The organism is Streptomyces roseoviridis, from assembly GCF_039535235.1.
In the GTDB taxonomy this organism is placed as follows: Bacteria; Actinomycetota; Actinomycetes; order Streptomycetales; family Streptomycetaceae; genus Streptomyces; species Streptomyces roseoviridis.
Genome location: NZ_BAAAWU010000001.1, coordinates 3,078,047 through 3,133,688, shown reverse-complemented (window position 1 = coordinate 3,133,688; position 55,642 = coordinate 3,078,047). Strand labels below are relative to the sequence as shown.

The 55,642-nt window shown below is 72.8% G+C and carries 55 protein-coding genes, 1 tRNA gene and 2 pseudogenes (1 of these 58 only partly in view); 27 read left to right on the top strand and 31 right to left on the bottom strand.

The features are described from left to right. Positions 1-232: 232 nt before the first annotated feature. Positions 233-1,465: a serine hydrolase domain-containing protein gene (locus tag ABD954_RS14095; protein WP_345486368.1), complete on the bottom strand. Its 1,233-nt coding sequence runs from the start codon at positions 1,463-1,465 to the stop codon at positions 233-235. Between the two features lie 299 nt (positions 1,466-1,764). Here ABD954_RS14095 and ABD954_RS14085 point away from each other — a divergent pair. The 3 genes and pseudogenes from ABD954_RS14085 to ABD954_RS14075 form a co-directional block, all read left to right on the top strand. Next, positions 1,765-1,866, top strand: a pseudogene (locus tag ABD954_RS14085) (DUF397 domain-containing protein); the annotation flags it as partial. Between the two features lie 48 nt (positions 1,867-1,914). Continuing rightward, entirely contained in the window at positions 1,915-3,027 is a 1,113-nt protein-coding gene (locus ABD954_RS14080; protein WP_345486367.1) for a hypothetical protein, read from the top strand. Between the two features lie 76 nt (positions 3,028-3,103). Next, positions 3,104-3,631 carry a DUF1203 domain-containing protein gene (locus ABD954_RS14075; protein WP_345486366.1) on the top strand — a complete coding sequence of 176 codons (528 nt, stop codon included), beginning with the start codon at positions 3,104-3,106 and terminating at the stop codon, positions 3,629-3,631. On the opposite strand, the gene ABD954_RS14070 is transcribed toward ABD954_RS14075, so the two are convergent. After that, on the bottom strand, positions 3,598-3,957 hold the full coding sequence (locus tag ABD954_RS14070; protein ID WP_345486365.1) for a MerR family transcriptional regulator: 360 nt from the start codon (positions 3,955-3,957) through the stop codon (positions 3,598-3,600). The two genes, ABD954_RS14075 and ABD954_RS14070, sit on opposite strands and share 34 nt — an antisense overlap. 65 nt (positions 3,958-4,022) lie before the next feature. Between ABD954_RS14070 and ABD954_RS14065 the strand changes: the two genes are divergently transcribed. Beyond that, positions 4,023-4,853 carry an aminotransferase class IV family protein gene (locus ABD954_RS14065; RefSeq protein WP_345486364.1) on the top strand — a complete coding sequence of 277 codons (831 nt, stop codon included), beginning with the start codon at positions 4,023-4,025 and terminating at the stop codon, positions 4,851-4,853. Positions 4,854-5,091: 238 nt separating this feature from the next. On the opposite strand, the gene ABD954_RS14060 is transcribed toward ABD954_RS14065, so the two are convergent. The 4 genes from ABD954_RS14060 to ABD954_RS14045 form a co-directional block, all read right to left on the bottom strand. After that, positions 5,092-6,093 carry a CU044_5270 family protein gene (locus tag ABD954_RS14060; RefSeq protein WP_345486363.1) on the bottom strand — a complete coding sequence of 334 codons (1,002 nt, stop codon included), beginning with the start codon at positions 6,091-6,093 and terminating at the stop codon, positions 5,092-5,094. Continuing rightward, positions 6,090-6,734, bottom strand: a complete 645-nt coding sequence (locus ABD954_RS14055) for an RNA polymerase sigma factor (protein ID WP_345486362.1) — start codon at positions 6,732-6,734, stop codon at positions 6,090-6,092. The genes ABD954_RS14060 and ABD954_RS14055 overlap by 4 nt, the downstream gene beginning before the upstream one ends. 93 nt (positions 6,735-6,827) lie before the next feature. Then, on the bottom strand, positions 6,828-7,796 hold the full coding sequence (locus tag ABD954_RS14050) for a HEAT repeat domain-containing protein (RefSeq protein WP_345486361.1): 969 nt from the start codon (positions 7,794-7,796) through the stop codon (positions 6,828-6,830). A gap of 277 nt (positions 7,797-8,073) precedes the next feature. Further along, positions 8,074-8,541: a VOC family protein gene (locus tag ABD954_RS14045; protein WP_345486360.1), complete on the bottom strand. Its 468-nt coding sequence runs from the start codon at positions 8,539-8,541 to the stop codon at positions 8,074-8,076. 21 nt (positions 8,542-8,562) lie between these two features. Here ABD954_RS14045 and ABD954_RS14040 point away from each other — a divergent pair, with 21 nt between their 5' ends. After that, complete coding sequence (locus ABD954_RS14040) at positions 8,563-9,174, top strand: CGNR zinc finger domain-containing protein (protein WP_345486359.1); 612 nt, start codon at positions 8,563-8,565, stop codon at positions 9,172-9,174. A 358-nt stretch (positions 9,175-9,532) separates the two neighbouring features. On the opposite strand, the gene ABD954_RS14035 is transcribed toward ABD954_RS14040, so the two are convergent. Further along, complete coding sequence (locus tag ABD954_RS14035) at positions 9,533-10,282, bottom strand: GbsR/MarR family transcriptional regulator (RefSeq protein ID WP_345486358.1); 750 nt, start codon at positions 10,280-10,282, stop codon at positions 9,533-9,535. A 304-nt stretch (positions 10,283-10,586) separates the two neighbouring features. Here ABD954_RS14035 and ABD954_RS14030 point away from each other — a divergent pair, with 304 nt between their 5' ends. From ABD954_RS14030 to ABD954_RS14020, 3 genes are all read left to right on the top strand, one after another. After that, on the top strand, positions 10,587-11,252 hold the full coding sequence (locus ABD954_RS14030) for a DUF4097 family beta strand repeat-containing protein (protein ID WP_345486357.1): 666 nt from the start codon (positions 10,587-10,589) through the stop codon (positions 11,250-11,252). A gap of 98 nt (positions 11,253-11,350) precedes the next feature. Next, on the top strand, positions 11,351-12,442 hold the full coding sequence (locus ABD954_RS14025; protein WP_345492162.1) for a serine hydrolase domain-containing protein: 1,092 nt from the start codon (positions 11,351-11,353) through the stop codon (positions 12,440-12,442). A 148-nt stretch (positions 12,443-12,590) separates the two neighbouring features. Continuing rightward, positions 12,591-12,923, top strand: coding sequence for a DUF6401 family natural product biosynthesis protein (locus ABD954_RS14020; protein WP_345486355.1), 333 nt, complete (start codon positions 12,591-12,593; stop codon positions 12,921-12,923). A gap of 324 nt (positions 12,924-13,247) precedes the next feature. On the opposite strand, the gene ABD954_RS14015 is transcribed toward ABD954_RS14020, so the two are convergent. From ABD954_RS14015 to ABD954_RS14005, 3 genes are all read right to left on the bottom strand, one after another. Then, complete coding sequence (locus tag ABD954_RS14015; RefSeq protein ID WP_345492160.1) at positions 13,248-14,117, bottom strand: mechanosensitive ion channel family protein; 870 nt, start codon at positions 14,115-14,117, stop codon at positions 13,248-13,250. 97 nt (positions 14,118-14,214) lie between these two features. After that, positions 14,215-15,315, bottom strand: coding sequence for an EamA family transporter RarD (gene rarD, locus ABD954_RS14010; RefSeq protein ID WP_345486353.1), 1,101 nt, complete (start codon positions 15,313-15,315; stop codon positions 14,215-14,217). 122 nt (positions 15,316-15,437) lie between these two features. Further along, positions 15,438-16,304: an SDR family oxidoreductase gene (locus tag ABD954_RS14005; RefSeq protein ID WP_345492158.1), complete on the bottom strand. Its 867-nt coding sequence runs from the start codon at positions 16,302-16,304 to the stop codon at positions 15,438-15,440. Between the two features lie 110 nt (positions 16,305-16,414). Here ABD954_RS14005 and ABD954_RS14000 point away from each other — a divergent pair, with 110 nt between their 5' ends. From ABD954_RS14000 to ABD954_RS13985, 4 genes are all read left to right on the top strand, one after another. Continuing rightward, positions 16,415-16,834, top strand: coding sequence for a winged helix-turn-helix transcriptional regulator (locus ABD954_RS14000; RefSeq protein ID WP_345486351.1), 420 nt, complete (start codon positions 16,415-16,417; stop codon positions 16,832-16,834). 92 nt (positions 16,835-16,926) lie between these two features. Beyond that, positions 16,927-17,748, top strand: coding sequence for a hypothetical protein (locus tag ABD954_RS13995; RefSeq protein WP_345486350.1), 822 nt, complete (start codon positions 16,927-16,929; stop codon positions 17,746-17,748). A 5-nt stretch (positions 17,749-17,753) separates the two neighbouring features. Next, entirely contained in the window at positions 17,754-20,000 is a 2,247-nt protein-coding gene (locus ABD954_RS13990; protein WP_345492156.1) for a bifunctional serine/threonine-protein kinase/ABC transporter substrate-binding protein, read from the top strand. 2 nt (positions 20,001-20,002) lie between these two features. After that, complete coding sequence (locus ABD954_RS13985; protein WP_345486349.1) at positions 20,003-22,186, top strand: bifunctional serine/threonine-protein kinase/ABC transporter substrate-binding protein; 2,184 nt, start codon at positions 20,003-20,005, stop codon at positions 22,184-22,186. A 16-nt stretch (positions 22,187-22,202) separates the two neighbouring features. Here the strand turns inward: ABD954_RS13985 and ABD954_RS13980 are convergent, their stop codons facing one another. From ABD954_RS13980 to ABD954_RS13960, 5 genes are all read right to left on the bottom strand, one after another. Continuing rightward, the gene (locus ABD954_RS13980; protein WP_345486347.1) at positions 22,203-23,255 is read right to left on the bottom strand and encodes a 2-oxoacid:ferredoxin oxidoreductase subunit beta; all 1,053 of its coding nucleotides are present in this window, start codon (positions 23,253-23,255) and stop codon (positions 22,203-22,205) included. Then, positions 23,248-25,185 carry a 2-oxoacid:acceptor oxidoreductase subunit alpha gene (locus ABD954_RS13975; protein ID WP_345486346.1) on the bottom strand — a complete coding sequence of 646 codons (1,938 nt, stop codon included), beginning with the start codon at positions 25,183-25,185 and terminating at the stop codon, positions 23,248-23,250. Before ABD954_RS13975 ends, ABD954_RS13980 begins: the two co-directional genes overlap by 8 nt. Before the next feature lie 307 nt (positions 25,186-25,492). Then, positions 25,493-26,146, bottom strand: a complete 654-nt coding sequence (locus ABD954_RS13970; protein WP_345486345.1) for a LuxR C-terminal-related transcriptional regulator — start codon at positions 26,144-26,146, stop codon at positions 25,493-25,495. Between the two features lie 432 nt (positions 26,147-26,578). Then, a complete protein-coding gene (locus ABD954_RS13965) occupies positions 26,579-27,865 on the bottom strand; it encodes a sensor histidine kinase (RefSeq protein WP_345486344.1) in 1,287 nt (428 codons plus the stop codon). A gap of 313 nt (positions 27,866-28,178) precedes the next feature. Continuing rightward, on the bottom strand, positions 28,179-29,513 hold the full coding sequence (locus ABD954_RS13960) for a sensor histidine kinase (RefSeq protein WP_345486343.1): 1,335 nt from the start codon (positions 29,511-29,513) through the stop codon (positions 28,179-28,181). A 162-nt stretch (positions 29,514-29,675) separates the two neighbouring features. Between ABD954_RS13960 and ABD954_RS13955 the strand changes: the two genes are divergently transcribed. From ABD954_RS13955 to ABD954_RS13895, 13 genes are all read left to right on the top strand, one after another. After that, complete coding sequence (locus ABD954_RS13955) at positions 29,676-30,104, top strand: NADH-quinone oxidoreductase subunit A (protein ID WP_382745622.1); 429 nt, start codon at positions 29,676-29,678, stop codon at positions 30,102-30,104. After that, the gene (locus ABD954_RS13950) at positions 30,095-30,670 is read left to right on the top strand and encodes an NADH-quinone oxidoreductase subunit B (RefSeq protein ID WP_345486340.1); all 576 of its coding nucleotides are present in this window, start codon (positions 30,095-30,097) and stop codon (positions 30,668-30,670) included. Before ABD954_RS13955 ends, ABD954_RS13950 begins: the two co-directional genes overlap by 10 nt. Further along, complete coding sequence (locus ABD954_RS33620; protein ID WP_382745625.1) at positions 30,667-32,703, top strand: NADH-quinone oxidoreductase subunit C; 2,037 nt, start codon at positions 30,667-30,669, stop codon at positions 32,701-32,703. The genes ABD954_RS13950 and ABD954_RS33620 overlap by 4 nt, the downstream gene beginning before the upstream one ends. After that, on the top strand, positions 32,700-33,671 hold the full coding sequence (locus tag ABD954_RS13940; RefSeq protein ID WP_345486338.1) for a complex I subunit 1/NuoH family protein: 972 nt from the start codon (positions 32,700-32,702) through the stop codon (positions 33,669-33,671). Before ABD954_RS33620 ends, ABD954_RS13940 begins: the two co-directional genes overlap by 4 nt. Then, the gene (locus ABD954_RS13935) at positions 33,671-34,243 is read left to right on the top strand and encodes a NuoI/complex I 23 kDa subunit family protein (RefSeq protein ID WP_345486336.1); all 573 of its coding nucleotides are present in this window, start codon (positions 33,671-33,673) and stop codon (positions 34,241-34,243) included. The genes ABD954_RS13940 and ABD954_RS13935 overlap by 1 nt, the downstream gene beginning before the upstream one ends. Continuing rightward, positions 34,240-34,803, top strand: coding sequence for an NADH-quinone oxidoreductase subunit J family protein (locus ABD954_RS13930; RefSeq protein WP_345486334.1), 564 nt, complete (start codon positions 34,240-34,242; stop codon positions 34,801-34,803). Before ABD954_RS13935 ends, ABD954_RS13930 begins: the two co-directional genes overlap by 4 nt. Further along, on the top strand, positions 34,803-35,162 hold the full coding sequence (gene nuoK, locus ABD954_RS13925; protein ID WP_345486333.1) for an NADH-quinone oxidoreductase subunit NuoK: 360 nt from the start codon (positions 34,803-34,805) through the stop codon (positions 35,160-35,162). The genes ABD954_RS13930 and nuoK overlap by 1 nt, the downstream gene beginning before the upstream one ends. Continuing rightward, complete coding sequence (locus ABD954_RS13920) at positions 35,159-37,159, top strand: NADH-quinone oxidoreductase subunit 5 family protein (protein WP_345486331.1); 2,001 nt, start codon at positions 35,159-35,161, stop codon at positions 37,157-37,159. The genes nuoK and ABD954_RS13920 overlap by 4 nt, the downstream gene beginning before the upstream one ends. 27 nt (positions 37,160-37,186) lie before the next feature. Continuing rightward, positions 37,187-38,740 carry a complex I subunit 4 family protein gene (locus ABD954_RS13915; protein ID WP_345492154.1) on the top strand — a complete coding sequence of 518 codons (1,554 nt, stop codon included), beginning with the start codon at positions 37,187-37,189 and terminating at the stop codon, positions 38,738-38,740. 5 nt (positions 38,741-38,745) lie between these two features. Beyond that, complete coding sequence (locus ABD954_RS13910) at positions 38,746-40,287, top strand: NADH-quinone oxidoreductase subunit N (protein ID WP_345492152.1); 1,542 nt, start codon at positions 38,746-38,748, stop codon at positions 40,285-40,287. A gap of 34 nt (positions 40,288-40,321) precedes the next feature. Then, on the top strand, positions 40,322-40,792 hold the full coding sequence (gene mscL, locus ABD954_RS13905) for a large conductance mechanosensitive channel protein MscL (protein WP_345486329.1): 471 nt from the start codon (positions 40,322-40,324) through the stop codon (positions 40,790-40,792). A gap of 127 nt (positions 40,793-40,919) precedes the next feature. Then, the gene (gene htpX / locus ABD954_RS13900; protein ID WP_345486328.1) at positions 40,920-41,783 is read left to right on the top strand and encodes a zinc metalloprotease HtpX; all 864 of its coding nucleotides are present in this window, start codon (positions 40,920-40,922) and stop codon (positions 41,781-41,783) included. After that, entirely contained in the window at positions 41,780-42,187 is a 408-nt protein-coding gene (locus ABD954_RS13895; protein WP_345486327.1) for a YccF domain-containing protein, read from the top strand. The genes htpX and ABD954_RS13895 overlap by 4 nt, the downstream gene beginning before the upstream one ends. Positions 42,188-42,262: 75 nt before the next feature. Here ABD954_RS13895 and ABD954_RS13890 read toward each other — a convergent pair whose 3' ends face one another. Then, positions 42,263-43,495: an APC family permease gene (locus ABD954_RS13890; protein ID WP_345486326.1), complete on the bottom strand. Its 1,233-nt coding sequence runs from the start codon at positions 43,493-43,495 to the stop codon at positions 42,263-42,265. Positions 43,496-43,552: 57 nt separating this feature from the next. Between ABD954_RS13890 and ABD954_RS13885 the strand changes: the two genes are divergently transcribed. Next, positions 43,553-43,822, top strand: coding sequence for a GlsB/YeaQ/YmgE family stress response membrane protein (locus ABD954_RS13885; protein ID WP_345486325.1), 270 nt, complete (start codon positions 43,553-43,555; stop codon positions 43,820-43,822). Positions 43,823-43,868: 46 nt separating this feature from the next. Here ABD954_RS13885 and ABD954_RS13880 read toward each other — a convergent pair. The 3 genes and pseudogenes from ABD954_RS13880 to ABD954_RS13870 all read right to left on the bottom strand — a co-directional run bounded on the left by ABD954_RS13880 (position 43,869) and on the right by ABD954_RS13870 (position 45,584). Beyond that, positions 43,869-44,494, bottom strand: a pseudogene (locus ABD954_RS13880) (alpha-ketoglutarate-dependent dioxygenase AlkB family protein). Further along, positions 44,494-45,030, bottom strand: coding sequence for a methylated-DNA--[protein]-cysteine S-methyltransferase (locus tag ABD954_RS13875; protein ID WP_345486324.1), 537 nt, complete (start codon positions 45,028-45,030; stop codon positions 44,494-44,496). Before ABD954_RS13875 ends, ABD954_RS13880 begins: the two are co-directional and overlap by 1 nt. Positions 45,031-45,092: 62 nt before the next feature. After that, entirely contained in the window at positions 45,093-45,584 is a 492-nt protein-coding gene (locus tag ABD954_RS13870; RefSeq protein WP_345486323.1) for a YajQ family cyclic di-GMP-binding protein, read from the bottom strand. Between the two features lie 170 nt (positions 45,585-45,754). Between ABD954_RS13870 and ABD954_RS13865 the strand changes: the two genes are divergently transcribed. Next, positions 45,755-45,836: transfer RNA gene (locus ABD954_RS13865), tRNA-Tyr, on the top strand. 149 nt (positions 45,837-45,985) lie between these two features. Here the strand turns inward: ABD954_RS13865 and ABD954_RS13860 are convergent. The 12 genes from ABD954_RS13860 to ABD954_RS13805 form a co-directional block, all read right to left on the bottom strand. After that, positions 45,986-47,371 (bottom strand): tyrosine-type recombinase/integrase, encoded by a 1,386-nt coding sequence (locus ABD954_RS13860; protein ID WP_345486321.1) that lies wholly within the window; start codon positions 47,369-47,371, stop codon positions 45,986-45,988. Continuing rightward, positions 47,368-47,574 (bottom strand): helix-turn-helix transcriptional regulator, encoded by a 207-nt coding sequence (locus tag ABD954_RS13855; protein WP_345486319.1) that lies wholly within the window; start codon positions 47,572-47,574, stop codon positions 47,368-47,370. The genes ABD954_RS13860 and ABD954_RS13855 overlap by 4 nt, the downstream gene beginning before the upstream one ends. A 498-nt stretch (positions 47,575-48,072) precedes the next feature. Continuing rightward, a complete protein-coding gene (locus ABD954_RS13850; protein ID WP_345486318.1) occupies positions 48,073-49,548 on the bottom strand; it encodes an ATP-binding protein in 1,476 nt (491 codons plus the stop codon). 2 nt (positions 49,549-49,550) lie between these two features. After that, a complete protein-coding gene (locus ABD954_RS13845; RefSeq protein ID WP_345486317.1) occupies positions 49,551-50,396 on the bottom strand; it encodes a bifunctional DNA primase/polymerase in 846 nt (281 codons plus the stop codon). 82 nt (positions 50,397-50,478) lie between these two features. Continuing rightward, positions 50,479-50,757, bottom strand: coding sequence for a hypothetical protein (locus ABD954_RS13840; RefSeq protein WP_345486316.1), 279 nt, complete (start codon positions 50,755-50,757; stop codon positions 50,479-50,481). 8 nt (positions 50,758-50,765) lie between these two features. After that, a complete protein-coding gene (locus ABD954_RS13835; RefSeq protein ID WP_345486315.1) occupies positions 50,766-50,954 on the bottom strand; it encodes a hypothetical protein in 189 nt (62 codons plus the stop codon). A 158-nt stretch (positions 50,955-51,112) separates the two neighbouring features. Next, positions 51,113-51,364 carry a hypothetical protein gene (locus ABD954_RS13830; RefSeq protein WP_345486313.1) on the bottom strand — a complete coding sequence of 84 codons (252 nt, stop codon included), beginning with the start codon at positions 51,362-51,364 and terminating at the stop codon, positions 51,113-51,115. A gap of 141 nt (positions 51,365-51,505) precedes the next feature. Next, a complete protein-coding gene (locus ABD954_RS13825) occupies positions 51,506-53,689 on the bottom strand; it encodes a cell division protein FtsK (protein ID WP_345486311.1) in 2,184 nt (727 codons plus the stop codon). Positions 53,690-53,776: 87 nt separating this feature from the next. Next, on the bottom strand, positions 53,777-53,989 hold the full coding sequence (locus tag ABD954_RS13820) for a DUF6257 family protein (RefSeq protein WP_345486310.1): 213 nt from the start codon (positions 53,987-53,989) through the stop codon (positions 53,777-53,779). Positions 53,990-54,091: 102 nt separating this feature from the next. Continuing rightward, positions 54,092-54,286, bottom strand: coding sequence for a hypothetical protein (locus ABD954_RS13815; protein WP_345486309.1), 195 nt, complete (start codon positions 54,284-54,286; stop codon positions 54,092-54,094). Position 54,287: 1 nt separating this feature from the next. After that, complete coding sequence (locus tag ABD954_RS13810) at positions 54,288-54,665, bottom strand: DUF6251 family protein (RefSeq protein WP_345486307.1); 378 nt, start codon at positions 54,663-54,665, stop codon at positions 54,288-54,290. Continuing rightward, positions 54,649-55,642 carry the 3' portion of a DNA cytosine methyltransferase gene (locus ABD954_RS13805; protein WP_345486306.1) on the bottom strand. It continues 38 nt past the right edge of the window, so the window shows 994 of its 1,032 coding nt (coding positions 39-1,032); its start codon lies beyond the right edge, outside the window; its stop codon occupies positions 54,649-54,651. The genes ABD954_RS13810 and ABD954_RS13805 overlap by 17 nt, the downstream gene beginning before the upstream one ends.

The following is a 55,642-nucleotide window of genomic DNA, read 5'->3' as shown; positions in this document are numbered from 1 at the left end:
GGGGCGAGCTGTGCGACGAACTGCGTGTCGCACTTCGTGTCGATCTGCGTGGCGAACTACGTGTCGAACGGTGTGTCGAGCTGTGCGGCTGGTTGTGCGAGCGCGGCCAATGGCTGCGCTTTGTGTGACGAATGTTCAGTGAGAGTTTGACTCGACGTCAAGAGCAGAATTCGGTCAGGAGTGTTCGCCCAGCGAACGCTCCTGACCGAACGGGCCACGATGTCCGCTGTTTTCAGTCGTCGATGGCCTGGTAGACCGTGGTCCAGAAGTCGTGGAAGAGCCGCGCCGGGTCCGGGACGGACGTGCCGACCTGGGTGAGCAGGATGCCGGTGAGCCCGTTCTCCGGGTCGGCGTAGGTGGAGGTTCCGCTTCCGCCGTCCCAGCCGAACTGACCGAGGGGCGCGTAGTCGCCGCGATAGGTGCGCACCGCCATCCCGATGCCCCAGCCGCCGTGCTGCCCCTGCCCGAAGGAGATGTGGACGTTGTCGACGGCCATGGCGTGCCGGGCGGCCTGCTGTTCCGGGGAGAGTCGGTTGGTGGTCATCAGCCGGACGGCCGGCCGGGAGAGGATCCGCTCGCCGCCATGCACGCCCTGGTTCAGCAGCATGCGGAAGTAGGCGTGGTAGTCGTCGGCGGTGGAGACCAGCCCGCCGCCCCCGCCCTGGAACACCGGCGGCGCGCTGTGGCGGCCGCCCTCCGCCTCGTCCCAGACGTGGAACTCGCCGGTCCGCGGGTCGGGGGCGTAGAGGGGAGGCAGCCGGTCGATCTTGTCCTCCGGCACGTGGAAGCCGGTGTCCTTCATGCCCAGGGGCTCGAAGACGCGCTCGCGCAGGAACGACTCGTACGACTGCCCGGAGACCCGGGCGACGAGGACGCCGAGGAGATCGCTGGCGATGTGGTACTGCCAGCGCTCGCCGGGCTGGTGCATCAGCGGCAGCGTGCCGAGGCGGCGCATCCACTCGTCCGGCTCGGGCATCGGCTCCGGCAGATTGGGCGTGAGCCCCTGCTCGAAGACCGCGTTCATGATCGGCGTGCCGAGCGAGGTCAGGTCCATCCCGAGCCCGAACGTGGAGGTCAGCACGTCCCGTACGGTGAGGGGCCGCCGCGCCGGCACGGTGTCGTCCAGCGGCCCGTCCACCCGCCGCAGCACCTGCCGGTCGGCGAGCTCCGGCAGCCACGGGTCCACCGGGTCGTCGAGGCGCAGGCGGCACTCGTCGAGCAGGACCATCGCGGCGGATGCGCCGACCGGCTTGGACGTCGACGCCATCCGGAAGAGCGTGTCCCGGCTCATCGCCGGGCCGCCGTCGTGCCGCATGGTGCCCATCGCCTCGACGTGCGTCTCGTCGCCACGGGAGACGAGGGCGACGACCCCGGGGATCTTCCCGGAGTCGACGTGCCGCGCGAGCACGTCACGGATCCTGCGCAGTCCGGCCCGGGAGAAGCCGGTGGTGGTGTTGCCGCTCATGTGTGTCCCCGCCCATTCTTTGTTCGCGAATCTGTGAATGAGGAGGAAGCTACATTGCGTTTACAGAGCTGGCAACGCACCGTGTGACGCCAGGCGCCCATATGTGCTGGTCATTGCCGTGAAAGTGTTGCAACCCACCTGTAGCTGAATGCAATGGCAGCCGTGTGATCGTTGCAATGAGATGAAAGTGAAGCCTCCGGCTGCGGATAGCGGGGCGGGCCGTCGGTGGAGATCGTCCCGTCGGCGAGGGTGACGTCCTCGCCGAAGAAGAAGTCCTTACGGGTCGCGTAGCGCGGGCCACCCCCGGCACCGTCCACGTCCGTGACTCCAAGAACAGCGACGGCCCCCGCCTCGCCTTCGGCCGGGGCGCCCGGGCCGGGTACGTGGCGCACGCGTCCGGCGAGCAGGGCCGAACGCGCGGCGTTCTGCGCTGTCTTAGGCTGCTCCGCGTGGACATAGACCTCGGCAACGGCATCGTCGGCGCGATCCTGGGCGTGGTGTTCGCGACCCTGTTCCAGCAGTGGACCCAGGACCTGTGGTTCCGGATCCGGCGGCGGTCGGCCGGGGCGGTGCGCAGCCTCACGTACCGGCGCGACCGGGACGGCGGGCCGGTCGCCTGGTCGACGTTCTCGCTCGGACCGCTGCAGACCTCCGCGCTACTCGTTGAGGGTGACGGCGACCGGGCCATCGCCCCGGAGTCCGTGCACGTGCAGGTGCTGGAGGAGGAGGTGCGGCTGCCCGAGGAGATGACGGGCTGGCGGGACGAGATCGAGGCGGAGGAGACCCGCGCCGCGGACAGCGGCGAGCGGGCGCCCGTCTGGAACGGGCCCCGGTACGCGGTCGAGTCGCTGGACGTCTCCCGTACCGCCCTCGACGAGCGGCCCGAGGTCCACCTCAGGCTGCGCCCCACCGACTACTACACCTTCCTCGCCGCCCAGCAGCTCGACCGCCGCTTCCCCGACGGCACGACGCCCCGCGGGCGCTGGCTCGACCCGGCCGACCCGCTCGCCGCGCCCGCGTTCCTCCAGTGCAGCTTCGGCGCCAACGTCGCCGTCGTCACCGCCGATCACCTCCTCGTCGTCACCCGCCGCAGCGACCGGGTGCGGACCGGATCCGGGGTGTGGAACTCCTCCGTCAACGAGGGCCTGGCCCGGCACATAGACTCCGCCGGCCGCAACGCCCCCGACCTGCACGCCGTCGCCCGCCGCGGGATGCGCGAGGAACTGTCCATCGAACCGCACGAGTACACGCTGGAGCTGCTGGCCTTCGCCCTCGACGTCGAACGGCGCCAGTGGTGCGCCCACTTCTACGCCCGCCTGAAGGAGATGACCGGTGCGGGCCTACGCGAGCGGATGAGCCGAGGCGTGGCCGACCGCTGGGAGCACCAGCGGATCGAGTACGTGCCCTTCCGCACCGCCGACGTCACCCGCTTCCTGCTCGACCCCGAGCGCCTGCACAGCTGGGCCCCCGTCGCCCCCTCCCTCTTCCACCTGGCCCTCGTCCACGTGCACGGCCGGGCTTCGGTGGAACGCGCCCAGGCGCAGGTGCTGCGCCGCCTCTGAGGCGCGGCCGGCGTGCGGCGAGCGCGAGGTCCGGAAAACGCCAGCCACTGCCGCGCGCCCGCGCGAGGCTGACCGTATGACCACCACCTACACCGCACGGCCCATCCCGCCCGCCGCCCTCGCCGAGCTCCGCCGGACCGACGACGCCGGGCGGCCCTGCGCACCGTTCACGGCGACCGGAGACCCGGTCGGGAGCCCGTTGCGCTGCTGCCTGCGGCCGCTGGAGGAAGGCGAGCGGGTCGCCCTCGTCTCGTACGCGCCGCTGCGCCGCTGGGCGTGGGAGACCGGCGCGCAGCCGGGGGCGTACGACGAGCAGGGGCCCGTGTTCATCCACGCCGAGGCCGGGGACTGCGCCGGACCGGACGCGGACCCGGTGGCGTACCCCTTCGACCGGCCGGGCGCCCTGCGCACCCTGCGCCGTTACGACGAGCGCGGGTGGATCGTGGGCGGCCGGCTCCTGGAGATCCCGGAGGAGCCGACCGAAGGCTTCGACCGGGCGTTCGCCGAGGCGTTCGCGGACCCGGCGGTCGTCCTCGTGCACGTACGGGCCGTGGAGTACGGCTGCTTCCACTACGAGGTGCGGCGCCCGGCGGACCCGAGGTAGCCGGCGAGGGCGTCGCGCTCGCGCCGCAGGTCGTCGATCCGCTCGTCCTTGACCATCAGCTCCTGCCCCAGGACCTCCCGGAGGTCGACGCACAGGTCGATCTCCGGGCGCTCGCCGCGGGCGCACGGCAGCACGTCACGGATCACGTCCGTGGAGAGTCCGGCACGGAGCAGGGCGCGCACCTGGCGCACGGTGAGGACCGCGTCCTCGTCGTACTCCCGGTAGCCGTTGGCGCCCCGCCGGGCGGTGAGCAGGCCCTGGGCCTCGTAGTAGCGCAGGGACCGCGCGCTGACGCCCGTACGCCGTGACAACTCGCCGATCAGCAACTCCGCCTCCTCGCCCGCTGCGGACCTTGACCTTTCCACCGGTGTCAGGGCTTAACGTCCGCCGCATGAGCGCTGATTCCCCACCGACCCCTTCGCCGTACGTCGCCGAACTGGACGGCCGCCCCGCCACCGCCGCCGACCTGGCGCCGCTCGCCTTCGCGGGTTACGCGCACTTCACCGCCGCCCAGGTACGGGGCGGGCGGATCCGGGGCCTGGACCTGCACCTGGAGCGTCTGCGCGGGGCGTCGCTGACCCTCTTCGGGCGGGCCGTGCCCGACGAGGAGGTGCGGGGACGGCTGCGGGCGGCGCTGGCGGCGGGTCCCGCGGACGTCTCGGTGACGGTCACCGTCCACTCTCCGGAGGGCGAGTTCACCGCCCGCGCCCATCCCTGTGCCGCCCCGCGCCTCCTCGTCCGCACCGGGCCGCCCGCCACCGGGCCCGAGGGGCCGCTCGCCCTGGCGGTCGTCCCGCACGAGCGGGTGCTGCCGGAGGTGAAGCACGTCGGCGAGGTCGCCAAGACGCTCCTGCTGCGGCGCGCGGTCGCCGACGGCTTCGACGACGCCGCGTTCCTGGACGGCGAGGGGCGGCTGAGCGAGGCCACGATCTGGAATCTGGTGTTCTGGGACGGCACTTCGGTGCTGTGGCCCGAGGCCGCGATGCTGACCGGCACGACCATGTCCGCCGTCCGCCGCCGCCTCGCCGCCCTGGGCGTCCCCCAGCGCACGGCCCCGATCACCCCGGCCGCCCTGCCCGCCCTCGCGGGCGCCGCCGTCATGAACTCCTGGACCCCGGGCATCCCGGTCCACCGCCTGGGCCCCGCCTCCCTGCCGCCGGCCCCGGACTTCCTGCGCCTGCTGCACCGCGCGTACGAGACGGAGGCGTGGGTGGCGCCGTGAAGGGCGGGCCCGGGGCAGGAGGCAGGGGCTCGGTGCGCGGCCCCGGAGCGAGATGGTCCGGGGCCGCGGCTGCTGCGGCTGGGTCTCCTTGGCCGACGTGGCGAATCCGGTCTTGGGCGAGTCGGAGGACTCCAGCGCCGCCGTGGCGGTTGCCGCGCTCACCGCCAAGGCGCACGGGGCGGTGACGAAGCGTGACTGTCGTCCGGCCCTACGGCACGAAGAAGCCGCGACGAGGTCCTTAAGGGATCTGCCCCGCCTTGTCGACGATGCCCCTGTTGATGACGGCGACGGAGGTGACGGTGGTACCGGCCTTGCCCCAGGCGTTGTCCTCGAGGAGGACCGTGCGCTCGCCGAGCAGGCGGGCTGTGCTCTTGTCGAAGATCCACTCGGTGCGTTCGCCGTCGTGTACGCGGGCGACAGCGACGCCGTGGCGTCCTGCGGCGTCCACGGCGTCCGGGGCGACATCGACCCCGGGGATGAGAGCAGCGGCGCGGTAGAGAGCAGCAGCGGTCGCGGGGGGAGTGACCCCGTTGCGCAGTAGGTCACCGATCGTCACGAAGGCCTCGTGGTCCGGGCCCGTCGTGGAGTCCGAACCGGCGCCGTGATTCTTCTCGGCGTCGTCGCGGATCTGCTTCAGCAGAGCCTCGGGATCGGTCGGCAGTGCGGCGAGGAAGTCGTACGTGGGCGCGTTCAGGTTTCCTCCGCCCGGAGTGTGCGGCAGCAAGGTGTCCTTGCCGTTCTTCCGCTGAAGCGTGCGCTCGCTGCCGTCCACCGATGTCCACTGCTCCATGCCCTCGTTCTGACGAAGGAGCTCCGTCCGGCCGTCCTTGTTCTCGGACAGCACCGACGTGTGCCCGACCGTCTTGACGTACGTGTACTGCCCTGTGCGTACCTTCGACGGCGCCGCCGTACCGGCGGCCAGAGCAGCCCTCTCCAACAGCTGCACCGACGCCGCCGAGGCGGGCGGCAGGCCGGGCGGAGCGCCGGTGGTTCCGGAGCCGAGACCGAGAACGGCGGCGATCGCGCCGGCGGTCACTGCCGTGCCCAGGACCAGAACGATGCGCCTCCTCCGTCGCGGGGCCGGGTGGGAGGAGCGGGCTCGTGTCTGCAGGTCGACCTCGCTCAGCAGGTGCCGGCGGCGAGCCTCGAAGCGTTCGGGTGCCGGTTGCGGGTAGGGCGTCGGCGGCAGGATCCGGCTCGCCTGCTCACGCTCGGCCTGTTCTCGCTGCTCCGGATTCATCGTGTCCCCCTCCTGTGGGAAGCGCGGGCTGCGGCCGCCCCGCTATCCGTTGTGTGTCCGCTGCGGGTCCCCGGTTCCGTCACACGCGGCGGAGGTACTGCCAGCTCCGCCTCCACGAGCCTGCGCAGCTTCTCCCTGGCCCGTGAGAGCCGTGAGCGTACGGTGCCGACGGGGATCCCGAGCGCTTCAGCCGCCGCCGCGTACCCCAGGTCACTCCAGACGACCAGGGTGAAGACCTCGCGTTCCGTCCGCTTCAGGCGTTGCAGCGCACGGGCCACGGCGGCCAGCCGCTGGGCGTCAGCCATCTGCCCGACCACCTCGTCCGAGAAGTCGGGTAACGCCTCCGGCGGCGGCAGACGGGACATCGCCTCCCGGTGTCGGCGCGACGCCCGGGCGGTGTTGCGCATCACGTTGGTCGCGATGCCCAGGAGCCACGCCCGGACGTTTCTGACCTCGTTGCCCAGTCCGTCGCGTAACCGCCACGCTTCCAGAAAGGTGAGTGACATGACGTCTTCGGCAAGAGCACGGTCGCCTGTCGTCCGGACGGCATGGGCGTAGACGACGCGGGCGTGCGCGTCGAAGATTTCGGCGAAGGCCGCCCGATCACCGGACCGGATCCGTTCGTTCAAGGGGAACTCCACACCAGTTAGTGTCCGCACATCCTCAGCGGTTCCACTTCTGCCGGGTTCTCTTGCGGGCCCCTCGGCCGGCATGGGGCAGGAAGCCGGCCGGCCCTAGTCGGCGAACATCTCCACCGCCTCCCGCACGTCCGGGTCCGGGTCGTCCGCCAGCCGGGCCAGGACGGCGGCGGCTTCGGGCGCGTCGCGGTGGGCCAGGCCCTCGACGACCGCCTCGCGGACCGTGGGGGAGGGGTCGGTCGACAGGGACACGAGGAGGGCGGTCGCTTCAGGGGTCGGGCGGTAGGCGAGGTGTTCGGCCACCGAGCGGCGTACGTCGGATTCGGCGGCGGCCGCCAACTCCCCCAGCAGGGCGTCCACTCCGGGTGTCGACCAGCGGGCCACCGCCGCCGCGAGGGCCGTGCGGACGGTGGGGTCCGGGTGGGCGGCGAGCGGCGTGAGGCGGGGGAGGGGGCCGCGGCGGCGGAGTCCGTAGCTCTCCAGTGTCTCGCGCAGGGCCGTGGTGTCGTCGCGGGCCATCGCCCGCTCCAGCCGGGCGAGCAGGACCGGCGGCGAGGGCGGCGGGCCGTCCAGGGGGTGCGGGCGGCGGGACCGCAGGCGGCGCGAGCCGTACTCGCCGCGCACCCGGCAGCCGTCGCAGGTGCAGGGTGCGACCCCGTGCGCGTCGGGGAAGTAGCGCCAGCCGGTGACCTGGCGGACCGCCCGTACCCGTCGCACCTCGGCCCGCGCGACCGCCCGCGGCAGGAACACCTCCCAGCCGCGGGCGTCGTCCAGCGCCCCGATCCGGCGGACCGCCTCGGCCGCCGTCGTCCGGGCCGGTTCGCGGTCGCTGTAGCGCCCGACGGTCACGGGCTCGTCGTCGGGCAGTCGTACGTGCACGGCGACGAGACCCCGTGGCCCCGGCCGCCGCGCGAGCTCACGCAGCCACTGGTGGGTGAGCGTGTACGAGGGGAGCACCGGGAACAGGTACACCCCGCGCCCGGACCGGCCGCCGGCGGCCCGCACGCCATCGCGGCGTATCCGGGCGGTGAGGGCGGCGGGCGTCAGGTGCACGAAGGTGGCCATGCGGCCCGATGGTACGGCCGCTCCGAGCCACGGGCCCGCGCGCCGCCGACCCGCAAGTCCGGGCAGTCCGCGTGCCGATGGGTCCGGGACCTGGCGGCCCGTGGGTCCATGGGTCCGGGGCCTGGCGGCCCGTGCGCCATGGGTCCGGGGCCTGGCGGCCCGTGCGCCATGGGTCCGGGACCTGGCGGCCCGGCGGCCCGTGGGTCCATGGGGGCGGCGCCCGGCGGCCCGTGCGCCGGGAGCCTGGCGCCCCGGCGGCCCGTGCGCCTCTCGCCGCTCACTGCACGCAGAACTCGTTGCCCTCAGGGTCCGCCATCACCGTCCACGACCCGCCCTGCTCGGCCACCTCGCGCAGCACCGTCGCGCCCAGCCCCTCCAGGCGGGCGACCTCGGCGGCGCGGGCGCCCGGGGCGGCGTGGACGTCGAGGTGGACGCGGTTCTTGACGGTCTTCGGCTCGGGAACGCGCTGGAAGAGGATGCGGTGGCCGAGACCGGCGTCGCTGTTCGGGTCGTAGGGCTCCTCGGGATGGCGAACGGCGGCCAGGTCGCGCCAGGCGAGCCGGCCGTCGACGGTGAGAGTGGCCTCCGGCGGAGCGGCGCCCGCGTCGAGGAGGCGGCCGATGAAGGCGCTGTGGTCCTCCTGCCGGTAGCCGAGGGCCGCGGCCCAGAAGGCGGCCTGGGCGTGCGGGTCCGAGGAGTCGACGACGAGCTTCCAGTGCAGGGGTGCGGGTGTGGGTGCGGTCATGTAACTCTTTATACTGGTTACATGACCGTGAAGCCCATGACCCTGCGCCATCTCGACGGTCACGTCTTCACGTTCGACGCCGGAGCCCTGTGTCTCGAACTGCTGCTGACGGGAGGCCCGGGGCCCGTGGCCGCACGCTACGAGGTGCTCGACCGGGTCGAGGGGCTGCTCGGCTGGGTACGCGACTGCCGGCTCGCCCCGGACGGCCTCGACCGCGAGCTCGCCGTCACACCGGCCGAGCTCGCCGCCGTACGCGAGACCCGCGACGCCCTGTGGCGGCTCGGGCTCGCCCGCGCCGGGGGAGGGGCGCTGCCGCCCGGGGACCTCCGCATCGTCAACGAGGCCGCCACGCTGCCCCCGTTGGTGGCCCGGATCGCCCCCGACGGCACCCGCGCGTGGGCACCCGGCGCCACCGGGACCGGGCTGCTCGGGACGGTCGCCCGGGACGCCGTGAAGCTGTTCACCGGCCCGTACGCCGACCGGATCCGCGTCTGCGGCGCGGACAACTGCGCCCTGCTCTTCGCCGACACCTCGCGTCCCGGCCGCCGCCGTTGGTGCTCCATGGAACGGTGCGGAAACCGGCACAAGGTGCGGGCGCACCGGGCCCGTACCCAGACGGAGACCGGCGGCTGACACCGCCGGGGTGGGTCGGGGATCAGGCCGAAGCCGTCAACCCCCGGTCGGCCTCGTCGCCGCCGAGGACCAGCCGCCGGCGGCGCAGCCGCAGCCGACAACCCCAGGCGCAGCGTCACCCAGCCGCAGCCGCAGCCGTCATCCGGTCTCAGCCGTCACCCGGCCGCGCCCGTCATCCGTCGGCCGTCAGCGGCCAGTTCTCGGTCGCGCCCATCAGTCCTCGCTCGTCAGCGGCCAGTTCTCGGTCGCGCCCATCAGTCCTCGCTCGTCAGCGTCCAGTTCTCGGTCGCGCCCGTCAGCCGCCAGCCGCCAGTCCTCAGTCGTCAGCCCTCAGCCGTCAGCCGTCGACCGTCGACTGTCAGTCCCGGGCCGTCCGTTCCTGCTCGGCGGCAGGCGGTTCCGGCTTCGTGTGGAGGATCTCGCGGGCCTGTTCGGCGGCGCGGGCCGTGTTCTCCGAGACGAAGTCGAGGAAGCGGGCGACGTTCTCCATGCGCACGGCGGCCGGCGTGCCGGCGCCGAGGACGCCGACGCCCTGTCGGGCGGTGTCGACGACCTGGGCGATCGCCTTCGCGCTGGCCATCATCGACCGGTACCAGATGTCGTCGTCCACGATGTAGCGCTCGCGGCGCCGTTCGTCGCGCTCACGGCGGACCATGCCCTGGCTGTCGAGGAACGTGACCGCCTTGGAGACGGACGCCGGGCTGACCTGGAGGCGCTGGACGAGCTCGGCCGCGGTGAGGCTGCCCGAGTCGGTGAGGGTGAGGCAGGCCATCACCCGCGCCATCATCTTGGGCATGCCCGAGGCCATCATGACGGTGGTGAACAGCTCCTCGTACTCGCGCACGGCCTCGGGATCGCGCCCGTGTGCCTGCGGGGGCGCCTCGGTCCCCCGGGGCGCGGCCTGCCTGCGCCGCTGGGCGCGGCGTTCCGTGGCGCGGTGCGCGAGGTCGGCTCGGTAGGCGGTGGGGCCGCCGTTGCGCATCACCTCCCGGGTGACCGTCGAGGTCGGACGGTCGAGGCGGCGGGCGATCTCCGCGTAGGCGAGGCCGTCGGCCAGTCCCAGGGCGATCTGCTGGCGCTCGGCCTGGGTGAGTCTGCCTCCCGGCATCGCGGTCTCCTTCGTGCTCCTGGCTCTTCGGTCCTTGGTCCCTGGTCCCTGGTCCTCGGTCCCCGGTCCTCGGGTCCCCGGTTCCTGGTCCGTGCGCGCCCAGCATAGCGTTCACGCCCAATTCATTGCAATCAGCGGGTGTTGTTCTGTTGCATTAGCGACCACGACATTGCAATGAATTTGCTGCGCTGACCTGCGGTTACTCCGATACAGCGCAACGAGTCTGTTGCCAGACCTTTGAACGCAACGTAGCGTTTCTCTTGTCGGAAACGCCGACAACGGAAGACAACAGGAGAGCAGCCTCATGCAGACGTTCCCCACCCCCGCCCCCGTCACCGCCGTCCTCGCCTTCCCCGCCGGGCGCCTCCGGTTCATCGCCGCCGACCGCGCCGACACCACGGTCGAGGTCCTGCCCGCCGACGCCTCGAAGAGCCGCGACGTGAAGGCCGCCGAGCGGATCGCGGTCGGCTACGCCGACGGAGTCCTGCGGATCGAGGCCCCCGAGCCGAAGAACCGGCTCATCGGCGACTCCGGAGCCGTCGAGATCACCGTCCAGCTGCCCGCCGGCTCGACCGTCGAGGGCAAGGCCGCCGCCGCCGAGCTCCGCGGCGTCGGGCGCCTCGGCGACCTGGCCTTCGAGGGCGCGTACCACCACATCAAGATCGACGAGGCAGCGAGCGTACGGCTCACCGCGGTCGAGGGCGACATCGCCATCGGCAGGCTCGGCGGCCCGGCCGAGATCAGCACCGCACGCGGCGACATCCACATCGACGAGGCCGTGCGCGGCACCGTCTCCCTGCGCACCGACAAGGGCGACATCACCGTCGGCGCCGCCGCCGGCGTCTCCGCCTCCCTGGATGCCGGCACCGGCTACGGCCGCGTCGACAACTCCCTGAAGAACGACGGCACCGCCGGCCTGAGCGTCCGTGCGACCACCTCGTACGGCGACATCACCGCTCGCAGCCTCTGAACCCGCCCTCCCGCCGCGCCGCGCCGCGCCCCCCTCCCCCTCCGCCCGCACCCTCCGCCCCTCACCTCCACCCCTCTCGGCCCAAGGAGCGCACCGTGATGCCCCTCATCCACCACCCCGACGGCCGCCGGGACCGCCCCGAGCTGCGGAAGGCCCTCCAGGAGATCGTCGAGTCCGGTTTCACCGGGGTGACGCTCCGCGTCCACGACCGGCACGGTGCATGGACCGGGAGCGCGGGCGCTGCCAGGCTCGGCGGGAGCGCCGCCCCGCCGGTCGACGGACGGCACCGGATCGGCAGCAACACCAAGACCTTCATCGCGGCGCTGGTGCTGCGGCTGGCGGCGGACGGCGCGGTCGCGCTGGACGACCCGGTGGCCGGCCTCCTGCCGGAGTTCGGCCTGGACCGCCGCGTCACGGTGCGCATGCTGCTCCAGCACACCAGCGGGATCTTCAACTTCACCGGCGAGTACGAGGAGGACGGGACGGTCACCCCCGGCATCGCCTGGCAGGGCCGGGCATGGGTGGAGAACCGGTTCGCCACCCACCGGCCCGACGAACTCGTACGCCTCGCCCTGTCCCAGCCGGCGAAGTTCGCCCCGGGCGCCGACTGGAGCTACTCCAACACCAACTACGTCCTCGCCCGGCTGCTGGTCGAGAGGGCCGCCGGGCGGCCCTTCGCCGAGGAGATGCACCGACGGGTCCTCCGGCCGCTCGGCCTGTCCGGCACCGTCGTGCCCGAGGACTCACCGGAGGTCCCCGAGCCGCACGCCCACGCGTACTACCGCTACGAGGAGGAGGGCGGCCACGAGGTCACGGTCGACGTCACCCGCCAGAACCCCACCTGGATCTCCGGCGGCGGCGACATGATCTCGACCACCCGGGACCTCCACACGTTCCTCTCCGCCCTCCTGGGCGGCCGGCTCCTCCCGGCGCCGCTGCTGAAGGAGATGTGCACCCCGCATCCCAAGGCGGGTTACGGTCTCGGGCTGTTCGTCCAGGAGACGGCGGGCGGCGCCACCGTCATCACCCACAACGGCGGCATCGCGGGGCACGCGGCACTGATGTACGGCACGCCCGACGGCGGCACGACCCTGACCGCGACGCTGAACTACGTCGACGACGCGGGCATGTCCCTGGCCGAGCCGTTCCAGAAGGCGACGCGCAACCTCGTCGAGGCGGTGTTCAGCTGAACGCGGGCGCGGAGGGAAATGGGGGGAGAGAGACCGGCGCAGGGGCTCGCGGATCATCCGGAGGCGCCGGTGCGGACCGGCGGCGAGGGGCCGGAGCTGCGACCAAGGTCACGGTCTGGACGGCGCTTTCCGCGCCTAATGTGGAGGGATGAACGATTCGCCCGACTGCCCCCTGGTCGGTGTCGCCGCCACGTACATGCCCCGGCTCTCGGAGTTCTCCTTCGAGCCGGGGCTGGTGGCCGCCGTCGATCAGCACGCGGCGGCCGTGTGTGACGCGCTCATCCCCGCGCAGCGCGGCCCGCGCGACCGGATCCCCCGGCCCCGGACCGTACGCCGCGAGGAACTCGCCGATTACGTGCTCGGCTTCACCGACTGGCTCGCCGAGGTCGACTGGGTCGAGCCCGTCGCCCACGACTTCGCGACCCTGCGCCTGACCGCCGTCTGCTGGCTGATCCGGGAGTACGACCTGCTGGCGGCGTGAGCCGCGCCGGAGCGTCCGTGCCGTCGGGGCCGTCGGGGTCCTCGGAGCCGTCGGAGCCGTCGGGGCCGTCGGGGTCCTCGGAGCCGTCGGAGCCGCCGGAGCCGTCGCGACCCTCGGAGCCGTCGGAGCTGCCGGAGCCGTCGGAGCTGCCGGAGCTGCCGGAGCTGCCGGAGCCGCTGGAGCCGCTGGAGCTGCCGGAGCCGCCGGAGCCGCTGGAGCCGCTGGAGCTGCCGGAGCCGCCGGAGCCGCTGGAGTCCTGGGAGCCGTCGGCCTGCGTCCCGTGGGGCCGGAGGGCGTCCGGCCCGTCGGGCCCGCGGCCGTTCGTCACATCGGGTCCGTCGGGGGCCGGCGGCCGGGTCCCTGGCCGGGGTCCTCGCCCGGGAGCGGTTCCTGGCCCGGCATCTGCTGCTGCCCGGGGCGGCGCTCCATCGGCTCCATCCGCTCCTGCGGGGCCGGCATCCCGCGCTTGGCGTCCTCACGACCGCGCTGGTACGCCGAGATCTGGTCCTTGGCGCGGCCGGTCTCCGACTCGGCGGCCGCGAGCCAGCGTTCCCAGCGGGACCGCATCGGCGTGATCAGTCCGCCGCCGACGCCGACGATCACCACACCGGCGATCATCGCGAGCACAGCCGTCAGGACCGGGCCGGTGATCGCGGTGGCGATGCCGGCCTGGCTGAGCGCGGCGATCACACCGAGCGCGACGATGAAGGCCCAGGCCGCCGTCGCGACGACCTTGCCGTACGACATCTGGCCGAGCGCGCCGGTCACGATGTCCCGGACGGCACGGGCGATGGCCATCGCCACGACGACGATGACGACGGCGACGATCGCCCGGGGCAGCCACGCGACGATGCCGTTGATCATGACGCTGACCGGGTTGGGGCCGAAGACCCCGAAGGCCAGCTGGAGCGCGATGAGCAGGATCGCGTAGTAGAGGATCTTGGCGATGATTCCGCTGGCGTCGTACTTCGAGCCCTTCAGGGCGTTCGCGGCACCGGAGCGTTCGGCCATCCGCTCGAAGCCGACCCGCCGCAGCAGGCGGTCGGCGACCCGGGCGATGATCTTCGCCACGAACCAGCCGATGAGCAGGATCGCGAGGAAGCCGATGAATTTCGGTACGAACTCGGCGACCGCGGACCAGGCGTCCGTGAAGCCCTTGCCGAAGTCGACCGAGAGGGCGAGGGGCTGCGACATGGCGCGTTCACTCATCTCGGGAGGAGGGGCGGGCCCGCACGGGGAGCGAGCCCCTGGACTCCCTGCGTAACACCGACCCGGTCGCCCTCGCGCGCGGTCAGCGTCCCGGCTGGGCCGATGGGGTGGAAAGCGGGGCGGAGGCGTTCTGCTCGCCGGGGTGTCCGGCCGCCGGAACGGCCGCGTCCCCGGGCACCGCGCGGGCGGGCACGGCGTCCGCCGGTGCCGGTGCCGCTGCCGCTGCCGGAGCCGGTGCCGATGCGGATGCCGCGGCCGGAGACGGAGCCGTGGCCGCCGCGGCGGCCAAGGCCGCCCGGCTGCGCCGCGCCGTGCGCAGGGCGTCCCAGCTGAGGATGGACAGGGCCAGCCACACCAGGGAGAAACCGGCCCAGCGCTCCGGCGGCATGGCCTCGTGGAAGTACAGGACGCCGAGGAGGAACTGGAAGACGGGCGCCAGGTACTGGAGCAGCCCGATGGTCGACAGCGGTACGCGGATCGCCGCGGCCCCGAAGCAGACCAGCGGCAGTGCCGTCACCAGGCCGGTCGCCGCGAGCAGGGCGGTGTGCCCGGCGCCCTCGGTGGTGAAGGTCGACTCACCCTGGGCGCCGAGCCAGACGAGGTAGCCGAGGGCGGGCAGGAACTGGACGGCCGTCTCGGCGGCGAGCGACTCCAGGCCGCCGATGTTCACCTTCTTCTTCACCAGCCCGTAGGTGCCGAAGCTGCACGCGAGCACGAGCGAGATCCAGGGAAGGCGTCCGTAGCCGACCGCGAGCACGACCACCGCCGCGACCGCGATGCCGACCGCCGCCCACTGCGCCGGGCGCAGCCGCTCCTTGAGGACGAGCACGCCGAGGGCGATGCTGACGAGCGGGTTGATGAAGTAGCCGAGCGAGGACTCCACGACGTGGCCGGCGTTGACGGCCCAGATGTAGACGCCCCAGTTCACCGTGATCAGGCCGGCGGCGAGGGTGATCAGCCCGAGCCGGCGCGGATCGGCGAGCAGCTCGCGCACCCAGCCCCAGCGGCGCAGCGCGAGGAGGGCGAGGCCGACCACGACGAGCGACCAGACCATCCGGTGGGCGAGGATCTCGACCGCGCCGGCGGGTTCGAGGAGCGGCCAGTAGAGGGGGAAGAGACCCCAGATGCCGTAGGCGGCCATTCCGTAGAACAGCCCCGCTCTTGCCTCGTGCTCCGTCTTCACCGGACCTCCTGCCCTGCCGGCCCTGCGCCGCGCTCCTGTCGACGGTAGCGCCGCGGAGGCCCACCTGTCATGCCCGTATCGCCATACGGTCCTGACTTCCCCCTGGGGAGGCGGGACCCAGGTCAGGAAGCGGCGAGGGCGGCTTCGATCGTCTCGGCGACCGGGGTGGTCGGACGGCCGATCAGCCGGGACAGGTCGTCACCGCGGGCCGCGAGCGCGCCGCGCGCGACGGCCTCGTCCACGTCGACCAGGATCTCGGCGAACGGGCGCGGCACACCGGCGCCGACGAGGATCTCCCGATGGGTCTCGGCCGGTACGTTCGTGAAGGAGATCGCGCGGCCGGACAGGCGGGCCACCTCGGCCGCGTACTCGGCCAGGGACCACGAGACGTCCCCACTCAGCTCGTACGCCTTCCCCAGGTGCTCGTCGAGCGGACCGGTGAGCACGGCCGCGGCCGCGGCGGCGTAGTCGGCGCGGGCGGCGGAGGCGACCCGGCCCTCGCCGGCGTTGGAGACGACGGCGCCGTGCGCGAGGACGGGGGCGAGGTTGTCGGTGTAGTTCTCGGTGTACCAGCCGTTGCGGAGGAAGGTGTACGGCAGGCCGGAGTCGAGGATCGCCCGCTCGGTCGCCTTGTGCTCATCGGCGAGGACGAAGTCGGCCTCGGGTCCGCCGAGGATGCCGGTGTACGCGAGCTGGGCGACCCCGGCGGCCTTGGCGGCGGTGACGACCGCCTCGTGCTGGGGCAGCCGTCGCCCGACCTCGTTGCCGGAGATCAGCAGCACCCGGTCGCCGGAGCCGAAGGCGTCGGCCAGGGTCTCGGGGCGGTCGTAGTCGGCGACCCGCAGCTCGACCCCGCGCTCGGCGAGGTCGGCCGCCTTGTCCTTGTCACGGACCACGGCGGCGACGGACTCGGCGGGCACGGAGGTGAGGAGGGCGTCGATGACGAGGCGGCCGAGGCGGCCGGTGGCTCCGGTGACGACGATGCTCATGTGCTGCTCCCGGTTCTGGTGGCGGCGGCCCGGCGGTCGGCGGGCCATGCACTCACCATACGGAGGGCGCTAACCTTTCGTAAGTACCCACTTTTAAGTAAGGTACTTCCATGGGAGTAAGTGGCAAGACCGTCCCGGCCTCCAAGCCGAAACCCGACGTCAACGAGCCGATGTGCCCCTCGCGCCTCGTCCTGGAGCACGTCACCAGCCGCTGGGGCGTGCTGATCCTCGCCGCCCTGCTGGAGCGCTCCTACCGCTTCAGCGAGCTGCGCCGCGCGATCGGCGGCGTCACCGAGAAGATGCTCGCCCAGACCCTCCAGACCCTGGAGCGCGACGGCTTCGTGCACCGCGACGCCAAGCCCGTCATCCCGCCGCGCGTCGACTACAGCCTCACCGACCTCGGCCGCGAGGCCGCCCGGCAGGTGTGGGAGCTCGCCCGCTGGAGCGAGCACCGCCTCGCCGCCGTGCAGGAGGCCCGCGAGCGCTACGACGCGGCCCGCAACGGATCCGTCATCGCCGCGTCCCAATGACGTTGTAAACGGGGTGAGTTGACCCGGCCCGCCGTACGATCTCCCCACGACCGTGGGGAATTCGTGACCGTGTGGGGGGAACCGTGGCGGACGTGAGCCGAAGACTGGTGCGCGCCTGTGGCGCGCTGGCGGCCGGTGGGGTGCTGGTCCTGGCGGGATGCTCGGGGAGCGGCGGGGACAAACCCGACGGCGATGCCGGCCCGTCCACCGGCACGTCGGCCCCGGCCGCCACGAGCCCGAGGCCGACCCCGAGCGCCGCACCGACCGGTATCGACTTCACACCGGACCCCTCCCGCGTGCCGAGGACCTCCGACGACGCGGGACGGCTGGCCCTCGCGATCGTCGCCGGCCCCGACGCCTGGGGTCCGGACTACGTCAAGCGGAGCCCCTACCTGAGCGACCCCGGCTCCTGGCCGGTGCTGGACGCGAACTGCACGTGGGGCAGCGGCGCCCGCCCCCGTTCCGTCCTGTCCAGCGTCACCGCCTACAGCGAGATCCCGGCCTCCGACGGCAGGGGAGCGCTCCGGGTCGCCGCCACCGTCACCGTGCACCGCACGGAATCCGACGCGGACTGGGAGATGGCCGGGACGCTGGAGGAGGCGCTGCGCTGTCCCACCCAGCTGTTGCGCGCGGGAGAACGCGTCACCGACCTCATGTCCCTCGGCAGCCCCTACGGCGTGGGCGGCAACACCACGTCGACCGACTCCCTCACCGAGCGCGGCTGGTACCTCAGCGACGCCTTCAAGGGCCGGCAGTTCTACAGCTGGTTCCAGTCCCGCATCGGCCAGGTCACGGTCGCCACCGTCGTCAAGGGAGCCCCTGGCTACAACGAGGCGGACACCAACGCCGACCAGGTCCGCGCCAACGTGGCCATGCAGGAACGCATCAAGACGGAGCTGGGAGCCCAGTCGTGAGCCAGATGCCCCCGCCGGTCCCCGCCGACGTCCCCGAGCCCGGCGCCCTCCAGCCGCTGCTCCCCGCCGACCCCTCCTCCCTCGCCGGCTACCGCCTCCTCGGGCGGCTCGGCGCCGGAGGCATGGGCGTCGTCTACCTCGGCCGCACCGACAGCGGTGAGCTCGCCGCCGTCAAGGTCACTCACGCCGACCAGGCGGACCAGGCCGACTTCCGGGCCCGCTTCCGCCGGGAGGTCGAGGCCGCCCGCCGGGTCACCAGCCCCTGGGCGGTGCCCGTCACCGGCGCCGACCCGGACGCCCCCGAGCCCTGGATGGCCACGGCGTTCGTGCCCGGCCCCTCCCTGGCCGAAGCGGTCAACGCCCACGGCCCGCTGCCCGAGCGGAGCGTGCGGGTCCTCGGCGGTGCCATCGCCCGCGCCCTGGCCGCCGTACACGCCGCCGGGCTCGTGCACCGCGACGTGAAGCCGGGCAACGTCCTGCTCGCCGTCGACGGACCCCGGCTCATCGACTTCGGCATCGCGCGCGTCACCGACGAGACCGCCCTCACCTCCACCGACATGGTGGTCGGCACCCCTGGCTTCCTCGCCCCCGAACAGGCCGAGGCCCGCGCCGCCGACATCGGCCCCGCAGCCGACGTCTTCGCCCTCGGCTGCCTCCTCGCCTTCGCGGCCACCGGCCGCCCGCCGTTCGGCACGGGCACCGTGCACGCGCTGCTCTACCGCACCGTCCACGACGAACCCGACCTCGCCGGCGTACCGGAAGCACTGCTCGACCTCGTACGGCAGTGCCTCGCCAAGGACCCGGCCGACCGGCCCTCGGCCGAGGCCGTCGCCGACCGGCTCACCGAGGACACCCCCGGCAGCGCCGCCGACTGGCTGCCCGCGCCGGTGGTCCGCACCATCGCCGAACGCTCGGCGCGGATGCTCGCCCTTCCCGCGATCGACCCGACCGCGCCCGGCACCGCATCCGAGGCCCCGCCCCACCCCGGCCGCCGACGGCTCCTGCTGCTCGGCGCCGGTGCCGCCGTCCTCGCGGCCGGCGGCGGCGTGGCCGCCTGGGCCGGGATGCGAAACGGCGACGACACCGACCGCGCGAGCACTCCAGGGAAGCCCACCACCTGGGCCATCGGCCTTCTCGCCGACCTCTCCGGACCCGCCGGGGAGCTCGGCCGGGCCCAGGAGCGCGGCGCCCGGCTCGCCGTCGAGCAGTTCAACGCCCTGCACAAGGGCGACCCCTTCCTCCTGGAGCTCAAGGTCTCCGACGACCGCGGCGATCGCACCGGAGCCCTCGCAGCCGCCCGCCGACTGACCTCCGACGCCTCGGTGGTCGCGGTCCTCGGCCCCACCTCGGACGACACGGGCCAGGCCGCCCTTCCCGCTTTCGAAGAGGTCGGCGTGCCCCTCATCACCGTCTCGGCCGGGTACAACCTGCTCACCCAGCGGCTACCGACCAGCCCGCCGAACACCACCGTGCTGCGCGCGATCCCGAACCACATCATGGCCGGCACGTACCTGGCCTTCGCCGCCACCCTGTTGCCCCGGATCCGCCGTCCCGGGGTCCTCCAGGAACGCACCGACGACCAGTACAGCTGGCAGTACACCGGCGGTGTCCGCTTCGGCTTCGGGCAGGCCGGCATCACCCCGCACTACCGTGTGGTCCCCGCCCGCGTCACCGACTACCGCAGGGTCATCGGGGAGATGATCGACGCCGGCATCGACGCGTACGTCCACTGCGGTGTCCGCTCCACCGCCGTGCTCGCCGCCCGAGCCCTGACCGAACTCGGCTTCTCCGGGCCCCGGTTCGCCGGCCAGCACGTCTTCGACGCCGCCTTCCTGAAGGAGGCCGGGGCGGACGCCGAGGGCTGGTTCGTCTGCGCGCCCGTCGCCGACCCCGTCCAGCGCGCCGCCGACGGCAAACAGAAAGCGCAGGACCGCAAGCTCACCCAGAACTTCCTCACCGCCCACCGGAAGAGGTACCGGACCGACCCCGCCTTCTACACGGGTGAGGCCTATGACGCGGTCGGCATGGTTCTGGCCTGGCTCTCGAAGAACGCCGCCAAGGGCCCGCTGACCAGAAAGGGGCTGTGGGAGGCCCTGCGCGCACAGAAGTACTCCGGCGCGATGGGAGGCTACGCGTTCGACGCGAACGGCGAGCTCTCGGGCGTCGGCACCTTCGTGTACGCCGTGCGGAACGGGGCGTACACATTCATCGGCGGCGCCCCCGCCCTTCCCGAGAAGGCCGGGAAGAGCTGACGGTGCAACCGCTCAAGAAGACCGACCCGTCCACGATCGCCGGTTACCGGATCCTCAGGCGCCTCGGCACCGGCGGTATGGGCGTCGTCTACCTCGCCCGTACCGCGGGCGGCGCACTCGCCGCGCTCAAGCTCATCCGCGCCGAGCACGCCGCCGACCCCGGATTCCGGGAGCGGTTCCGCCGCGAGGCGCGCGCCGCCGAGCGGATCACGGGCCGCTGGGTCGTACGGGTGCTGGGCGCGGACCCGGAGGCCCGCGAGCCCTGGCTCGCCACCGAGTTCGTGCCCGGTCCCTCCCTCGCCGAGGCCGTCGCCCTGCACGGAGCCCTGCCCGAGCCGACCGTGCGGGCGCTCGGCGCCCGGCTCGCCGACGCCCTCGCCGACATGCACGAGGCCGGGCTCGTCCACCGCGACGTCAAGCCCGGCAACGTCCTCCTCGCCCTCGACGGGCCCCGGCTGATCGACTTCGGCATCGCGCGCAGCGCCGGAGCGACCGCGCTCACCGCCACCGACGTGATGATCGGCACCCCCGGCTTCCTCGCCCCCGAGCAGGCGCGGGCCGCCGGGGCGGGGGAGGTCGGCCCGGCCAGTGACGTCTTCTCCCTGGGCTGTGTCCTCGCGTACGCGCTGACCGGCCGCCGCCCCTTCGGTACGGGCGCCGTCGCTGCGGTCGTCTACCGCACCGTCCACGCGGATCCCGACCTCGACGGCGTACCGGAAGGGCTGCTGCCGCTGGTGACGGCCTGCCTCGCCAAGGACGCCGCCGACCGGCCCACCGCCGCCGAGGTGCGCGTGGCCCTGGGTCCGGCCGACGGTCCGGCCGGGGACTGGCTGCCGCCCGGTCTGCCCGCGCTGGTCGCGGAGCGCTCGTCCCGGGTCCTGAACCTGCCGGTGGCCGACCCCACGACGGTGGAACCGGCGCAGCCCACGGGTGTCTCCCGGCGAAGGCTGCTCGTCCTCGCCTCGGCCGGCACCGTCGCGGCGGCCGGTGGCGTCGCCGCCTGGCTGTACGGCCGGGAGCCCGCTGGGGCGGGTGCCGGAGGGACCGGCGGCGGGACGGGCACCGCGAAGGCGACGTACACGCTCGGTGTCCTGACCGATCTGAGCGGCCCGGGCAAGGAGGACGGTCTCGCCCAGCAACGCGGACTCCGCCTGGCGCTCGAGACCTTCAACGCCCGCCCGGACCGGCCCTTCGACCTGGCCATCGAGGTGATCGACGACGGAGGAGACCCCAAGCGGACCTCTGCCGGGGCACGGGCCCTGCTCCGGGACGCCGGCCTGGTCGCGGCCCTGGGCCCGACGACCACGGAGACCGCCGTGGCGGCGGCGGACGTCCTCGTCGCGGCGAAGGTGCCGGTGGTGAGTGTGGTGGCGTCCGTGCCGACCGGCGTCATCCGGGCCCAGACGCCCGACAGCCGCACGTACTTCGAGGTGCGGCCCCTCCCGGGCACGCTGATCGTCCCCTTCGCCCGCTACCTCTCCGAGCACGACCGGGGCCGCACGGCGGTCGTCGAGGACCGGGCGGGCGGCACCTACAGCTGGTCCGCGGCGAAGAGCATGAGGGACTCGCCCCCCGCCGGCGGCACGGTCACCGTGCACCGGGTCGCGGCGGACAGCGAGGACTTCGGCCCCGCGGTGCGGGCCGCGCTCGCCACCTCTCCGCTGGGCGTGATGTACGCGGGCACGTCGCCCCGCCGGGCCGCCCTGTGCGCCAGGTCCCTCCGCGAGCACGGCTACCGGGGCCCGTGCGGGAGTGTCGAGCACGTGCTCCAACCGGAGTTCCTCGCCGTGGCGGGGCCGGCGGCCGAGGGCTGGTACTTCGGCGCCGGCTACACCGATCCCGAGACGGTACCGTCCGCGAAGGGGTTCACGGCCGCGTACCGTAAGCGCTGGCGCCTGGCGGCCACGGACCGGATCGACCGGTACGCCGTGGAGTCGTACGACGCGCTGCACTGGGTGGCTCAGGCCCTGCGCACCGCCGTCGGGAGGAAGGCCGAGCTCAAGGGTCCGGCCATCGCGAACGCCCTCATGACCGTCGACGAGTCCTTCCAGGGCGTGGCCAGGACCTACGACGCGGGAGCCAGTTTCGACTCGCAGGCCGCACTGAAGGGGCTGACCCTCTGGCAGGTCCGTTCGGGAACGCCACGCTGCCTCGGCCCGTTCGCCGAGGCAGCGAAGCGCGACTGACCGCCGGGGCGGGCCGTCAGCCCACCACCGTCCAGGTGTCCTTGCCGGTCAGCAGCTGTGCCAGGTCTCCCTTGCCCTGCTGCTCCACGGCCTTCTCCAGCTGCTCCGCCATCAGCGTGTCGTACACCGGCCGCTCCACCGACCGGAACACCCCGATGGGGGTCTGGTGGAGGGTGTCGGGGTCGGCGAGCCGGGAGAGGGCGAAGGCCGTGGTGGGGGAGTCGGCGTGGGCGTCGTGGACCAGGATCCGGTCCTCGTTCTCCGCCGTCACGGTGACGACCTTCAGGTCGCCGGTGGCCGGGTCGCGCACGACGCCCTTGCCGAGCTCGGCGCCGAAGCGGATCGGCTGCCCGTGCTCCAGACGGATGACCGCCTCCTTGGCCTGGTCCTTGTCCTTGAGGACCTCGAAGGCGCCGTCGTTGAAGATGTTGCAGTTCTGGTAGATCTCCACCAGGGCGGTGCCGTTGTGCTCGGCGGCCCGGCGCAGCACCTCGGTGAGGTGCTTGCGGTCGGAGTCCACCGTCCGCGCCACGAAGGACGCCTCCGCGCCGAGCGCCAGGGACACCGGGTTGAAGGGCGCGTCGAGCGAGCCCATCGGGGTCGACTTGGTGATCTTGCCGAGCTCCGAGGTGGGGCTGTACTGGCCCTTGGTGAGGCCGTAGATCCGGTTGTTGAACAGCAGGATCTTCAGGTTCACGTTGCGGCGCAGGGCGTGGATGAGGTGGTTGCCGCCGATGGACAGCGCGTCGCCGTCACCGGTGACGACCCACACCGACAGGTCGCGGCGCGAGGTCGCGAGGCCGGTGGCGATGGCGGGGGCGCGGCCGTGGATGGAGTGCATCCCGTAGGTGTTCATGTAGTACGGGAAGCGGGAGGAGCAGCCGATGCCGGAGACGAAGACGATGTTCTCCTTCGCCAGGCCGAGCTCGGGCAGGAAGCCCTGGACGGCGGCGAGGACGGCGTAGTCGCCGCAGCCGGGGCACCAGCGCACCTCCTGGTCGGACTTGAAGTCCTTCATCGACTGGGCGGCGTCTGCCTTGGGCACGAGCTGCAGGAGCGACTCACTCATCGATGGCCTCCTTCAGAGCGGCTGCGAGCTGCTCGGCCTTGAACGGCATGCCGTTGACCTGGTTGTGGCTGCGGGCGTCGACGAGGTACTTCGCCCGGACGAGGGTGGCGAGCTGGCCCAGGTTCATCTCGGGAACGATCACCTTCTCGTAGCGCCTCAGCACCTCCCCGAGGTTCTTCGGGAAGGGGTTCAGGTGGCGCAGATGGGCCTGCGCGATGGGGAGGCCGGCGGCCCGCAGCCGGCGTACGGCGGCGGTGATCGGCCCGTAGGTGGAGCCCCAGCCGAGGACGAGGGTCTTCGCGCCGTCCGGGTCGTCGACCTCGACGTCGGGCACCTCGATGCCGTCGATCTTGGCCTGCCGGGTGCGGACCATGAAGTCGTGGTTGGCCGGGTCGTAGCTGATGTTGCCGGTGCCGTCCTGCTTCTCGATGCCGCCGATGCGGTGTTCGAGACCGGGCGTGCCGGGCAGGGCCCAGGGCCGGGCGAGGGTCTCCGGGTCGCGCTTGTACGGCCAGAAGACCTCGGCGCCGTCGGCGAGGGTGTGGTTCGGGCCGGTGGCGAACGTCGTGGTCAGGTCCGGCAGTTCGTCGACCTCGGGGATCCGCCAGGGCTCGGAGCCGTTGGCCAGGTAGCCGTCGGAGAGCAGCAGGACCGGGGTGCGGTAGGTGAGCGCGATCCGGGCCGCGTCGAGCGCCGCGTCGAAGCAGTCGGCGGGCGTGCGCGGGGCGACGACGGGCACCGGGGCCTCGCCGTTGCGCCCGTACATGGCCTGGAGGAGGTCGGCCTGCTCGGTCTTGGTGGGCAGACCGGTGGACGGCCCGCCGCGCTGGATGTCGACGATGAGCAGCGGCAGTTCGAGCGAGACGGCCAGGCCGATGGTCTCGGACTTGAGCGCCACGCCGGGGCCGCTGGTGGTGGTGACGGCGAGCGAGCCGCCGAAGGCGGCGCCGAGCGCCGCGCCGATGCCGGCGATCTCGTCCTCGGCCTGGAAGGTCCGCACGCCGAAGTTCTTGTGCTTGCTGAGCTCGTGCAGGATGTCCGAGGCCGGGGTGATCGGGTACGAGCCCAGGTAGAGCGGCAGGTCCGCCTGGCGGGCGGCGGCGACCAGACCGTAGGACAGGGCCAGGTTCCCGGAGATGTTGCGGTACGTGCCGGTGGGGAAGGCCCGGGTCGCGGGGGCGACCTCGTAGGAGACGGCGAAGTCCTCGGTGGTCTCGCCGAAGTTCCAGCCGGCCCGGAAGGCGGCCACGTTCGCCTCGGCGATCTCCGGCTTCTTCGCGAACTTCTGGCGCAGGAAGGTCTCGGTGCCCTCGGTGGGCCGGTGGTACATCCAGGAGAGCAGCCCGAGCGCGAACATGTTCTTGGAGCGCTCGGCCTCCTTGCGGGAGAGCCCGAAGTCCTTCAGGGCCTCGACCGTCAGGGTGGTCAGCGGCACCGGATGGACCTGGTAGCCGTCCAGCGAACCGTCCTCCAGCGGGGACGTCTCGTAGCCGACCTTCGCCATGGCCCGCTTGGCGAACTCGTCGGTGTTGACGATGATCTCGCCGCCGCGCGGCACGTCCCCGATGTTGGCCTTCAGCGCGGCCGGGTTCATCGCGACCAGCACGTTCGGGGCGTCGCCCGGGGTCAGGATGTCGTGGTCGGCGAAGTGCAGCTGGAACGAGGACACGCCCGGCAGGGTGCCCGCGGGTGCCCGGATCTCCGCCGGGAAGTTCGGCAGCGTGGAGAGGTCGTTCCCGAAGGACGCCGTCTCCGAGGTGAACCGGTCACCCGTGAGCTGCATGCCGTCACCGGAGTCGCCCGCGAAGCGGATGATCACCCGGTCGACCCGGCGGACTTCCTTCGCGGAGCCGTGGTCGGCCGTCGCCGGGGCTGTGCGCTGCTCCCCGACCAGGGCCTCACCGGCCTCGCTACTGACCTGGCTGGTCACTGAACTGGACCTCCCTCGCGGAAAGGGTTCTCTCCGTCGAGACGTCACCCGCGGAGAAGGCTCGGGAGACGACCGGAGGACCGGCCGTCCCGAGGCCCACCCTACGTCCGTCAGGTGGGCCTTCCCGGGACTTCTCGCATCGTGGACCGCGTTTTGAGACGCCCCGACACGCCCTTTTGTTGTCAATTGTCGCTCTCCGTGAGCCCCCGAGTCCACCGGAGGATCGCGCTCCGCTCATTTTCGGTCACAGAGCGGGATCGAGCGGCGCCCTTCCTTCCCGGCCCGTTTCTGGCAGAGTGTCAGGCTTTCAGGAGTTCAGGTAGGTCAACACCGCGAGTACCCGGCGGTGATCCCCGTCACTCGGCGACAGGCCCAGCTTCAGGAAGATGTTCCCGATGTGCTTCTCCACCGCGCCGTCGCTCACCACCAGCTGCTTCGCGATGGCCGAATTCGTACGACCCTCCGCCATCAGGCCCAGGACCTCCCGCTCACGCGGGGTCAGCACGGCCAGCACGTCCTGCCTGCGGCTGCGGCCGAGCAGCTGCGCCACCACCTCCGGATCCAGCGCCGTACCGCCGTCGGCCACCCGCACCACCGCGTCCACGAACTCCCGGACCTCGGCGACCCGGTCCTTCAGGAGGTAGCCCACGCCCGTGCTGGAACCGGCGAGCAGCTCCGTCGCGTACTGCTCCTCCACGTACTGCGAAAGGACCAGCACCCCGAGCCCCGGATGCTCCTTCCGCAGCCGCACCGCCGCCCGCACCCCCTCGTCCGTGTGCGTCGGCGGCATCCGTACGTCCGCCACGACCACGTCCGGCAGCGCCCCCTCCGCCGCGAGCTCGGACACGGTCTTCACCAGCGCCTCACCGTCCCCGACCCCGGCGACCACCTCGTGCCCCAGATCGGTGAGGAGACGGGTGAGCCCCTCGCGCAGCAGCACCGAGTCCTCGGCGATCACCACCCGTACGCCCGTACGGGCCTCCCCCCGAGAGGACCCCCACGCCGCGCCCCTGTCCGGCCCCAAGTCCGTCACCGCCCCTGCCTTTCCGATCGAGCTGAGTGAGCCCCAGCATCGCAGCAGAAGGGACGCCGTGGGCGCCGTAGGGGTTCAAGGGGCAAGCGGTAAGGGTTCAAGGAACAGGCCGTAAGGATTCAGGGAGCAAGAGGGGACGGGGAGGGGAGGGGCAGGGAGGGGAGGGGAGGGGCAGGGAGGACGGGACAGGGTCGGTAGCGGCGGCGGCAGCGGCAGGGAGCGGGGCGGGGCGGGCCGCCCCGGCCGGGCTCAGGGCCGCCAGGGCAGCTCCGCCGTCACCGTCGTCGGGCCGCCCCGGCCGGTGTTCAGGGCCGTAGGGCAGCTCTGCGGCCGCCGTCGTCGGGCCACTCCGGCCGGGGGTCAGGGCCGCCAGGGCAGCTCCGCCGTCACCGTCGTCGGGCCGCCCGAGGGCGAGTCGACCGCCAGGACGCCGTCGACCGCGTCGATCCGTTCCGCCAGGCCCGCGAGGCCGCGCCCCGCCGCCGGGTCCGCACCGCCCGCGCCGTCGTCCCGTACCTGGAGCATCAGCCGGTCGTCCCTGCGCCACACGTCCACCCAGGCCCGCGCGGCCCGGGAGTGCTTGGAGACGTTCTGCAGCAGCTCGGACACGGTGAAGTAGGCGATGCCCTCGATCGCCGCGGCCGGCCGGCCCGGCAGGTCCACCTCCACCGACACCGGGACGGTGCAGCGGGCGGCGACGGCGGAGAGGGCGGCGTCGAGGCCGCGGTCGGTGAGGACGGCGGGGTGGATGCCCCGGGCCAGGTCGCGCAGCTCCTGGAGGGCGAGCTTGACCTCGCCGTGCGCCTCGTCGACCATCGCCGCCGCGGCCAGCGGATCCCGTGCCAGCCGCTCCTTCGCCAGGCCCAGATCCATCGCGAGGGCGACGAGCCGGGCCTGGGCGCCGTCGTGCAGGTCGCGTTCGATGCGGCGCAGGTCGGCGGCGGCGGTGTCCACGACCACGCCCCGGTCCGACTCCAGCTCCGTGACCCGGTCGGCCAGCCGCGACGGACCGAGCAGCCCCGACACCATCAGCCGGTCGACCGCCACCAGGCCCCGCGTGACCCACGGCCACACGAGCACGAAGACCAGGCCCACGAGAGAGGTGACGGCGATCTCGAACGGGGAGTCGAGGTAGAGGGCGTGCGTCTCGTCCCCGTACACCTGGAGCCCGTCCTGACCCGCGTACATCGGGAACACCCACTGCCACAGCGGATACGTGAACAGGCCCCAGCCCCACGCCCACAGCGCCAGCGTCACGGGGAAGGAGAAGACCGCCCACGGGAAGTGCACGAACGCGTAGAGCAGGTGCCGCCAGGACACCCCGCTCTTCAGCGTCGCGCCCATCCACGACAGGGCCCCGCCGGTCCGCCCCCGCGCCGGCTCCGGAGCCCGTACGTCGAGCCCCAGCAGCCCGCGCGCCCGCGCCCGCTCCACCGCACCGAAACCCCGGCAGACGGTGAGCGCCCCGGCCAGGACCGGGATGCCGAGGAAGGTCACGAGCAGTCCGGCACCGGCCGAGACCAGGGTGACGGCGAGAGAGAAGGACAGGACGCTCAGCGGCAGCCCGGTCAGGACGTAGCCGAACTCGCGCCAGGTGCGCCCCTCGAAGGGCGCGCGGACGGCGGCGGGGGGACGGAGGGAGGCCATCGGGAGTCCGTTTCTCATCCGGGGTCGGTCAGGTACCCCCACCCTCGCGGGAGGGAGGGGGCCGGGACCATGAGGAGGGTGGGCGTCTGTGACGGGGGGTTGTCCCTACCGGCGGCCTCCGGTTTCCGGAACGGAGGGCCCGCCCGGCGCGCTCCGATTTCCGGTACGGAGGGCCAGTCGACGCGCTCCGGTTTCCGGTACGGGGGTCCGGGCGGCGGGCCGGCTTCGGTACGGGGTCCTGCCCGCGCGCTCCGGTCGTCGGAACGGAGGGCCCACCCGGCGCGCTCCGGGCACCGGAACGGGAAGGGCGCCCCTACCGGCGCGCCGCGGTGGACGGCGTACGGTCCCGCCAGGGCAGCTCCGCCGTGACCACCGTCGGCCCGCCCGTCGGCGAGTCCACGACGAAGACGCCGTCGACCGCGCCGAGCCGTTCCGCGAGCCCCGCCATCCCCGTACCGCCGCCGTCGAGCCGCGCCCCGTCGAGCCGTGCCCCGCCCACGCCGTCGTCGCGGACCTGGAGCATCAGGCGGTCCTTCGCCCGCCACACCTCCACCGAGGCGGAACGGGCCCGGGAGTGCTTGGAGACGTTCTGCAGCAGCTCGGACACGGTGAAGTAGGCGATGCCCTCGATCGCCTCGGCGGGCCGCTCGGCCAGGTCGACCGAGACCCGCACCGGGACGGTGCAGCGGGCGGCGACGGCGGAGAGTGCGGCGTCGAGGCCGCGGTCGGTGAGGACGGCCGGGTGGATGCCCCGGGCCAGGTCGCGCAGCTCCTGGAGGGCGAGCTTGACCTCGCCGTGCGCCTCGTCGACCATCGCCGCGGCCGCCTCCGGGTCGTCGAGGAGCTTCTCCTTCGCGAGACCGAGCCCCATCGCGAGGGCGACGAGCCGGGCTTGGGCGCCGTCGTGCAGGTCGCGTTCGATGCGGCGCAGGTCGGCGGCGGCGGTGTCCACGACCACGCCCCGGTCCGACTCCAGCTCCGCGATCCGCCGCTCCAGCTCGTCCGAGGGCGACAGCAGCCCCCGCACCAGGGCCCGGTCCACGTTGGACAGGCCGCGCGCCAGGAACGGCAGCACCGGCCACAGCACGAACAGCGACACCAGGGTCACCGTGAAGGCCAGCACGCCCCAGGGCAGCCGGATGAACCCGTACAGCTGACTGCGCCAGGCCACCGGATCCCTGAGGCGCGACCACAGCCAGCCGAAGAACCCGTCCCCGCCCGGCAGCCGGCTCGGCTCGTCCACGCGGACGCCGAGCAGCCCGCGCGCCCGGGCCCGTTCCGCCCGTCCCATGCCGCGCGCACCAGAGAGGCCGAGCGCGAGCAGCGGCAGACCGACGACCGTGACCGCGAGGCCCACGCCGAGCGAGACGGTCACCACGGAGTACAGGAAGCCGGCCAGCGCGCACGGGAGGTCGGCGAGGAGGTGCGCGACCTCCTTCCAGGTGTGCCGGCCGAGGGCGAACCGCGCGGGCGGCAGCGAGGCGTCGGCCGGGGTGCCGGTCCCGGTGTCGGCCGGGGCGTCGGCCCGTGCGCCGGTCCCGGCATCGGCCGGGGCGTCGACCCGGGTGCCGGTCCGGGCATCGGTCCGGGCATCGGTCCGCGTGTCGGTCCCGGCTTCGGAGGGGGTGTCGGTGCGGCGGTCGCTCATGACCGCAAGACTGCCGGTAGCGGGGCCGGACACGCCATGGGGGAGGTGGCCGGGAACGGAGGGGGGATAACCCCACCGCGACTGCTTACGCTCCCTTTAGCAGGGCCTAGACTCGCCTGCGTAAACACGTGAGGGATGAGACACCGAGACCGAGGGGCGGACGTGCGGGAACCGACCGTTGTCGCGGCGGACCACGCGACGGGTTACGCGGCGGACCACGCGGCGGACTACTTCCAGACGTACTCCGTCGTCGGCCTGCTGGCCGTCCTGGGCGTGCTCTTCGTCGCGGTCGCCTTCGGCGCCGGGCGGCTGCTCCGCCCCGTCGTGCCGACCCCGGAGAAGCTCCTCACCTACGAGTGCGGCGTCGACCCGGTGGGGGAGGGCTGGGCCCACACCCAGGTCCGCTACTACGTCTACGCCTTCCTCTACGTGATCTTCGCCGTCGACTCGATCTTCCTCTTCCCCTGGGCCACGGTCTTCGCCGCGCCCGGCTACGGGGCGACGACCCTCGTCGAGATGTTCGTCTTCCTCGGCTTCCTGGCCGTGGGACTGCTCTACGCGTACAAGAAGGGCGTCCTGACATGGACGTGACCCCGCTCCCCGCCCCGAAGCTCGGCCCGCTCGCCCGACTGGCCCCCGAGCCGATGAAGGTGGTCCTGAACTGGGGCCGCCGCTACAGCCTCTGGGTGTTCAACTTCGGCCTCGCCTGCTGCGCGATCGAGTTCATCGCCGCGTCGATGGCCCGCCACGACTTCATCCGGCTCGGCGTGATCCCCTTCGCGCCGGGCCCGCGCCAGGCCGACCTGATGATCGTCTCCGGCACGGTGACGGACAAGATGGCGCCCGCCGTGAAGCGGCTGTACGAGCAGATGCCCGAGCCGAAGTACGTCATCTCCTTCGGCGCCTGTTCCAACTGCGGCGGCCCGTACTGGGACTCGTACTCGGTCACCAAGGGCGTCGACCAGATCATTCCGGTGGACGTGTACGTGCCGGGCTGCCCGCCGCGCCCCGAAGCGCTCCTCCAGGGCATCCTCAAGCTCCAGGAGAAGATCGCGCGGGAGAACCTGGGCGAGCGGTACGGGGCCGGGGCGCCGTCGGTGTCCCAGCTGACCAGCGGCCTGGTGGCCGCGCCGAAGCCGGGCGGTGACGCGCGGTGAACCCGTACGACACCCTCCCCGACGGCGTCACCGAGATCTTCGGCGAGGAGGCGACGGCGGAGCGGGCCTTCGACCTGCTGACCGTCGACGTCCCGACCGGCTCGTGGATCGCGGCGCTCGAGATCGCCCGGGACAAGCTGGGCTGCACGTACTTCGACTGGCTGAGCGCGGTCGACGAGCCGGACACGGGCTTCCGCGTGTGCGCCCACGTCGCGTCGCTGGAGGCGGGGCACGTCCGCCGCCTCCTCCTGCGCACGACGGTCCCGCACAGCGCCGCCGTCCTGCCGTCCGCGGTGTCCGTCTACGCCGGAGCGGCGTGGCACGAGCGCGAGACGTACGAGATGTTCGGCGTCACCTTCACCGACCACCCGCACCTGGTCCACCTCCTCCTCCCGGAGAACTTCGAGGGCCACCCCCTGCGCAAGGACTTCGTGCTCGCCGCCCGCGTGGCCAAGGCGTGGCCGGGTGCCAAGGAACCGGGCGAGTCCCACGACCCCAACGCCCCCAAGCGCCGCCAGATGCTTCCCCCGGGCGTCCCCGACCCCAACGAGTGGGGTCCCCTCAAGGGCCAGCTCCCGCCTGCCCCGGCCCGTCCCGCCCGCGGCGCGGGCGCTGCCGCCGACCGCCCCGCCCGCCGGCCCCGCCCGACGGAGGGCGCGGAACCCCCGACCACCGGTCCGCGCCGCGCGCGGAGCGCGAGCGCGGGTTCGGCGACCCAGCGCGCGGAGGCGCCCGCGGCGGGCGAGTCGACGGAGGCGACGCCGGGCGCGTCCCCGGCCGCGGCCGGTCCGCGGCGCGCGCGGAGCGCGAGTGCGGGTTCGGCGAGCCAGCGTGCGGAGGCGTCCGCGCCTTCGCCCGGCACGTCGGTTCCTGGTGCGGACGCGGCTGCGCCCGCGGCGGACCCGTCTGCCGGTGCGGACGCCCCTGCCCCTTCCGGCCGAGCTGCCGAGGCGGCCCCCGGTGCGGCCGAGGGTTCGGCGGCTCCCGGTGCGGAGGAACGTTCACGGCCGGCGGGCCAGTCCGCCGGAGCGGCCCCCACCGGTCCGCGCCGCAATCGGAGTGCGAGCGCGGGTTCGGCGAGCCAGCGCGCGGAGGCGCCCGCGGCGGATGAGTCCGCTGAGGCGGCTGCGGTGGACCCGTCTGCCGGTGCGGCCCCCGCCGGTCCGCGCCGCAACCGGAGCGCGAGCGCGGGTTCGGCGAGCCAGCGCGCGGAGGCGCCCAAGCGACCGGCGCCCGCGCCCCGTACGCGGAGCTCGGACGCCCCGTGGCACCACGCCCGTCCGGCGTTCGACGAGGAACCGACGGCTCCCGCGGCCCCGGCGGACCCCGGGAACCCCAGCGAGACTCCGGCCCCCGGCCCGGAGGAACCGGCCGGCGGCCGCACCAGCGCCGCCGTCCCGGACGAGCCCGCGACTCCCGCGCCCCGGACGGAGCCGGGCTCTGCCCACGGCTCGAAGGCCGTCGATCCCTCCACGAGTGGAGAGGCCCCGGACACCAGTCCGGACGCCCCGCCCGCCCCGGGCACCGACGAGGCCCCGCCGGCCGAGGCCGCGGCGGAGGCCACGGACGCCCTGCCCGCGCCCGCCGCCGAAGGCACTGCCCCGGAGGCGGACGCCGCAGAGGGCGCGGCCCCCGCAGTCTCACCCGCATCGGGTGACGCCGACGGCACCGCCCCGGCGGGCGAGGCGTCCGCCGCCCTGCCGGCGTCGGGCGGCGCCCAGGCCGCCACCCCGGTCGGCCAGGAGGACCAGTCCTCCGGCACCCCCGGCAGCGCCGCCGCCCGACCCACGTCACGTGACGCCGAGCGCACGGCCCCCGAGGGCGAGGTGCCCGACGTCTCACCCGCATCGGGTGACGCCGACGGCACCGCCCGGGCGGGCGAGGCGCCCGCCGCCCCACCCACGTCACGTGACGCCGACCGACCCGCCCCCGAGGGCGAGGCGCCCGACGTCCCGCCCCTCCGGGGCGACGGCCGCGCCGGGCGGCCCCGTACCGACAGTCCCACCGACCCCGCCGGAGGCGATCCCGCGTGAACGACGTACTCGACGTCGCCCTCCGGCTGCTCGTCGTCTTCGCCGTGTTCCTCGTGCTGCCGCTCGTCGTCGGGCAGACCGAGCACAAGGTCATGGCCCACATGCAGGGCCGGCTCGGGCCCATGTACGCGGGCGGGTTCCACGGGTGGGCGCAGCTCGTCGCCGACGGCGTGAAGTTCGCGCAGAAGGAGGACGTCGTACCGGCCAGCGCCGACCGGCGGATCTTCCAGCTCGCGCCGGCCGTCGCGCTGCTGCCGTATCTCCTCGTGCTCGTCGCGCTCCCCATCGGCCCCGGCGAGGGCGCCGTCGGGCAGGTCGTCGACGCCGGGGTGTTCTTCGTGCTGGCCGTGATGGGCGTCGGGGTGCTCGGGAGCCTGATGGCCGGATGGGCGTCGGCGAACAAGTTCTCGCTGCTCGGCGCGCTCCGTACCGCCGCGCAGCTGCTCGCGTACGAGCTGCCGATGCTGCTCGCCGCCGCGTCCGTCGCGATGGCGGCCGGTACGGTCTCGCTCCCGGGGATCCTGGACGCCTTCGCGTGGTGGTGGCTGCCCTGGCAGATCGTCGGCGCGCTCGTCTTCTTCACGGCCGGCCTCGCCGAGCTCCAGCGGCCCCCGTTCGACATGCCCGTCGCCGACTCGGAGATCATCTTCGGCGCGTACACCGAGTACACCGGTCTGCGCTTCGCGCTGTTCCTGCTCGCCGAGTACGCCGGCATCGTCGTCCTGTGCGGTCTGACCACCGTCCTCTTCCTCGGCGGCTGGCACGGACCCTTCGGCGACGGGCTCGGCTGGGGCCTGTTCTGGACCCTGCTCAAGACCGCCGTCCTGGCCTTCGTCGTGATCTGGCTCCGGGTGTCCTACCCCCGCCTGCGCGAGGACCAGCTCCAGAAGCTCGCCTGGACGACGCTCGTCCCGCTCGCCCTCGCGCAGATCGCGCTCACCGGCATCGTGAAGGTGGCGATCCAGTAATGCCTCCCATCCCCGGCTCCGGCCTCGCCAAGGGCCTCGCCGTCACCCTGCGGACGATGACCCGCAAGAACGTCACCGCGCAGTACCCGGACGTCCAGCCCGAGCTGCCGCCCCGCTCCCGCGGGGTCATCGGGCTGTTCGAGGAGAACTGCACGGTGTGCATGCTGTGCGCCCGCGAGTGCCCCGACTGGTGCATCTACATCGACTCCCACAAGGAGACGGTCCCGCCGGCCGCCCCCGGCGGGCGGGAGCGCAGCCGCAACGTCCTCGACCGCTTCGCGATCGACTTCTCGCTGTGCATGTACTGCGGCATCTGCATCGAGGTGTGCCCCTTCGACGCGCTGTTCTGGTCGCCCGAGTTCGAGTACGCGGAGACCGACATCCACGAGCTGACCCACGAGCGCGACAAGCTGCGCGAGTGGATGTGGACGGTGCCGGAGCCGCCCGCGCTCGACCCGCGCGCGGAGGAGCCGAAGGAGTTCGCCGCGGCCCGCAAGGCGGCGGAGAAGGCCGCCGCCCAGGCCGCCGCCGAGGCCGCCGCCCAGGCCCAGCAGCAGGAGGGCCCGCAGTGACCCTCGCCGTGCAGACCCTCGCCGCCCGGACCGACGGCTTCCTCTCGCCCACCGGCGTCGAGATCGCCTTCCTCCTCGTCGGCCTCGTCACCCTCGGCGCGGCCCTCGTCACCGTCACCACCAAGCAGCTCGTCCACGCCGCCCTGTGGCTGGTCGTGGCGCTCGGCGGCCTCGCCGTCGAGTACCTGCTGCTCACCGCCGAGTTCATCGCCTGGGTCCAGGTGCTGATCTACGTCGGTTCCGTCGTCGTCCTCCTCCTCTTCGGCCTCATGCTCACCAAGGCCCCCATCGGCCGCTCCCCGGACTCCGACTCGGGCAACCGGCCGGTCGCCCTCGCCGTCGCACTGGCCGCAGCGGCCGCCCTGGTGTGGGTGGTCCTGGACGCCTTCCGCACCACCTGGATCGACCTCGACGGGCCCGCCCAGGGCTCCACCAAGGTCTCCGGCGAGATCCTCTTCCGGCACTGGGTGCTGCCCTTCGAGGCGCTGTCCGTGCTGCTGCTCGCCGCCCTCGTCGGTGCCATCGTCCTGTCCCGGAAGAAGAACGGAGAGGAAGGCTGATGCACCTCGCCTACCCGGCCGTCCTCGCCGCCCTGCTGTTCTCCGTCGGGCTGTACGGAGTCCTCGCCCGCCGCAACGCGATCCTGGTCCTGATGTCCGTCGAGCTCATGCTCAACGCCGTCAACCTCAACCTGGTCGCCTTCGACGTGTGGCTCCGCGACACCCTCCACGCGGGCCAGGCCCTCACCCTCTTCACCATCGCCATCGCCGCCGCGGAGATCGGCATCGGTCTCGCGATCGTCCTGATGGTCCACCGCAACCGCGGCACCGCCGACGTCGACCGCCTCCGTGACACGGCCGAACCCCGCGGCACCGAGGAAACGCCGTCCGCCGGCGAGAAGGCCGAGGCCACCGCGTGACCACCACGACCCTCGCCGTCCTCGTCCCCCTCCTGCCCTTCCTCGGTTCCGCCGCCGGCCTGCTCCTGGGCCGGACCGCGCCCGGCTTCGTGCGCCCGCTCGCCGTGCTCCCGACGCTCGCCGCGACCGTCCTCGCCGTGCTCGTCGCGATCCGGCAGGGCGGCGGGAAGGCCCTCGACGCCGCCACCCAGCTCACCCCCACCGGCTCCGTCCCCATCGATCTGGCCCTGCACATCGACGGCTTCGCCGCCGTCGTCGCCGTCCTGGTCGCAGTGGTCGCCACCTGCGTGCAGATCTACTCGACCGGCTATCTGCGCGACGACCCGCGCTACCCCTCGTACGCGGCGCTGGTCTCCCTCTTCACCTCCGCCATGCTGCTCGTCGTCTACTCCGGCGACCTGATGGTGCTCCTGGTCGGCTGGGAGGTCATGGGCATCTGCTCGTACTTCCTCGTCGGGCACTACTGGGAGACCCCCGAGGCCCGCTCGGCCTCCCTGAAGGCATTCCTCGTCACCAAGCTCGGTGACGTCCCCTTCCTGATCGGCCTGTTCGCGCTGGCCGTCGACGCGGGCACCTTCCGCATCACCGGCGTGCTCGGCGCGGTCGCCAACGGCGGCCTCGACCACCCCACCCCGGTGGCGCTGCTGCTCCTCGCCGGCGTGGCGGGCAAGTCCGCCCAGTTCCCGCTGCACACCTGGCTCCCGGACGCCATGGCCGGTCCCACCCCCGTCTCCGCGCTGATCCACGCGGCGACGATGGTCGCCGCCGGCGTCTACTTCGTCGCCCGGCTGCTGCCGGTCTTCGCCGCCTCCGGCGCCGCCCTGACCGTGCTCGCCGTGATGGCCGCGGTCACCATGGCCGGCTCGGCGCTCGCCGCGCTCGCCCAGGACGACATCAAGCGGGTCCTCGCCTACTCGACGATCGGCCAGCTCGGCTACATGGCGGGCGCCCTCGCCGTCGCCGACCGCGGGGCCGCCGTCTTCCACCTCCTTGCGCACGGCGCCTTCAAGGCACTGCTCTTCCTCGCCGCGGGCGCGGTCATCCACGCCGCCGGCACCAACTCGCTCTCGGCCATGTCCCGGATGAGCGGACTGACCAAGCGCGCGCCCGACGCCTACTGGACGATGACCGTCGGCCTGCTCGCGCTCGCCGCGATCCCGCCCTTCGCCGGCTTCTTCTCCAAGGAAGCCGTCCTCGTCGCCGCCGAGCACACCGCCGTCGGCGACCGCACCGCCGCCCCCGCCGGCGCCGGCTGGATCGTGCTCGTCGCCGGCCTGCTGACGGCGCTGCTCACCGCCGCGTACGCCGCCCGGCTGTGGCTGCTCGCCTTCCGCGGCCGGGGCGCCGAAGCCCCCGATCACGGCCGCCAGCCCGTCACGATGACGGCCGTCCTGTGGGTGCTCGCCGTCCCCTCCCTCGGCTTCGGACTGACCGCCGGCCACCTCGACGACTGGTTCGACGGCCACCCGCTGACCCCGACCGTCACCACCGCCGTCCTCGGCACCGGCCTCGCCGTCGTCGGCGCAGCCGTCACCTACGCGGTCTGGCAGCGCACCCGCGTCCTCGCGGCCCGTACCCCGCTCGGCGCCGTCGCCGCCCACCCCGAGGGCGACGCCGGTCTCGTCGAGGCCGAGGCCATCGCGAGCCACACCCCCGCCTACGGGGACATCGCCTCGGCCCCGGACCCGGCCGACCCCGGCCGCGCCCTGCTCGGCCCGCTCCACCGGGCGGCGGCCGCCGGCTTCCACCTGGACGCCGTCTACCGGACGCTGTTCGTCCGCCCCGTCCTCGCCGCCGCCTCGCTGGTCCGCTTCCTGGACCGCGAGGTCGTCGACACCTACGTACGCGGCGCGGGCGACAGCGCCAGGGGCCTCGGCTGGCTCGTCCGCCGCGCCCAGACGGGCAACGTGCAGACCTACCTCAGCGCCCTGCTCGCCGGCTCCGTCGTCCTGGCGATCGTCGCCGTCGTCCTCGCCAACGCCGCCGCCGGAGCGTGAGCCGTGATCGATATCAGCGAGTCCGTGATGCAGTTCCTTCTGGCGTTGATCGTCGCCGGCCCGCTCGTCGGCGCCGTCGCCGCCCTCCTGCCGGCCCCGCCCGGCCTGAAGGGATCGTCACCCGACCAGGCCGTGCTCCGCCACGGCGTCACCGTCACCGGCGCCGTCCTGCTCGCCACGGTCGTCCTCGCCCTCGGCTTCGACCACGACCACCCCTCGACGATGCAGGCCACGACCGACATCAGCTGGATCAGGGCACTCGACGTGCGCATCCACCTCGGTGTCGACGGCATCTCCCTCCCCCTCCTCGTCCTGACCGCGCTGCTCACCTTCCTGTGCGCGCTGTACAGCTACTTCAAGCCCCCCACGGGCCCCGCGCCCCGGGCCTTCGTCGCCCTGCTCCTCGTGCTCGAGTCCGGCACCCTGGCGACCTTCGCCGTCCTCGACCTCGTGCTGTTCTTCCTGGCCTTCGAGATGGTCCTCATCCCGATGTACTTCCTCATCGCCCGCTGGGGCGGCGAGGGCAGGCAGGCCGCCGCCTGGAAGTTCGTGCTCTACACGCTGCTCGGCTCCGTCGTCATGCTGCTCGGTCTCCTCCTCGTGGGCCTGAAGGCGGGCACGTTCGACATGGTGGCACTCGCCACTGACAACGGCCGTGGACTGACCACGTCCGTGCAGGTCATCGCCGTTCTCGCGATCGGCGTCGGCCTCGCGGTGAAGACCCCGATGTGGCCGCTGCACACCTGGCTGCCGGACGCCCACACCGCCGCCCCCACCGTCGGCTCCGTCCTCCTCGCCGGCGTGCTCCTGAAGATGGGCACCTACGGCTTCGTGCGGATCGTGCTGCCGATCGCCCCCGACGGCATGCGCGCCTTCGCCCCGTACCTCGCCGCCTTCGCCGTCGCCGGGATCATCTACGGGTCGCTCGCCTGCCTCGCGCTCGCGAGGCCCGGCAGCAAGGGCGACCTCAAGCGCCTGATCGCGTACTCCTCCGTCGGCCACATGGGCTTCGTGCTGCTCGGCATCGCCACCATGACCCCCACCGGGGTCAACGGCGCCCTCTTCGCCAACATCGCCCACGGCCTCATCACCGGCCTGCTCTTCTTCCTCGCCGGCGCCGTCAAGGACCGCTACGGCACCGCCGACCTCGACACGCTCGCCGGGGCCACCGGCGCCGCCCTCTACGGCCGCGCCCCCCGCCTCGGCGCGCTGCTCGCCTTCGCCGCGGTCGCCTCGCTCGGACTGCCCGGACTGGCCGGCTTCTGGGGCGAGATGCTGGCCCTGTTCGGCGCCTTCGACCCGGCCGAGGGCCTCAGCCGCCCCGCCTTCCTCACGTACACGGCGATCGGCGCCTTCGGCACCCTCCTCACCGCCGCCTACCTCCTCGTCGTCGTCCGCCGCGTCTGCATGGGCGGCCCCCGCCCGTCCGGCGAGGCCGCGATCGCCGACGTCCAGGGGTACGAGCTGGCCGCCTGGACCCCGCTCGTCGCCCTCACCGTCCTCGCCGGACTGTGGCCCGCGGTCCTCCTCGGCCTCACCGACCCGGCCGTCCAGCAGCTCCTCGCCGGAGGCACCCAGTGAGCCCCGTGACCGCCCTCGCCGCCGCCGACCTCGCCCGGCCCACCGGCCAGGCCCGGTCCGCCGACCTCGTCCAGTCCGTCGACTGGCTCGCCATCGCGCCGCCCACCCTCGTCGCGGTGGTCGCCCTCGCCGTCCTCGTCGCCGACCTCTTCGTGCCCCCCGGCCGCAAGCAGCTCCTCGGCTGGACCTCCGTCGCCGGCCTGGCCGCCGCGCTCGTGCTGCTCGTCCCGCTGCGCGCGGGCGACCGCTCGACCTTCTGCCTCACCGCCGACACCCAGATCCGGGCCTGCAGCTACACCGCCGACCACTTCACGCTGGTCATCCAGTTCCTGGTGCTCGCCGGCGCGCTGCTCACCGGGCTGCTCTCCTTCGCCGGCACCCGGAAGGAGCTGCCGGCCGGAGAGTTCTGGTTCCTGCTGCTGTCCTCCGCGGCCGGCGCCGCGCTGCTGCCCGCCTCCCGCGACCTGGCGACGCTCGTCGTCGCCCTCGAAGTGGCCTCGCTGCCCGCGTTCGCGCTGGTCGGCCTCAAGCGCGGCGACCGGATGTCCGGCGAGTCGGCGCTGAAGTTCTTCCTGTCCTCCGTGACCGCCACCGCCGTCACCCTGCTCGGCGTCAGCTTCGTCTACGCCGCCACCGGCAGCCTCCACCTCACCGAGGTCGCCCAGCGCCTCGGCGACGTGCCCGACCAGCTGCAGACCCTCGCCCAGGCGGGCGTGGCGCTCACCCTGGTCGGCTTCGCCTTCAAGACGGCGGCCGTCCCCTTCCACTTCTGGGTGCCCGACACCTATGTCGGCGCCCCGCTGCCCGTGGCCGCCTACCTCTCGGTGGTCGGCAAGGCCGTCGGCTTCACCGGCCTCATCCTGGTCACCGTCGTCGCCTTCCCCACCTACGCCGACGTGTGGGGCCCCGCGCTCGCCGCCCTCGCCGCCCTGACCATGACCGTCGGCAACGTGGCCGCCCTGCGCCAGGTCTCCACGCGCGCGTGGAGCGCGGTACGGCTGCTCGCCTGGTCCTCCGTCGCCCAGGCCGGCTACCTCCTGGTGCCGATCGCCGCCGCCGCGTACTCCAGCGACGACCAGATCGGCGCCACCGTCGCGTACGCCCTGATGTACGCGGTCGTGAACCTCGGCGCCTTCGCGGTCCTCGCGCTCGTCGCACGTGCGAACCCGGAGAACCGGATCTCCGACTACCGCGGCCTGTACGCGGCGAGCCCGGCCACCGCCCTCGCCCTGGGATTCTTCCTGCTGAACCTGGCCGGGCTGCCGCCGGGTATCATCGGCCTCTTCGCAAAGGTGACCGTCTTCTCGGCGGCCGTCGACGCGGGCCTCGGCTGGCTCGCCGTGATCATGGGCGTCAACGTCGTGATCGCCCTCTCCTACTACCTGCGGTGGACGGCGCTGCTCTTCCGCACGCCGGAGGGGGCGTCCGTGCCGCAGCGGCCCACCGCGCCGGTCACCCTGGCGATCGCCCTCACCGCGGTCGCGGGCGTCGTCCTGTCGGGCTATCCGCAGTTCGCGCTCCGCTTCGCGGCGAACAGCCTCTTCTGACCCCCACACCGGAAACACCAAGGAGCAGGACCCCGTGCTGAGCGGTTTCAAGGACTTCATTCTCCGCGGGAACGTCGTCTCGATGGCCATCGGACTGGCCGTCGGATCGGCGTTCACGGCAGTCGTCACCGGCTTCAGCAAGGCCTTCATCACGCCGCTCATCGGCCTCGCCACCGGCTCGGTCGGCGACTTCAGCGAGGCCCACTTCACCGTCGGCAAGACCGTCTTCCCGTACGGCCTGGCGATCGCCGCCGCCATCGCCTTCGTCATCACCGCCGCCGTCCTGTACTTCCTGATCGTCGTCCCCATGACGAAGATCCAGGAGAGGTTCGCCCGGGAGGAGGCCGCTGACCCGAAGTCCGAGAAGCGCGACTGCCCCCGCTGCTTCACCGAGATCCCGGCCATCGCCTCCCGCTGCGGCCACTGCACCAGCGAGGTCGAGCCGCTGCCCGCCGCCCTGGAGAAGGCCGGCCTGGACCTGCCCCCGGTGCCCGCCCAGCGCTGATCACCCGCACGGCCCACCCCGCCCCCGGCACGGCCGGGGAACCCGTACCTCCCGCGTGGCGTTGACCAGGAAGGGAGGGTCCACTGGACAGAAGGGTTCCCCTGCCGCACCACTTGGAGGGCGTACCGTGCACCGCCGGCACAACGGCCTGAGGACCGCCGTACTCCTCGGAGGGCTCTCCGCCCTCATCATCGTCATCGGCAGTTTCTTCGGACGTACGGGACTGATCGTCGCGCTCCTCGTGGCGCTCGGCACCAACGCGTACGCCTACTGGAACAGCGACAAGCTGGCGCTGCGCGCCATGCGGGCCCGGCCCGTGAGCGAGTTCGAGGCCCCCGGCCTGTACCGGATGGTCCGCGAGCTCTCCACCCAGGCCCGCCAGCCCATGCCCCGGCTCTACATCTCGCCCACCCAGGCGCCCAACGCCTTCGCCACCGGGCGCAACCCGCGCAACGCGGCCGTGTGCTGCACCGAGGGCATCCTCGCGATCCTCGACGAGCGCGAGCTGCGCGGTGTCATCGGCCACGAGCTCAGCCACGTCTACAACCGGGACATCCTCATCTCCTCGGTCGCCGGAGCGCTCGCCTCCGTGATCATGTTCCTGGTGAACTTCGCCTGGCTGATCCCGGTCGGCCGCTCCAGCGACGACGACGGACCCGGCATCCTCGGCTTCCTGCTGATCATGATCCTGGGCCCGGTCGCCGCCTCGGTCATCCAGCTGGCCATCTCCCGCTCCCGCGAGTACGAGGCCGACGCCTCCGGCGCGCAGCTCACCGGCGACCCGCTCGCCCTCGCCAGCGCCCTGCGCAAACTGGAGGCGGGCACCAGACAGCTGCCCCTGCCGCCCGAGCCGAAGATCGAGACCGCGAGCCACATGATGATCGCGAACCCCTTCCGGCCCGGACAGGGGCTCTCGAAGATGTTCTCCACCCACCCGCCGATGGCCGAACGCATCGCCCGGCTCGAGCAGATGGCAGGTCACCGCCCGTGAAGACGATCCTCAACGTCATATGGCTGATCCTCTGCGGATTCTGGATGTTCCTCGGCTACCTGGCCGCCGGCGTCCTGCTCTGCGTGACGATCATCGGCATCCCCTTCGGACTCGCCGCCTTCCGCATCGGCCTCTACGCCCTGTGGCCCTTCGGCCAGACGGTCGTCGACCGCCGCGACGCGGGCGCGCCCTCGTGCGTCGGGAACGTGCTGTGGCTGGTCCTCGCCGGCTGGTGGCTGGCGCTCGGCCACATCACCACCGGCATCGCGCTCTGCATCACGATCATCGGCATCCCGCTGGGCATCGCGAACTTCAAGATGATCCCGGTCTCGCTGCTGCCCCTGGGCAAGGAGATCGTCCCGACGGACCAGCCGTACGGGACCTACGGGTACCAGCCGCGCTAGCGGGGCCCGGGGGCGCACCTCCCCGGGCGCTGCGCACTTCCCCGAGGCTCTGCCACGCCCCCTCCCCGAGGGGGCCTACGCCCCCGGCGCCGCCGGCCGTCCCCGGCCCACCGCGTACGCCACCACCCCCACCGCGAGCACCCCGGTACCGGCCAGGACGGCGGTCGGCGGCAGGGCGAAGGCCAGCGCCCCGCAGCCGGCGAGGCCCAGCATGGCCAGGGGCCGCTCCCGGCGGCCCAGCGTCCAGGCGGAGGCGTTGGCGATCCCGTAGTAGACCAGCACGCCGAACGACGAGAAGCCGATCGCGCCCCGCACGTCCGCCGTCGCCGCCACCAGGGCCACCACCGCGCCCACCGCGAGCTCCGCGTGGTGCGGCACCCGGTGGCGCGGGTGCACGGCCGCGAGCGTGGCCGGCAGATGACCGTCCCTGGCCATGGCGAGGGTCGTCCTCGACACCCCGAGGATCAGCGAGAGCAGCGAGCCGAGCGCGGCGACCGCCGCGCCGACGCTGACCACCGGCACCAGCCAGCCGGCGTCCGCCGCGCGCGCCGCGTCCGCGAGCGGCGCGGCGGAGGCCGCGAGCCCCTCCGGGCCGAGCACGGCGAGCACGCACACCGCGACGGCCGCGTAGACGGCGAGCGCGATGCCGAGCGCGATCGGCACGGCCCGCGGGACGGTCCGCTCCGGGTCGCGCACCTCCTCGCCGAGGGTCGCGATCCGCGCGTACCCGGCGAACGCGAAGAACAGCAGGCCCGCCGCCTGGAGCACCCCGCCCCTGGGGAGTTCCGCGGCGAGGCCGAGCCGCTCCGCCTGCCCCGCCCCGGCGCTCACCGTGACGACGGCGGCCAGCACGGCGAGGACGACCGCCACGATCACCCGGGTCAGGAGCGCCGACTTCTGCACCCCCCGGTAGTTCACGGCCGTCAGCGCCACGACGGCGGCGACCGCCACCGCGTGCGCGTGCGCCGGCCACACGTACGCCCCGACGGTCAGCGCCATCGCCGCGCACGAGGCCGTCTTGCCGACGACGAACGCCCAGCCCGCCAGATAGCCCCAGAACGGGCCCAGGCGCTCCCGCCCGTACACATAGGTGCCGCCGGAGGCCGGGTAGCGGGCGGCGAGCCGGGCCGACGCCATGGCGTTGCAGTAGGCGACGACGGCGGCCACCCCGAGCGCCGGGAGCATCCCCGTGCCGGCCGCTTCGGCGGCCGGCCCGAGCGCCACGAAGATCCCGGCACCGACCATCGCCCCGAGCCCGACGACGACGGCGTCGAAGACGCCGAGCGTACGGCGCAGTTCAGGTGTCATGCCCCGCACACTAGGGGGTCCGGCAACCGGCCGGGACCGGCGGGCGTCCTCCAGGGCATGAGCATCATCAGCTGGATAGTTCTCGGCCTGCTCGCCGGTGTCATCGCGAAGGTCCTGCTGCCGGGCCGCGACCCCGGCGGCCTGATCGGCACGACGGTCATCGGCATCGTCGGCGCGTTCCTCGGCGGCTGGCTGTCGGCCCGTTTCCTGGACCGCCCGATCAGCGCGGACTTCTACGACGGGGCGACCTGGCTGTCGGCGATCGGCGGCTCTCTGGTGCTGCTGATCGCGTACCGGATTCTTTTCGGCCATTCGCGCGAACGCTAGGCCGTGGGCCGGGCGGGACTTCCCGGGCACGGCCCGGCGCCGGGTCTCACAACCCCGTCTCGCGCAGGGTGATGTTCAGCCGCCCGGCGAGGCCGAGGCCGGGAGCGGCGGTCCCGGCGTACACCTTGGGCACGCCGTGGTACGCGAAGCGGGACGGCCCGCCGAAGACGAAGAGGTCGCCGGAGACCAACTCCACGTCGGTGTACGGCCGGCCGCGGTCCTCGGTGTTCCCGAGCCGGAAGACGCAGGTGTCGCCGAGGCTGAGCGACACCACGGGCGCACCGGACCGCTCCTCCTTGTCCTGGTGCATGCCCATCCGGGCACCGTCCCCGTAGAAGTTGACGAGCGCGGTGTCCGGCGCGAAACCGCCGTGCGCGCCGTACGCCTCGACCAGCGCCTCACGCCCAACGCGACCAGCCACTCGGGCAGTTCGAGGAGGTTCCGCTCGGGGCCGAGGTAGCGGTACGGCTCCCAGCGCCGCCCGAGGCACAGCGAGCGCACCGACATCACGCCGCCGCCCGGCAGCACGGTCGCCTCGTACCGGACCGGGCCGCGCCCGAACTCCCGGCAGGCCGCGACCAGTTCCCGCTGGCGCTCGAACGGCAGCCAGCCCGGCACGTGCACGGCGCCGGGCGCGGGCTCGGTCCGCTCGCGCGGGAAGAGGCCCTCCATCAGCCGGCGAGCGCACCCTCGAGCGGACCCGCGAGCGCGCCTTCGAGACCGAGCAGCCGCTCCTTGCGCTCCAGCCCGGCCGCGTAGCCGCGCAAGGACCCGTCGGCCCCGATCACCCGGTGGCAGGGCCGCACGACGAGCAGCGGGTTGCGGCCGATCGCGGTGCCCACGGCCCGTACCCCGGCGCCGGGGGAGCCGACCCGCCGGGCGATCTCCCCGTACGAGACGGTCGTCCCGTACGGGATCTCCTCCAGGGCCCGCCACACCCGCCGCTGGAACTCGGTCCCGCCCCGCCCGTCGCAGAGGACGTCGAAGCGGTCCCGGCGTCCGGCGAAGTACTCGCCGAGCTGCCGGGCGACCTCCTCGAACGCCCCCGGCTCGTGAACCCAGTCGCCTTGGACGACGGCGCCCCCCTTCTGGCCCTCCAGGGACAGCGACCGCAGCACGACCCGGCCCCCGTCGGCCAGGTGCCCCACGAGGAGCATCGGGCCGAGGGGGCCGTCGACACGGGTGTAGAGAGTGCTCATCGTCGTCATGGGTCCAGTGTGCGAGCCGCCGGACGCGACGGCTGGCGGTTTTCGGACGCGACCCCGAGGTCCTACCGGTAGTTCACGAACTGGATCGCGAAGTCGAGGTCCTTGCCCTTGAGGAGCTGCTGCACGGCCTGCAGGTCGTCCCGGCTCTTCGAGCTGACCCGCAGCTCGTCGCCCTGCACCTGCGCCTTGACGCCCTTGGGACCCTCGTCACGGATGATCTTGGAGACCTTCTTGGCGTTCTCCTGGGAGATGCCCTCCTGGATGGAGGCGAAGAGCTTGTACTCCTTGCCGGACAGCTGCGGCTCGCCCTCCACGTCCAGCGACTTCAGCGAGATCCCCCGCTTGATCAGCTTGGACTGGAAGATGTCGAGGATCGCCTTGACCCGCTCCTCGCCGTTCGCCTGCATGAGGATCTTCTCGCCCGACCAGGAGATCGACGCGTTGGTGCCCTTGAAGTCGTAGCGCTGCGAGATCTCCTTCGCGGCCTGGTTGAGGGCGTTGTCGACCTCCTGCCGCTCGACCTTGGAGACGATGTCGAAACTGGAGTCGGCCATGAGGTGGGGCTCCTTGCTCGGATGCGTTCGGGTACGGCACAAAGCGTAGCCACCCGCGCGGCCGCGAACCGGTGATCAATCCGGTGGCGAAGCACCCCTGGGGATCAGGTATTGTTTACGTCGTTGCCAGGGAGCACCGCCGAAAAGCGGCTCCGAGGCAGCGATCCCATGGCGGTGTGCCCGAGTGGCCAATGGGAGCGGACTGTAAATCCGTCGGCTTAGCCTACCCAGGTTCGAATCCTGGCGCCGCCACGCGATGAAGACGGCCCCTGATCTGCGGAAACGCGATCAGGGGCCGTCTTGTTAATTTTGGACCGGCGCGGCGCACTGTCTCACTGCGTCTCACCCGATCCCACTCTCTACCAGCGTGTGTGGACGGGCCGTGGACGGCCGTCCGCCGGTCAGACCCTCGCGGGGGCGCCGGCGCGGTGCTGGTTCAGTCGGGCCGAGATCTTGGCGTTCGCGGCCTCGTCGCCGCCCTTCAGGAACTTCGCATACACCCGGAAGAGCACCGCGACGGAGTGGCCGGCCCGCTGGGCGACGAGCTGCGGCTCCACGCCGGAGCTGAGCCACGTGGAAACGGCGGCGTGACGAAGGTCATACGGCCGCTTGGCGAGCTTCGATTCCTGTTCGGACGGGCTGAGCGCTTCCTGTCGCGCGTTCGCCCAGACCTCGCCGTACCCGCTCTCCTGCACCATGCCGCCGCGGGCGGTCCGGAACAGCCGGCCGTCCGCGTGGGTGCCGTACAGGGTGACGTGCCACCGGAGCATCGCGACCAGCTCGGGCGGGATCGGCACGTGCCGGACGGTCTTCCGGGTCCGGTGCTTCAGGCCGCGACGGTCGTGGGCCTCGCCGGTGTCCGTCCAGGAGCTCCCGGATCGCGCCCGGCTCTCCCGGAGCCGGACGAGCCCCCACCCGCGCCGGGGCAGGTCGAAGTCCTGAAGCCGGATCCCGACCAGCTCACCGGGCCGGGCGCCGGCGTAGTACAGACACCCGAAGAACGCGGCCAGGTGGCGCCCGCGGTCGCCCTGCCGGCCGACGGCGGCGAGGAGTGCGGCGGCCTGCGCCGGGTCCGGCACGGCCTCGGGGTCGACTTCCTCCTCCACCCGCTCCGGCGCCTTCCACTTGAGGGCGGCCATGGGGTTCTCGCCCAGCAACTCGGCGTCGACCGCGATGCCGAGGGCCTGGTGGAAGATGGCGCGCTTCCGGGCGATGACCGAGCCGGACGACGTCTTCCCGTCCAGCCGCCGGGCGCAGGCGTCCAGGGCCCGGCGGACGAGCATCCGGTCGGAGAGCTGGGAGGTGGGGACAGACTTCCGCTCGACCCACGCGAGGTGCGCCGCCACTTCCTCGGGGGGCTCCTCCTTCCACCGGTTCACGTTGAAAGCCCAGGTGTAGAGCGAGCGGCGGACGGCCCGCTTGTCGCCCATTCCCTTGGTGTCCTTCACCAGGGCGAGTGTCACGGTAGCCATGGCCTCGGCGAGGTTCCGGCGGGTGGAGGCGGGGGAGTGGTCCCACTTCATCTCCACGTAGTTCCTGGCGTGCTGGTACCAGGAGATGTCCTTGGCCTTCTGGACCATCGACTTCGGCAGGCCGCTGTCGACGTCCCACGGCTCGCCCTCGCGGGTCGCCGTGATGAACTGCGCCCGCCGGCTCTCGGCGAGCCCGAGCGTCAGGAAGGACTCGGAGTGCGGCCGCGTGCCGACCTGCCACCGGAGCTGGTACGGCTTGCGGTACGGCCGCTTCCTGATGCTCCAGATCCGTACGGTGTAGCTCCACTCGGTCACGCGGTCTCCAGTTCGTTCAGGAAGGCGTCGAGCACGCTGCGGCGGACGCGCAGGTGCCCGTTGGGCAGGCGCTTCACCTCGGGGCCATAGCCCCGGTTGCGCCAGCGGTAGTAGGTGGCTCGGGTGATGCCGATCTCGGCGAGGACGTCTGTCAGGGGGAGCCACTCGTCGGCGGGCTCACGGCGGCGGGCGGTACGGGCCATCGAGTCCCTCCATGGGTGTGGGAGTCGGAGCGCCGTCGTCGGCGGGGGCGAAGACGGGCAGGGACGGCGAGTCGGAACGGTTCGCGCTGTCCGAGGTGCGGATTCCTGCGTCACCGCGACATCTGCGTCTCCTGTGCTGCTGACCTGGAGGTTCCGGTGACGCAGGGGGTTCCGGCGTGCGTCACCCGTGACACACGCTTCTGTCACCGGTGACGCAGGCGACGCGGCGTGACGCACGCGTCGCTGGCCTGCGTCACGGCCGTCGTTCCAGCTCAGAGATCTTTTTCGGGGTCGGGGTGACGCAGGTGACGCAGGATCTCTTCTCTTAGGAAAAGAGAGGGGAGTGTCTGTTGTTGCGCGTGCCTTCAGGCATGAAGAAGGAGCCGCAGAGCGGCGCGTCCTTTGAGCGGCGGCGCCGCCGCCGAAGAGCAAGAGGAGCACGCCGCGCCGGGCGGGGGTGCTCCTCTTGCTTGTGCGGACGGGCTGTGCGGCCCGGGCCTAGAACATCTCGCTCTGCTCGTCCGGCGCCGGGGTCGCCGGACGGGCCATCTCGATGTACCGGGCGGTGCGGGTCCGGCCCCAGTCGACCAGGACGCCACGGGCGGTGAAGACGGGCTGCAGGCGCTTGAGACGGTCGGAGAGGACCTTGCCGGTGGTGGGCCACCCCTTAGGCAGCGGCCGGAAGTCCTCGCCGGTGTAGAGCTGGGTGAGGCAGTGCAGCCACTCCGCCGACGTCATCCGGACCTCGGTGCCCGGCTCGATGCCGGCGGCGTGCTTGAGCACGGTCTGCGCGAGCAGGTCGCCCTCGATGACGTCGTCGTTGAGGTCGTCCAGGCTGGCCCGGTAGGCGTCCAGCGCACCGAAGCCAGTGGCCGCGTCCAGCTGCGCGCACAGGTGCGCGAAGTCGGCCATCCGCAGGTCGGTGGGGATGTCGGCCTCGGTCGCGCGGACCTTCACGGTCAGGTCGAGCAGGGAGCCGAGGATGACGGGCAGGGCCTCTTCGAACTCCGCCCACAGTTCCGCCTCGGTCCGCCGCACCCGGGGGCGTTCCAGGCGGAGCGGGAGCAGGCGTTCGGCGAGGTCGGGCCGGATGACGCCGACGTCGATACCGGTCAGCAGCAGCGGTCGGCGGTAGCGGGCCCGGACCACGTCGCCGTCGGTGAACAGAGCCCGCTTGACGGTCTCGGCGCCGGTGACGATGCAGCACATGAGGTCGGACAGATCCGGGGCGAGGTGGGAGAGGTTGTCCAGGGCAGTGACCCACCCGGCCGCGACGGCCGCGATCAGGTTCTCCTCGTCCTTCGGCGCCCGTCGCAGGTCGCCGCTCATGCCCTCGATGATCCGCACCAGCATCCGCCCGCCGGTGGACTTGCCCGCGCCCTGCGGGCCGGTGAGGAACGGGGCGGGGACGGGCACGGACGGCCCGAGGCAGCCGATGAGCCAGGCGATGGCCAGGCACTCGGTCTGCGCGTTGGCGAAGTTGCACAGCCGCAGCAGCAGGTCGATGCCCTTGCCGTCGGTGTCCTTCGCGGGCAGGGGCAGCTCCCCGGTGAGCTGGGTGCGCCGCCAGCACACCTCGCGCGGCTCGGGGGTGACGATCTCCCATCCGGTGGGGTGGATGCGGACGGACTTGCCGTCGTTGCGGCCCAGGTCGAGCCACGTGGCTCCGTCGGAGCCGGGGGCGACCCGGATGTGGACGGGCTGCACTTCCTGGGTCATGGCCAGTGCCTCGATCAAGTCCAGAGCCTCCCTGAGTGCGGTGCCGTTGAACACGCCGAGCCCGTCGCGAAACAGGCCGACCATGAGTTCCTGCCGGTGGCTGCCGGCGGTGCCCTGCGAGCGGATCGGCCGGGCGACGGGCTGGCCGTTGCGCTGGGCGTAGACGGTGCCGTCGGCGGTGCGGAAGTACCGGAAGTGGGCCTGCGCGTACTCGGTGATGACCTCGCGGGCCGGAGTCTTCTCGTCCTCGGACATGGCTACAGTCCCAGCGCCGTACGAGCGTTGGACCAGGCGTCCGTGCAGTGCCGCGGGGACTCCCCCTTGGCTTGTGCTGCGGCGAACAGCCGCCCCATGTGCGCCTCGGTCAGGCAGCCGCACCGACCGTGAGCGGACAGCACCGCCAGGAACGTGGCGTACACGGTGTTGTGGACCGCGCTGGTGGCGTCGGTGATGCGCTGCTCGGCCATGGCGATACCGCGCTCCAGGTAGGCGGGCGAGCGGTGCGGGCACTTCCCGCCCCCGGCCGGCGCGGGCACGGTGGTCGGCATCGGCCGGACGGTGGACGGCTTCTTCTCGACCAGGGCCCGGACGGTCGACGGCAGGGCCGCCATGTCGCCGGTACCGGGGCCGAGCCAGCGGGCGTAGGACATGGACGACTTGATGTCCACGCCCGGCCGCACACCGTTGGCGGACTGCATCGCTCCCCGGTAGATCCAGTGCTCGCCCCGAGTCGTGGCGACGGTGCGGGTCGGGGGCAGGGTGCGGCGGGCCCACGAGATCGCGTCCGCGTCGTCCAGGTCGACCACGGTCACGCTGGCGGCGCCGGGGTGGTAGGCGACGGCTCCGGCGCGACGCCAGGCACCCTCCCACGGGCCGGACGACAGCACCGCCGGGTCGGTGGTGGCGGCGGCCCACCCGTGGCACGGACGCGGGCACTGGCAGGGGCCGGGGGTCTTCATGTTCGGCCGGCCGCCGCAGCGGTTGTTCCGGCAGTCGGGGCAGTTGCCGAACGGGCGCTTGTCGGCGCTCAGCGGAAGTACCGGCAGACCGCCGGCGGCGAGGGTGAGCGCGCTGTCTCGCCGGATCAGTGCGGGATGGGTCATGCTGGGTGTCTCCAGTTCTCTGAACAGTGCTGGATGAGGGCGGCCCCGGTTCTTGGTCGGATGGGGGCCGCCCTTGGCGTTGCTAGAACGGCGGCTCGTCGCTGTAGCCGGTGCCCCACGGATCGACGTCCGGCTGACGGCGGCGCGGGCGCCTGGGGAGCGGGAGGAGGACCCACGAGCGGTTCTCGTCCCAGCAGGGGCAGGGGTCCCAGTCGGTACCGGCGTACTCGCCGGTCTCGTAGTCGCCGTAGTCCCGGTTGTGCCCTCCCTCGCCCTGGCAGTCCGGGCAGTCGGGGAGGGGCGTGTCGGTCAGGATCAGCGCGGGGCGGGGCCAGTCGGTGCGGTGGATGCGCAGTCGCATGCGGTGCCTCACAGGTTGGGGATGGCGTCGAGGACGGCGCTGGCGAGGTTGTTGATGGGAGTGGCGGCTCCGGTGGAGGCGAGGAAGAAGCCGAATCCGGCGGCGACGAACGCGGAGCCGTAGCCGAGGGTGTTGGAGCGCAGCAGGAAGAACAGGACGAGTCCGAACAGGGCGACCAGGGAGATGGTCACGGCCATGGCGGTATCTCCTTTGACGGCGGTGTGGGATGGCTGGGAGGCTGCGCGGGCCCCGGGTGCTCGCAAGCTCGGGGACATGGACCGGTGGCTGCGCTGGCGAGCGTTTGCTTCGTGCGAGCCCGCATGTAGTGGGTGGCCGCCGGTCCCACGACGTTCGGTCAGCGGGTGCCGGCGCGGTAGGTGGCGGTGGCGCGGTTGTAGAGCCAGCGGCCGACGCGTATGCGCTTGCCGGTGGCCTGGCAGCGGCGGCAGTCCTTGCCGCGCTTGGGGCGTCCGTTGCGGTCGGTCTTGAGCGCGTGACCGAGGCCGTGGCACTTGCGGCAGGTCCCGAACGGCGACGCCGCGCACTTCGCTACGTAACCAAGGGTGACGGCGAGCAGGCAGGCGATAGTGAGCAGGGCGGGGGTCATGAGGGGCCCTCCCAGGCGGTTTCCAGGGGTTTTCGCAGGTGGGCCGCTATCCGCTAGCAGCCAGGTCAGAGCCGGTTTTGGGTGCTAGCGAAGCCGCTAACGTTAGCGGGGGTTGCTGCTAGCGCTAGCGGCTCCGGACGGTCATCCCGCGTCCCGCTTTCCGTCACGCTGAGCGATCGCATCGGCGATGTGGGCGCGGGTGATGCCCCGGCGGTTGACGACCTTGCCGTCCACCCGGCGGCCGACCTGGACGGTGGAGATGCCGTGCGGCTTGAGTGCCGCGGTGAGCGCGTCGGGCTCCCATCCGTCGTAGACGTCGGGGCGGAGTTCGGCGAGGCGGGCGACGACGGTTTCGGACCACACCTTGGCCTCGGCGGCGGGGACGACGGCGAGGATGTCGGCGAGCAGGTCGTAGGCCGGGCCGGTCACGACTTCCGGTGCCTCGCCCATGGCGTAGCCGGTGAGGAGGCCGGCCTTCTCGCGGGCGGAGCGGGCGCGGGCGCCGATGGCCTCGGCGCCGGGGGCGTCGACGTAGACGGCGGAGACGATCCGGGCGTCGGAGCCTTCGCCGACGAAGTAGTGGATGCCCTTGTCTCCCCAGGCGAACATGGTGGCCCGCACGCCGCGCTTGTAGGCGGAGGTACCGAGGACCATGTCGTTCTCGGTCTGGCCCATGACCTTCAGGCACCAGCGGGCGCCGGCGTTCGCCGAGATGCCGGTCGGGAGGGACTTGGCGTCGGGTCGCTGGGTGGCGAGCAGCAGCACGATCCCGGTGGCCGGGCCGCGCTTGACCAGGTCGGTTGCGATCTCCTCGAACTCCTTGCCGTGCTCGGGGTGCTCGAAGAGCACCTGGCACTCGTCCACGCCGACGACGATCGGGTGCAGCCCGAGCGACCGCTTGTCGGCGAGCTGGGAGGTGACCTTGTTCTCCGGGCAGATGTCCCGGGGCAGGGACCGGATCACGCCGGTGCGGCGGCGCAGCTCCTCGCGCAGCGCGCGGAAGTCGGCCAGCGCGTAGTTGATGGACTCGTCGTCGTCGCCGGCGGCGTGCCGGTGGGAGACGGCGTTGCCGACCGGGTCGAGGTCGCCGGTGCCCTTCATGTCGTACGTGTGCAGCTCGGCCCGCGGGTCGAGCGCGGCGATGAGCAGCAGCAGCCTGAGCAGGAACGTCTTGCCCATGCGGGGGATCGCGCCGATCACCCCGGCGATGTACATCAGGGTGACGTCGACCCACCGTCCTCGCTGGTCGGTGCCGTAGGCGACGGGCTTGAACAGGTCCACGCTGCCCGACTTGGCCAGCGGCCACGTGGGCTTCTTTGCCTTGGTCAGGTCCTGGTCACCCACCCACAGCACCATGTGGCCGGGGTGCTCCTCCGAGGCCGGCTCGGGCCACACGCAGCCCAGCGGACGACGCAGGCCGGACGCCAGACGCTCACGGCGCTCGATGACGTCCGTGACCGTGACGCCGTAGGGCAGGTTGCCCTGCGCGCGCCAGCCGGGGCCGTCGCGGGTGATCGGGGCGGTGAACTCGAACCCGTCCCGGCCCTTGCCCTGCGCCTGGTTGATCGCGGGGATACCGAGGGCGCCGAGCGCGCGGAGCACGATGTCGGAGGTGAGCTTGCTGGCCTTGGGCAGCTCGACCGCGCGGTGGATGACCGGGGCGTCGGCCTTGCGGCCGGCGGCGCCGAGGGCGAGTACGACCGTGCCGACCGAGAGGGCCTGGACCCATCCGGGGGCCAGGACGTAGATGGCGAGCGCGACGGTGAGGCCGACGAACATGGCGAGGGCAGCGACCATCATGCGCAGCTTCACGCGGCTGTCGCGCTGGGCGGACAGCCGCAGGTACTCGGCCGCGTCCTCCCGCCGTACGGCGGCGGCGCGGACCGGTTCGCCCTCGCGGTCGGACACCCAGCGCATCGTGCCGCCGATGAACCGGGCTGTTCCTGCGGGCGACTGCAGCGCGAGCCGGGCGGCGTAGATCGGGGCGCGCAGCGCGTGGTAGCCGACGGTGTGGGTGTAGTGGCGGGCCACCCACGCGGCGGCCGTGCGCAGTTCAGAGGTGGACCGCAGCCAGACCGGAATCACGTCCCGGCGCTTGCCTCCGGCCAGTCGACCCAGGTAGCCCGGCCCGGTCGCCACCGGCGTCGGCAGGTCGACCAACGGCCGCTCGCCCTCCGGCTCGGTCGGGTCGACCACGGTAGTGGTGGGGGTGGTGTCGCGGGCGGCGCGGGCCTTGTCCAGGTCGACCACCGCGGCGCCGGCGTCGGCAGCCATCTCCGCTTCCAGGCGGTTGAACAGTTCGTTGTCGTCCTCGGGGTGCTTCACTGAAGTGCTTCCTCTCTCGACAGGGGAGGGAACAAGGGCCCGGGGCGGTCGGGATGCTTGGCGGCTGTCGGCCGCCCCGGGGCACAGCTACCTGCGGCTGTTCTTGGCGTTCTTCTCGGCGCGCTTGCGGGCGCCGTCGATGATCCGGTCGATCCGGCGCTCCAGGTCGGAGCGGTCGGCGTTCTCACCGGCGAGGGAGCGCTTGCACATGCGGGCGACGTTCAACGCGATCCGGGCGTGCTCTCCGGCGGTGAGCTTGGGGTAGTTAGGGTCCTGCTCGGCGTTCTGCTTGCTGGCCACGATCGGTCCCTCTCTGGGGCCGGGGCTGTCCCGACTCCCCACCCACCCCCGGGCCGTGCCGGGGGCGGACAGGCAGGCGTCAGTCCTGCGGGATGCAGCGGGTCAGGAGTCGACCCTGCGGATCTCGTGGGTGTGGACCAGGACCGGGGCGATCCAGATGCTGATTCGGTCGACGGTCCACCGGTGTTTCGTGAGCGGGCCGGGCGGGACCTCGTCCAGGACGCGGCCGGTCTTGCCGACGGCGCGGGGGACGTCATCGCACGCGACGATCAGGACCTTGTCTCCGGCACGGAACATGTCACTTCCCCTTCCTGCGGGCACGGGTGAGGGTCTTGGCGGCGGCCTTGCCGTCCGGGCCGCCGATCGACTTCACGACGGTGTGGACGCCCCAGGCGAGGACGACGGCGAGGAACGCGAGCAGGGCCAAGTTCGCGGCGATCGCGGTCAGCGCACCGACGAGCAGCGGGCCGAAGTAGACCCCGGCCGCGACGGTGCCGGCGCCGATGCCGGAGCCGAGCGCGATCCTCTGCACCGTGCGGTCCGGCGGCGCCTGGTGGATGTGCTGGAGAACCACCTGCGGTGCCACCTGCTGCTGAAAAGCAGGCAACTGGTCGGCGTAGGTGTAGGTGCCGTCGGGGAGCTGGACGATCCGGGCGGGTTCAGGCAGCGATTCCATGGGTTCTCCTCGGTGAGGTCATGGAGGCGACCGGTCCGGTCGCGGACTGGGCGAGCAGGAGACGAATGGCGGCTTCGGCCTGCTGGGGGACGACGCCGTTGCCGAGGGCTTTGAGCTGCTGGGTGCGGGTCAGGCCTGGCACGGTCGTGACGTGGCCGGTGGCCAGGCCCATGAGCCATTCGACGAAGGCGGGGTTCAGGCGGCGTCGATCGTCAGTTGCCCAGGGGGCACGTCGTCCGGTGACGGCTTCCCAGCGGGCGATGGCAGGGGCGAAACGGCCCCAGCCAGCGTCTGGTTGCCCCGGCCGAACGTCGGGCTCGCCCGCTCCCCGTCCGCTCGCGTCGGTGTCGGTAGGAGGTTCACCACGACCTCGTTGAGCGGCCTGGCGTTCGTCCCGATGAGGTTCGACTCGCCGGACTTCCAGTCCCTCGCCGCTGGTGTCGGCAGGAGCGTGACGGTGTGGCGGCGCAGGTTCATCCCGCCCTGCGCCCCGTGCCCTGCGCCCGTCGCCTCCGAGGCCGTCGGGGTCGGCAGCAACGGCGAGGACGAAGAGACGCTGGCGTTGGTGGGGAGCGCCGACCTCCGATGCGCGTACAAGGCACCACTGCGCATCGAACCCGAGGCGGGCAAGGTCGGCGAGGACGTCGGCAAATCCCAGTCGAAGGTGGTTTGCGACGTTCTCAAAGACTGCGATTCGGGGTCGTAGAACGCGAAGGGCGTTCGCGATGTACGGCCAGATGTGCCGCTCATCGGCGGTTCCTTTCCGCTTGCCGGCGGTGGAGAAGGGCTGGCACGGATACCCGCCGACGATGACGTCGACCGGCTCCACGGCGTGCCAGTCCACGGCGGTGATGTCGCCGAGGTTCGGCACCCGGGGGTGGTGGTGGGCCAGGATGCGAGCCGCCCCGGGGTCGTTGTCCGCGACCCACGCCGGCGACCCGCCCATGACGGCCTGGACGGCCATGTCCAGCCCGCCG

Coding starts and splice junctions, on each gene's coding strand:
- ABD954_RS14095 (WP_345486368.1), bottom strand. CDS start 1,465: ATGAGCGGCAACACCACCACCGGCTTCTCCCGGGCCGGACTGCGCAGG.
- ABD954_RS14075 (WP_345486366.1), top strand. CDS start 3,104: ATGACCACCACCTACACCGCACGGCCCATCCCGCCCGCCGCCCTCGCC.
- ABD954_RS14065 (WP_345486364.1), top strand. CDS start 4,023: ATGAGCGCTGATTCCCCACCGACCCCTTCGCCGTACGTCGCCGAACTG.
- ABD954_RS14060 (WP_345486363.1), bottom strand. CDS start 6,093: ATGAATCCGGAGCAGCGAGAACAGGCCGAGCGTGAGCAGGCGAGCCGG.
- ABD954_RS14050 (WP_345486361.1), bottom strand. CDS start 7,796: ATGGCCACCTTCGTGCACCTGACGCCCGCCGCCCTCACCGCCCGGATA.
- ABD954_RS14045 (WP_345486360.1), bottom strand. CDS start 8,541: ATGACCGCACCCACACCCGCACCCCTGCACTGGAAGCTCGTCGTCGAC.
- ABD954_RS14040 (WP_345486359.1), top strand. CDS start 8,563: ATGACCGTGAAGCCCATGACCCTGCGCCATCTCGACGGTCACGTCTTC.
- ABD954_RS14035 (WP_345486358.1), bottom strand. CDS start 10,282: ATGCCGGGAGGCAGACTCACCCAGGCCGAGCGCCAGCAGATCGCCCTG.
- ABD954_RS14030 (WP_345486357.1), top strand. CDS start 10,587: ATGCAGACGTTCCCCACCCCCGCCCCCGTCACCGCCGTCCTCGCCTTC.
- ABD954_RS14025 (WP_345492162.1), top strand. CDS start 11,351: ATGCCCCTCATCCACCACCCCGACGGCCGCCGGGACCGCCCCGAGCTG.
- ABD954_RS14020 (WP_345486355.1), top strand. CDS start 12,591: ATGAACGATTCGCCCGACTGCCCCCTGGTCGGTGTCGCCGCCACGTAC.
- ABD954_RS14015 (WP_345492160.1), bottom strand. CDS start 14,117: ATGTCGCAGCCCCTCGCCCTCTCGGTCGACTTCGGCAAGGGCTTCACG.
- ABD954_RS14005 (WP_345492158.1), bottom strand. CDS start 16,304: ATGAGCATCGTCGTCACCGGAGCCACCGGCCGCCTCGGCCGCCTCGTC.
- ABD954_RS14000 (WP_345486351.1), top strand. CDS start 16,415: ATGGGAGTAAGTGGCAAGACCGTCCCGGCCTCCAAGCCGAAACCCGAC.
- ABD954_RS13990 (WP_345492156.1), top strand. CDS start 17,754: ATGCCCCCGCCGGTCCCCGCCGACGTCCCCGAGCCCGGCGCCCTCCAG.
- ABD954_RS13980 (WP_345486347.1), bottom strand. CDS start 23,255: ATGAGTGAGTCGCTCCTGCAGCTCGTGCCCAAGGCAGACGCCGCCCAG.
- ABD954_RS13965 (WP_345486344.1), bottom strand. CDS start 27,865: ATGGCCTCCCTCCGTCCCCCCGCCGCCGTCCGCGCGCCCTTCGAGGGG.
- ABD954_RS13960 (WP_345486343.1), bottom strand. CDS start 29,513: ATGAGCGACCGCCGCACCGACACCCCCTCCGAAGCCGGGACCGACACG.
- ABD954_RS13950 (WP_345486340.1), top strand. CDS start 30,095: ATGGACGTGACCCCGCTCCCCGCCCCGAAGCTCGGCCCGCTCGCCCGA.
- ABD954_RS13935 (WP_345486336.1), top strand. CDS start 33,671: ATGCCTCCCATCCCCGGCTCCGGCCTCGCCAAGGGCCTCGCCGTCACC.
- nuoK (WP_345486333.1), top strand. CDS start 34,803: ATGCACCTCGCCTACCCGGCCGTCCTCGCCGCCCTGCTGTTCTCCGTC.
- ABD954_RS13915 (WP_345492154.1), top strand. CDS start 37,187: ATGCAGTTCCTTCTGGCGTTGATCGTCGCCGGCCCGCTCGTCGGCGCC.
- ABD954_RS13890 (WP_345486326.1), bottom strand. CDS start 43,495: ATGACACCTGAACTGCGCCGTACGCTCGGCGTCTTCGACGCCGTCGTC.
- ABD954_RS13885 (WP_345486325.1), top strand. CDS start 43,553: ATGAGCATCATCAGCTGGATAGTTCTCGGCCTGCTCGCCGGTGTCATC.
- ABD954_RS13875 (WP_345486324.1), bottom strand. CDS start 45,030: ATGACGACGATGAGCACTCTCTACACCCGTGTCGACGGCCCCCTCGGC.
- ABD954_RS13870 (WP_345486323.1), bottom strand. CDS start 45,584: ATGGCCGACTCCAGTTTCGACATCGTCTCCAAGGTCGAGCGGCAGGAG.
- ABD954_RS13855 (WP_345486319.1), bottom strand. CDS start 47,574: ATGGCCCGTACCGCCCGCCGCCGTGAGCCCGCCGACGAGTGGCTCCCC.
- ABD954_RS13850 (WP_345486318.1), bottom strand. CDS start 49,548: ATGTCCGAGGACGAGAAGACTCCGGCCCGCGAGGTCATCACCGAGTAC.
- ABD954_RS13845 (WP_345486317.1), bottom strand. CDS start 50,396: ATGACCCATCCCGCACTGATCCGGCGAGACAGCGCGCTCACCCTCGCC.
- ABD954_RS13840 (WP_345486316.1), bottom strand. CDS start 50,757: ATGCGACTGCGCATCCACCGCACCGACTGGCCCCGCCCCGCGCTGATC.
- ABD954_RS13835 (WP_345486315.1), bottom strand. CDS start 50,954: ATGGCCGTGACCATCTCCCTGGTCGCCCTGTTCGGACTCGTCCTGTTC.
- ABD954_RS13830 (WP_345486313.1), bottom strand. CDS start 51,364: ATGACCCCCGCCCTGCTCACTATCGCCTGCCTGCTCGCCGTCACCCTT.
- ABD954_RS13815 (WP_345486309.1), bottom strand. CDS start 54,286: ATGTTCCGTGCCGGAGACAAGGTCCTGATCGTCGCGTGCGATGACGTC.
- ABD954_RS13810 (WP_345486307.1), bottom strand. CDS start 54,665: ATGGAATCGCTGCCTGAACCCGCCCGGATCGTCCAGCTCCCCGACGGC.